The sequence below is a fragment of the Stutzerimonas stutzeri genome (assembly GCF_000219605.1).
Lineage (GTDB): Bacteria > Pseudomonadota > Gammaproteobacteria > Pseudomonadales > Pseudomonadaceae > Stutzerimonas > Stutzerimonas stutzeri.
The window spans coordinates 1,639,607-1,697,277 of sequence record NC_015740.1 but is presented as its reverse complement, the minus strand read 5'-3'; the positions used below and the strand labels follow the sequence as shown (position 1 = coordinate 1,697,277).

The 57,671-nt window shown below is 62.0% G+C and carries 44 protein-coding genes, 2 tRNA genes, 3 rRNA genes and 1 pseudogene (2 of these 50 running past the window's edge); 12 read left to right on the top strand and 38 right to left on the bottom strand.

Annotated features, from left to right (window positions below):
• A protein-coding gene (gene fadB, locus PSTAB_RS08075) for a fatty acid oxidation complex subunit alpha FadB (RefSeq protein ID WP_013982478.1) crosses the window boundary here: on the bottom strand, positions 1–25 show its 5' end (the start). It extends 2,123 nt beyond the left edge of the window; only the first 25 of its 2,148 coding nucleotides appear in the window; the start codon lies at positions 23–25; its stop codon lies off the left edge, out of view.
• Positions 26–460: 435 nt separating this feature from the next.
• Here fadB and PSTAB_RS08070 point away from each other — a divergent pair, with 435 nt between their 5' ends.
• A complete protein-coding gene (locus PSTAB_RS08070) occupies positions 461–2,491 on the top strand; it encodes a S9 family peptidase (protein WP_013982477.1) in 2,031 nt (676 codons plus the stop codon).
• A gap of 86 nt (positions 2,492–2,577) precedes the next feature.
• On the top strand, positions 2,578–2,937 hold the full coding sequence (locus tag PSTAB_RS08065) for a YgaP-like transmembrane domain (RefSeq protein WP_013982476.1): 360 nt from the start codon (positions 2,578–2,580) through the stop codon (positions 2,935–2,937).
• A gap of 101 nt (positions 2,938–3,038) precedes the next feature.
• Here the strand turns inward: PSTAB_RS08065 and acs are convergent, their stop codons facing one another.
• Entirely contained in the window at positions 3,039–4,994 is a 1,956-nt protein-coding gene (gene acs / locus PSTAB_RS08060) for an acetate--CoA ligase (RefSeq protein WP_013982475.1), read from the bottom strand.
• A gap of 250 nt (positions 4,995–5,244) precedes the next feature.
• Between acs and PSTAB_RS08055 the strand changes: the two genes are divergently transcribed.
• Entirely contained in the window at positions 5,245–6,474 is a 1,230-nt protein-coding gene (locus PSTAB_RS08055) for a DUF2254 domain-containing protein (RefSeq protein ID WP_013982473.1), read from the top strand.
• Positions 6,422–6,568 carry a hypothetical protein gene (locus tag PSTAB_RS21900; RefSeq protein ID WP_232243997.1) on the top strand — a complete coding sequence of 49 codons (147 nt, stop codon included), beginning with the start codon at positions 6,422–6,424 and terminating at the stop codon, positions 6,566–6,568. The genes PSTAB_RS08055 and PSTAB_RS21900 overlap by 53 nt, the downstream gene beginning before the upstream one ends.
• A gap of 154 nt (positions 6,569–6,722) precedes the next feature.
• Here PSTAB_RS21900 and PSTAB_RS08050 read toward each other — a convergent pair whose 3' ends face one another.
• A complete protein-coding gene (locus PSTAB_RS08050; RefSeq protein WP_013982472.1) occupies positions 6,723–7,721 on the bottom strand; it encodes a DctP family TRAP transporter solute-binding subunit in 999 nt (332 codons plus the stop codon).
• A gap of 145 nt (positions 7,722–7,866) precedes the next feature.
• Positions 7,867–8,766, bottom strand: a complete 900-nt coding sequence (locus tag PSTAB_RS08045) for a LysR family transcriptional regulator (protein ID WP_013982471.1) — start codon at positions 8,764–8,766, stop codon at positions 7,867–7,869.
• Between the two features lie 176 nt (positions 8,767–8,942).
• Between PSTAB_RS08045 and PSTAB_RS08040 the strand changes: the two genes are divergently transcribed.
• Both PSTAB_RS08040 and PSTAB_RS08035 read left to right on the top strand, forming a co-directional pair.
• A complete protein-coding gene (locus tag PSTAB_RS08040) occupies positions 8,943–10,145 on the top strand; it encodes a CaiB/BaiF CoA transferase family protein (RefSeq protein ID WP_013982470.1) in 1,203 nt (400 codons plus the stop codon).
• 102 nt (positions 10,146–10,247) lie between these two features.
• On the top strand, positions 10,248–11,183 hold the full coding sequence (locus tag PSTAB_RS08035) for a hydroxymethylglutaryl-CoA lyase (RefSeq protein ID WP_013982469.1): 936 nt from the start codon (positions 10,248–10,250) through the stop codon (positions 11,181–11,183).
• A gap of 650 nt (positions 11,184–11,833) precedes the next feature.
• On the opposite strand, the gene PSTAB_RS21545 is transcribed toward PSTAB_RS08035, so the two are convergent.
• The 11 genes from PSTAB_RS21545 to PSTAB_RS07995 all read right to left on the bottom strand — a co-directional run bounded on the left by PSTAB_RS21545 (position 11,834) and on the right by PSTAB_RS07995 (position 22,600).
• The gene (locus PSTAB_RS21545; protein ID WP_125842872.1) at positions 11,834–12,673 is read right to left on the bottom strand and encodes a hypothetical protein; all 840 of its coding nucleotides are present in this window, start codon (positions 12,671–12,673) and stop codon (positions 11,834–11,836) included.
• A 71-nt stretch (positions 12,674–12,744) separates the two neighbouring features.
• On the bottom strand, positions 12,745–13,365 hold the full coding sequence (locus PSTAB_RS21540) for a hypothetical protein (protein WP_125842870.1): 621 nt from the start codon (positions 13,363–13,365) through the stop codon (positions 12,745–12,747).
• Positions 13,366–13,448: 83 nt separating this feature from the next.
• Positions 13,449–13,934 (bottom strand): hypothetical protein, encoded by a 486-nt coding sequence (locus PSTAB_RS21145; RefSeq protein WP_080564972.1) that lies wholly within the window; start codon positions 13,932–13,934, stop codon positions 13,449–13,451.
• A gap of 352 nt (positions 13,935–14,286) precedes the next feature.
• Entirely contained in the window at positions 14,287–15,177 is an 891-nt protein-coding gene (locus tag PSTAB_RS08030) for an alpha/beta fold hydrolase (RefSeq protein ID WP_013982468.1), read from the bottom strand.
• Positions 15,178–15,293: 116 nt separating this feature from the next.
• Positions 15,294–16,286, bottom strand: coding sequence for a TRAP transporter substrate-binding protein (locus tag PSTAB_RS08025; protein WP_013982467.1), 993 nt, complete (start codon positions 16,284–16,286; stop codon positions 15,294–15,296).
• Between the two features lie 54 nt (positions 16,287–16,340).
• Entirely contained in the window at positions 16,341–17,168 is an 828-nt protein-coding gene (locus PSTAB_RS08020) for an HpcH/HpaI aldolase/citrate lyase family protein (protein WP_013982466.1), read from the bottom strand.
• 20 nt (positions 17,169–17,188) lie between these two features.
• On the bottom strand, positions 17,189–18,394 hold the full coding sequence (locus tag PSTAB_RS08015; protein WP_041771699.1) for a CaiB/BaiF CoA transferase family protein: 1,206 nt from the start codon (positions 18,392–18,394) through the stop codon (positions 17,189–17,191).
• Positions 18,395–18,524: 130 nt separating this feature from the next.
• Entirely contained in the window at positions 18,525–19,877 is a 1,353-nt protein-coding gene (locus PSTAB_RS08010) for an MmgE/PrpD family protein (RefSeq protein WP_013982464.1), read from the bottom strand.
• On the bottom strand, positions 19,874–20,278 hold the full coding sequence (locus PSTAB_RS08005) for a VOC family protein (protein ID WP_013982463.1): 405 nt from the start codon (positions 20,276–20,278) through the stop codon (positions 19,874–19,876). The genes PSTAB_RS08010 and PSTAB_RS08005 overlap by 4 nt, the downstream gene beginning before the upstream one ends.
• 113 nt (positions 20,279–20,391) lie before the next feature.
• A complete protein-coding gene (locus PSTAB_RS08000) occupies positions 20,392–21,573 on the bottom strand; it encodes an acyl-CoA dehydrogenase family protein (RefSeq protein ID WP_013982462.1) in 1,182 nt (393 codons plus the stop codon).
• 205 nt (positions 21,574–21,778) lie between these two features.
• On the bottom strand, positions 21,779–22,600 hold the full coding sequence (locus PSTAB_RS07995) for an HTD2 family dehydratase (RefSeq protein ID WP_013982461.1): 822 nt from the start codon (positions 22,598–22,600) through the stop codon (positions 21,779–21,781).
• A 123-nt stretch (positions 22,601–22,723) separates the two neighbouring features.
• On the opposite strand from PSTAB_RS07995, the gene PSTAB_RS07990 reads away from it, so the two are divergent.
• From PSTAB_RS07990 to PSTAB_RS07980, 3 genes are all read left to right on the top strand, one after another.
• Positions 22,724–23,617: a LysR family transcriptional regulator gene (locus tag PSTAB_RS07990; protein WP_013982460.1), complete on the top strand. Its 894-nt coding sequence runs from the start codon at positions 22,724–22,726 to the stop codon at positions 23,615–23,617.
• A gap of 72 nt (positions 23,618–23,689) precedes the next feature.
• Positions 23,690–25,015, top strand: coding sequence for a DUF2254 domain-containing protein (locus PSTAB_RS07985; RefSeq protein ID WP_013982459.1), 1,326 nt, complete (start codon positions 23,690–23,692; stop codon positions 25,013–25,015).
• Positions 25,016–25,168: 153 nt separating this feature from the next.
• On the top strand, positions 25,169–26,476 hold the full coding sequence (locus PSTAB_RS07980; RefSeq protein ID WP_013982458.1) for an MFS transporter: 1,308 nt from the start codon (positions 25,169–25,171) through the stop codon (positions 26,474–26,476).
• Between the two features lie 2 nt (positions 26,477–26,478).
• Here the strand turns inward: PSTAB_RS07980 and arfB are convergent, their stop codons facing one another.
• Positions 26,479–26,892 (bottom strand): alternative ribosome rescue aminoacyl-tRNA hydrolase ArfB, encoded by a 414-nt coding sequence (gene arfB, locus PSTAB_RS07975; RefSeq protein WP_013982457.1) that lies wholly within the window; start codon positions 26,890–26,892, stop codon positions 26,479–26,481.
• 135 nt (positions 26,893–27,027) lie between these two features.
• Here arfB and PSTAB_RS07970 point away from each other — a divergent pair, with 135 nt between their 5' ends.
• Positions 27,028–28,077, top strand: coding sequence for a metal-dependent hydrolase (locus PSTAB_RS07970; protein WP_013982456.1), 1,050 nt, complete (start codon positions 27,028–27,030; stop codon positions 28,075–28,077).
• A 36-nt stretch (positions 28,078–28,113) separates the two neighbouring features.
• Here PSTAB_RS07970 and PSTAB_RS07965 read toward each other — a convergent pair whose 3' ends face one another.
• The 6 genes from PSTAB_RS07965 to PSTAB_RS07940 all read right to left on the bottom strand — a co-directional run bounded on the left by PSTAB_RS07965 (position 28,114) and on the right by PSTAB_RS07940 (position 34,562).
• Positions 28,114–30,066, bottom strand: coding sequence for a methyl-accepting chemotaxis protein (locus tag PSTAB_RS07965; protein ID WP_013982455.1), 1,953 nt, complete (start codon positions 30,064–30,066; stop codon positions 28,114–28,116).
• Between the two features lie 171 nt (positions 30,067–30,237).
• Positions 30,238–32,016, bottom strand: coding sequence for an ABC transporter ATP-binding protein (locus tag PSTAB_RS07960; RefSeq protein ID WP_011912844.1), 1,779 nt, complete (start codon positions 32,014–32,016; stop codon positions 30,238–30,240).
• Entirely contained in the window at positions 32,009–32,638 is a 630-nt protein-coding gene (locus PSTAB_RS07955; RefSeq protein WP_255222857.1) for a DsbA family protein, read from the bottom strand. The genes PSTAB_RS07960 and PSTAB_RS07955 overlap by 8 nt, the downstream gene beginning before the upstream one ends.
• A gap of 47 nt (positions 32,639–32,685) precedes the next feature.
• Positions 32,686–33,621, bottom strand: a complete 936-nt coding sequence (trhO, locus tag PSTAB_RS07950; RefSeq protein WP_013982452.1) for an oxygen-dependent tRNA uridine(34) hydroxylase TrhO — start codon at positions 33,619–33,621, stop codon at positions 32,686–32,688.
• A 126-nt stretch (positions 33,622–33,747) separates the two neighbouring features.
• Positions 33,748–34,044, bottom strand: coding sequence for a BolA family protein (locus PSTAB_RS07945; protein ID WP_013982451.1), 297 nt, complete (start codon positions 34,042–34,044; stop codon positions 33,748–33,750).
• Between the two features lie 11 nt (positions 34,045–34,055).
• Positions 34,056–34,562 (bottom strand): DUF2059 domain-containing protein, encoded by a 507-nt coding sequence (locus PSTAB_RS07940; RefSeq protein ID WP_019406656.1) that lies wholly within the window; start codon positions 34,560–34,562, stop codon positions 34,056–34,058.
• Positions 34,563–34,709: 147 nt separating this feature from the next.
• Between PSTAB_RS07940 and PSTAB_RS07935 the strand changes: the two genes are divergently transcribed.
• Positions 34,710–36,104: a class II fumarate hydratase gene (locus PSTAB_RS07935; RefSeq protein WP_013982449.1), complete on the top strand. Its 1,395-nt coding sequence runs from the start codon at positions 34,710–34,712 to the stop codon at positions 36,102–36,104.
• Positions 36,105–36,302: 198 nt separating this feature from the next.
• Here the strand turns inward: PSTAB_RS07935 and PSTAB_RS07930 are convergent, their stop codons facing one another.
• Entirely contained in the window at positions 36,303–38,399 is a 2,097-nt protein-coding gene (locus PSTAB_RS07930) for an FAD-dependent oxidoreductase (protein WP_013982448.1), read from the bottom strand.
• Between the two features lie 484 nt (positions 38,400–38,883).
• Between PSTAB_RS07930 and PSTAB_RS07920 the strand changes: the two genes are divergently transcribed.
• Entirely contained in the window at positions 38,884–41,175 is a 2,292-nt protein-coding gene (locus tag PSTAB_RS07920) for an MHYT domain-containing protein (RefSeq protein ID WP_013982447.1), read from the top strand.
• 646 nt (positions 41,176–41,821) lie between these two features.
• On the opposite strand, the gene PSTAB_RS07915 is transcribed toward PSTAB_RS07920, so the two are convergent.
• From PSTAB_RS07915 to benB, 15 genes and pseudogenes are all read right to left on the bottom strand, one after another.
• A protein-coding gene (locus tag PSTAB_RS07915; RefSeq protein WP_085990600.1) for an IS3 family transposase occupies positions 41,822–42,972 on the bottom strand; the annotation gives its coding sequence in 2 pieces (ribosomal slippage) (positions 41,822–42,735 and positions 42,735–42,972; 1,152 coding nt in all).
• A gap of 281 nt (positions 42,973–43,253) precedes the next feature.
• Positions 43,254–43,369, bottom strand: a 5S ribosomal RNA gene (gene rrf, locus PSTAB_RS07905).
• A 134-nt stretch (positions 43,370–43,503) separates the two neighbouring features.
• Positions 43,504–46,394: ribosomal RNA gene (locus PSTAB_RS07900) — 23S ribosomal RNA — on the bottom strand.
• A gap of 254 nt (positions 46,395–46,648) precedes the next feature.
• A tRNA-Ala gene (locus tag PSTAB_RS07895) sits at positions 46,649–46,724 on the bottom strand.
• 6 nt (positions 46,725–46,730) lie between these two features.
• Positions 46,731–46,807, bottom strand: a tRNA-Ile gene (locus tag PSTAB_RS07890).
• Positions 46,808–46,898: 91 nt separating this feature from the next.
• Positions 46,899–48,435 (bottom strand): 16S ribosomal RNA (locus PSTAB_RS07885).
• Together the 16S, 23S and 5S rRNA genes with 2 tRNA genes alongside form the textbook arrangement of a ribosomal RNA operon.
• Positions 48,436–49,067: 632 nt before the next feature.
• Positions 49,068–50,330 carry an OprD family porin gene (locus PSTAB_RS07880; protein WP_013982445.1) on the bottom strand — a complete coding sequence of 421 codons (1,263 nt, stop codon included), beginning with the start codon at positions 50,328–50,330 and terminating at the stop codon, positions 49,068–49,070.
• Between the two features lie 108 nt (positions 50,331–50,438).
• Entirely contained in the window at positions 50,439–51,650 is a 1,212-nt protein-coding gene (locus tag PSTAB_RS07875; protein ID WP_041771696.1) for a benzoate/H(+) symporter BenE family transporter, read from the bottom strand.
• 126 nt (positions 51,651–51,776) lie between these two features.
• Entirely contained in the window at positions 51,777–52,715 is a 939-nt protein-coding gene (gene catA / locus PSTAB_RS07870; protein ID WP_013982443.1) for a catechol 1,2-dioxygenase, read from the bottom strand.
• Positions 52,716–52,786: 71 nt separating this feature from the next.
• Positions 52,787–53,077: a muconolactone Delta-isomerase gene (gene catC / locus PSTAB_RS07865; protein ID WP_013982442.1), complete on the bottom strand. Its 291-nt coding sequence runs from the start codon at positions 53,075–53,077 to the stop codon at positions 52,787–52,789.
• 14 nt (positions 53,078–53,091) lie between these two features.
• Positions 53,092–54,213 (bottom strand): muconate cycloisomerase family protein, encoded by a 1,122-nt coding sequence (locus PSTAB_RS07860; RefSeq protein ID WP_013982441.1) that lies wholly within the window; start codon positions 54,211–54,213, stop codon positions 53,092–53,094.
• Between the two features lie 28 nt (positions 54,214–54,241).
• Entirely contained in the window at positions 54,242–55,588 is a 1,347-nt protein-coding gene (locus PSTAB_RS07855; RefSeq protein WP_013982440.1) for an MFS transporter, read from the bottom strand.
• A gap of 107 nt (positions 55,589–55,695) precedes the next feature.
• Positions 55,696–56,471: pseudogene (locus PSTAB_RS07850) on the bottom strand (1,6-dihydroxycyclohexa-2,4-diene-1-carboxylate dehydrogenase).
• 71 nt (positions 56,472–56,542) lie between these two features.
• On the bottom strand, positions 56,543–57,553 hold the full coding sequence (gene benC / locus PSTAB_RS07845; RefSeq protein WP_013982439.1) for a benzoate 1,2-dioxygenase electron transfer component BenC: 1,011 nt from the start codon (positions 57,551–57,553) through the stop codon (positions 56,543–56,545).
• A 10-nt stretch (positions 57,554–57,563) separates the two neighbouring features.
• Positions 57,564–57,671 carry the final stretch of a benzoate 1,2-dioxygenase small subunit gene (benB, locus tag PSTAB_RS07840; protein ID WP_011912829.1) on the bottom strand. It continues 381 nt past the right edge of the window, so the window shows 108 of its 489 coding nt (coding positions 382–489); its start codon lies beyond the right edge, outside the window — the gene reads right to left on this strand; its stop codon occupies positions 57,564–57,566.

Here is a 57,671-nt window from a genome sequence, read left to right as displayed (position 1 = left end):
TGATGGCTTTACCTTCGTAAATCATCAACTGATCTCCAGGTATGGAAGCTGAACGTTACGTGTCTCACGTCTTCGGCCCTGACTCGACCGCGCCTCACGGCGAACGACCCCCACCGACACGATAATCCGGGTGACCGGCATCTGCTCTGGCAAACGCTCGATTCATACGCCCGTTTGATTTGGGTCGGCACACCTTCGGGGAAAAGCGCAGCATTGTCAATCGGCTGCTTTGCCTAACCGAAAGTGACCTGCAAGCGGACATTTCGCGACTACCCGGTCATCATCGACAGCGCCGATCCGCCTGCATTCACCCTATCCATGGCCGCGTTGCTCGGCGGTCGGCCCGGCTGAAACCGGGCCGTACCAACCGGGTCAATCCTAGACGCAGTCGAGCAGGTACACTGCCGCATTTCGTTGCACGCCATGTGCGGCCAACGCACCACCGAATCCGGAGTACTGCATGTCCCAAGCCCCCATCGCCCGCGCCGACACCGGCACCGACCCTTACCGCTGGCTGGAGAATCGCGACGCCGAGGACGTGCTGGCCTATCTCAAGGCGGAGAATGCCTATCTCGAGGAGCAGCTCGCCGATCAGGCCGAACTGCGTGAAGCCCTGTTTCAGGAGATCAAGAGCCGCATCCGCGAAACCGATCTGTCACTGCCCTCCCCCTGGGGTCTATGGCTGTACTACCAGCGCACCACCGCAGGCGACGAGTATCCCCGGCACTACCGCTGCCCGCGCCCCCTGGATGGTTCGCTGACCGTCGATGAAAGCGCCGAACAGCTGCTGCTCGACCCCAACGAGCTGGCCGGCGGCGGCTTTCTTTCGCTGGGTGCCTTCAGCGTCAGCCAGGACCACAGCAAGCTCGCCTACAGCCTCGACCGCGAGGGCGACGAGATCTACCGGCTGTACGTCAAGGACCTGGCCAGCGGTGCGGTCACCGAGCTGCCGTTCGATAACTGCGACGGCAGCATGACCTGGGCCAACGACAGCCAGACCCTGTTCTACGGCGAGCTGGACGAGACCCACCGCCCGCACAAGATTTACCGCCACCGCCTTGGCGATACGGACAGCAGCGAGGTTTATCACGACCCGGACGGGCGCTTCTTCGTGCATTGCTACCGCGCCAGCTCCGACCGCCAGCTGGTCATCCTTTCCCACAGCAAGACCACCAGCGAAGCCTGGGTGTTGTCGGCGGACCAGCCGGAGGGCAGCTGGACCTGCCTGGCGCCGCGCCAGGAGGATCACGAGTACTTCCCCGATCATGGCCTGTACGAAGGCCAGTGGCGCTGGCTGATCCGCAGCAACCAGGCGGGCATCAACTTCGCCCTTTATCACGCCAGCGAGGCCGAGCCAGGCCGCGAGCACTGGCAGGAGCTGGTCCCGCATGATGACGCGGTGATGCTCGAGGATGTCAGCCTGAACGCCGAGGCGATCACCCTGACCCTGCGCGAAAGCGGCCTGCCGGTGATCGAGGTACGACCGCAGGGCGTCCAACCCTATCGCCTGCAATTGCCCGATGCGGCCTACAGCCTGCACGTGCAGAACTCGCTGGAATTCACCAGCACGGTGATCCGCCTGCGCTACGAGGCGCTGAATCGCCCGGCGCAGATCCGCCAGCTGACCCTGGCCGACGGCACGCAGGAGGTGCTCAAGGAAACCCCGGTGGAAGGCCCCTTCGATGCGGACGCCTATGAAAGTCGGCGCATCTGGGCCACCGCCCAGGACGGTACGCAGGTTCCCATCAGCCTGGTCGGCCGCCGCGACAGCTTCGGCAAGCCCGCACCGCTCTACCTCTACGGTTACGGCGCCTACGGCCATAGCCTGGACCCCTGGTTCTCCCACGCGCGGCTGTCGCTGCTCGACCGCGGCTTCATCTTCGCCATCGCCCATGTGCGTGGCGGCGGCGATCTCGGCGAGGCCTGGTACCGCGCCGGCAAGCTGGAGCACAAGCCGAACACCTTCAACGACTTCATCGCCTGTGCCGAGCAGCTGTTGGCCGACGGTTACACCACATCGCCACGCCTGGCCATCAGCGGCGGCAGTGCCGGCGGCCTGCTGATCGGTGCCGTGCTCAACCTGCGCCCGGAACTGTTCGGTGCGGCGATCGCCGAGGTGCCCTTCGTCGACGTGCTCAATACCATGCTCAATGCCGACCTGCCGCTGACGGTGACCGAGTACGACGAATGGGGCGACCCGAACCAGCCCGAGGTGCACGAACGCATCCGCGCCTATGCGCCCTATGAGAACGTCCGGGCCCAGGCCTATCCGCCACTGCTTGCCGTGGCCGGCTACAACGACAGCCGCGTGCAGTACTGGGAGGCCGCCAAGTGGGTCGCCAAGCTGCGTGCCACCCGCACCGACGACAACCTGCTGCTGCTCAAGACCGAGTTCGGCGCAGGTCACGGTGGCATGAGCGGACGCTACCAGGCGCTCAAGGACGTGGCGCTGGAGTACGCCTTTGTGCTCAAGGTGTTCGGCATGGCCTGATCGGACCATGCCTGCCGACCTGCGGTGGCGAACAGGCGGCTCCGGCAAGAGTCATTCATTGAGAATGTCTTCGTCGGAGCCCCCCCATGAACAACTCTTCCAAGCACCTCGAACAGAACGTCCACGGCTGGGAGCGCGCCATGTCCCTGGCCGGCGGCCTGTACTTCCTCGCCAAGGGTCTGCGCCGTGGTGGCCTCGGCGGCCTGCTGCAACTGGGCATCGGCGGGATGGCCGTTGCCCGGGGCGTGACCGGCCACTGCGAGGCCAAGCGCGTGTTCAATGAAGTCAGCGAACAGGCGGGCATGGCCGAAGGGCGCTCGCACCATATGCCGTTCGAGCGTTATGACTCGAACAAGGAGCAACTGCAGGCCAACGCCGCAGCTGCTACCAACGGCACCACGGTCACCGGCAACGACGATCTGAAAAGCCCGCCCGCCGGCGTCTGAACATCGCCCTGCGCGCCTGTGGCAAGCGGACTTGTCCGCGAACGAAGCTGCCAGGCGACCATGAGCCCGGCGAGTCGACCGCTCGCCGGACGCCCGCGAGTTCAGCGCTGCTTCACCGCCTCATGGGCAGCGATCAACTGGTCGACGACGCCAGGGTCGGCCAGCGTCGAGGTATCGCCCAGAGTGTCGTAGTCGTCCGTGGCGATCTTGCGCAGCAGGCGGCGCATGATCTTGCCGGACCGTGTCTTCGGCAGCCCCGGCGCCCATTGAATGGTATCCGGCACCGCGATCGGGCCGATCTCGTGCCGGACCCACTGCTGCAGCTCCTGGCGCAGCGTGTCGCTGGGCTCGGTACCAGCAACCAGAGTCACGTAAACATAGATGGCCTGGCCCTTGAGCGGATGCGGCACGCCAACGGCCGCGGCTTCGGCCACCTTGGCGTGCGCCACCAGGGCGCTCTCGATTTCGGCGGTGCCCATGCGGTGTCCGGAGACGTTGAGCACATCGTCGACGCGCCCGGTGATCCAGTAGTAACCGTCCTCGTCGCGGCGGGCGCCGTCGCCGGTGAAGTACATGCCGCGGAAGGTCTTGAAGTAGGTATCGACGAAACGGTCGTGGTCACCGTAAATGGTGCGCATCTGCCCTGGCCAGGAGTCGAGAATCACCAGATTGCCCTCCGCCGGGCCTTCCAGCAGGTTGCCGAGATTGTCCACCAGCCCCGGCACTACGCCGAACAGCGGCCGCGTCGCCGAGCCGGGCTTGAGCGCCGTGGCACCGGGTAGCGGGCTGATGAGGATGCCGCCGGTCTCGGTCTGCCACCAGGTATCGACGATCGGGCAGCGCGACCGACCGACCGTCTCGTAGTACCAGTGCCAGGCTTCCGGATTGATCGGTTCACCCACCGTGCCGAGCAGGCGCAGGCTCGAACCGTCGGCACCCTCCATCGCCGCCGGCCCCTCGGCCATCATCGCGCGGATTGCCGTCGGCGCGGTGTAGAGGATGTTGACCCGGTGCTTGTCGATGATCCTGGCGATGCGGGTGACGTCCGGATAGTTCGGCACGCCTTCGTACATCAGGGTTGTCGCACCGTTGGCCAGTGGGCCGTAGATCAGATAGCTATGACCGGTAATCCAGCCGATGTCGGCGGTGCACCAGTAGATTTCGCCGGGGCGGTAGTCGAAGACCCGCTCGTGGGTCAGCGCGGCGTACAGCAGGTAGCCGCCGCAGGTGTGCAGCACGCCCTTGGGTTTCCCGGTGGAGCCCGAGGTGTAGAGAATGAACAGCGGCTCCTCGGCGCCCATTTCCTTCGGCGCGCAGACCTCGCCAGCCACGCGCATCAGGTCGTCGTAGGAGACGTCCCGGTGCGGGTGCCAGCGAATGTTCGCTCCGGTGCGGCGCACCACGATGATCTTCTGCACGCAACGGGTCTGCGGGTTCGTCAGCGCCTCGTCGACGTTCTCCTTCAGGGCGATGGTCTTGCCGCCACGTATGCCCTGATCGGCAGTGATCACCACCTTCGAGCTGCCATCGATGATGCGCCCGGCCAATGCCTCCGGCGAGAAGCCGCCGAACACCACCGAGTGGATCGCACCGATGCGCGCGCAGGCCAGCATTGCCACTGCGGCCTCGGGAATCATCGGCATGTAGATGGTCACCACGTCACCGCGGTGCACATCCTGGCCACGCAGAGCGTTGGCGAACTTGCAGACCTCCTGGTAGAGCTCGCGGTAGGTGATCTCGCGGTGCTCCGAGGGGTCGTCCCCCTCCCAGATGATCGCCACCTGATCGCCGCGCTCGGCCAGGTGCCGGTCCAGGCAATTGGCCGACACGTTCAGCGTGCCGTCGGCAAACCACTTGATATCGACGTGATGGTCGTCGAAGGAGGTGCGCTTGACCTCGCTGAAGGGCCGAATCCAGTCCAGCCGTGCCGCCTGTTCACGCCAGAATCCTTCAGGGTTGATCACCGACTGCTGATACATGGCCCGATAAGCGGCCTCGTCGGTCAGGGAGTGCTTTGCAGCCTCAGGGGACACGGGATACACGGACGCAGCACACATGGCAGTCACCTCGGGTTATCTGGTTATTTTCCGGTCGCAGCCTTGTCTCGCAGGCGAACCCTCACCACCCGATCGATCCACGCTTCCCGTGCGGATCGCCAACCACGCGCCTGTCAGACGTCTGCTTCAGCCGATGCCGAATACCGCAGCGGCCGCGACTAGCGGCCACTCTCCAAGCATAGACACTGTTTCGCGGCCATTTGCCGAGGGTTGCTGTCTCAATTCGTAACAGCCATCGCCCGGAGCCCCCATGTCAGCACCAAGCAATGCCCTGTTTCGTCAGCTGCAGCGGATCCCCCAGAGCATCGTCTTCTACCCCACCGTGATTCCGGCCGGCTACTTCATGCTGGGCGGTCTCGTCCTGCTCTTCGAAACGACCGACCTGGCTCACGCCTGGCGAAACATGCTGCCGCCCGGCCTGGCAGAGGCGGACAACGCCTGGGAAATCCTCGGCACGCTCATCACCAGCATCATTTCGCTGACCGTGTTCAGCTTTTCCATGGTCATGGTCGTGCTCAACGGGGCCGCCTCGCGACTGTCCCCGCGCGTGCTGCCCGGGCTGATCAGCGATCGGCGCAACCAGCTGATCCTCGGCAACTACCTGGGCTGCATCCTGTTCTTCCTGCTGATGATCGCCTTCATCAACAAGAACGAACCCGATAGCCTGCCTGCGTTCGGCGTGCTGCTCGCCGTACTGATGGGCCTGGGCTGTATGGCCCTGTTCGTCGTATTCATCCGTTTCATCTCGCAGTCCATCCAGGTGGACTGGATCGTCGGCCAGCTCTACCGCAGCGCCTGCCATAACCTGGCGCAGCGTTGCGAGCGCCTGGGGTCGATCACCGCGGCGCAGGATGACCGCGACTGGTACTGCATCGAGGCGGTCACGCCCGGCTATCTGCGCGAGGTCAATGAGCGGCGCCTGCAGGAATTGCTGGGGCCGGACGATCTGCAGGCGGTGCTGCAGGTGGAACCCGGCTTCTTTCTGGTCGAAGGGCATCCGTTGCTCAAGGTCAGCGCCGAACTGGATGCCCGGCGAACCCGACAGGTGCTCGACTGCTTCGATTTCCACGATGAAGAGTTCGCCGGCGCCAACGTTTTCTATGCCATGCGGCAGATGACCGAAATCGCGGTAAAGGCCATCAGCCCGTCGATCAACGACCCGGGCACGGCAATACGCGTGCTCAATCTGCACGGTGTGTTGCTCGGTCGCCTGGGTGGCGTCCCGCCGCTGGACGTCGGCTGCATCGACAATGGCAAGCCCAGGCTGTTCTATCCACAGCTGAGCCCGCAACGACGGCTGACGCTTATCCTCGACCCGATTCGTACCTATGGCAGCAATGACCCGGCGATCGTCATGGCGCTGATGCAGTGCCTGAAGACTGCCTTGCACGGGCAGCCCTCCAGCGACCAGCTGGAGGCCTACGTGGATGAATTGGCGGCACTGCGCGACGCAGCATACGGACCTGCAGAACGACCGTGACCGCCGTGCGGTCAACGATCTGCTGGAGCGCATCAACCGCCTGCATGACGAACTGGCGCCGCTGGCATTACTGCCGATTCCGGCGAAAAGCTGAAGGCAAAAAAAAAAGCGGCCTCAGGGGCCGCTCGGTCAACCATCCGGTTGGAATACACACTTGTCCGATCACGCAGATAGACGCCGCCATTCTGTGCAGCCAGCGCCGTGGCCGAAACTGCACATTGGTCTAACAGACCATTGGCGGGCTTGCTTCAAGGCGCAGAGTTGGCTGCCTGGGCCGCCTCGATGAGCTCCTTGCCGATCTCGCCCTCGAACTTTTTCCAGGCCGGCTGCACCGCCTCGCGCCACTTGGCACGCTGCTCGTCGGTCAGCACCAGGATCTCGCTCTTGCCCGAGTCGATGACGCCCTGCTTGGCCTTCTCGTTCAGCGCCTCGGCCTGGCGGTTCACCTCCACGGTGACCTCATCGATGATCGCTTCCAGCTCGCCGCGCACCTCTGCCGGCAGGCCGTTCCAGAACCTGGTGTTGGTGATCAGCAGGTAGTTGCCGATGCCGTGACCGGACTCGGTGATGTACTTCTGCACCTCGTGGTACTTCTGGCTGTAGATGTTCGACCAGGGATTGTCCTGAGCATTGACCACGCCGGTCTGCAGGCCCTGGTAGATCTCGGCGAAGGCCATCTTGCGCGGCTCCGCCCGCAGGGCGGTGTACTGGGCGGCCTGCAGGTCCGAGGGCTGTACGCGGAATTTCAGCCCGCGGGCGTCGGCCGGCTCGCGCAGCGGCTTGTTGGCGGTGAAGTGGCGCATGCCGTTGAGCCAGTAGGCCAGGCCGGTGATGCCCTTGTCCTCCATGGATTTGAGCATGGCGCGACCCTTGTCCGACTGCTGGAAGCGCTGCGCCGCGGCCATGTCGTCGAACAGGAACATCAGGTCGAACAGCTGCAGCTGCTTGGTGTACTGCTCGAGCTTCGACGGTGCCGGCGCCAGCAGCTGCACCTCGTTCATCAGCAGTGCTTCCATCTCCTTGCCGTCGCCGTACAGCGAGGAGTTGGCGAACACCTGCACTTCCACCTGGCCGGGCAGGCGCTCTTCCACGAGCTTCTTGAACATCAGCGCGCCCTGACCCTTCGGCGTGCTGTCGGCGGTGATATGGGAGAACTTGATCAGGATCGGATCAGCCTGGGCGCCGAGGACGCTAAACAGCGCGGAAGCGGCGAGCAGACGGGTGATGCCACGGGTGAGTCGTGCCATGGAGAGCTCCGTTTTGTAGTTGTGTGAGCCATGCAGCTGGTCCGACTCTACCCCGCTGCCCCCTCGGGCTGAATTGCTAATTGGCTAAGCGCGACTTCGCGTTTGGCGAAGGCCGTGACGCGATCGCGCCGCCGAACGGCTTGGCTCAGGACTGGCCTTCGCGAAGCGTGAGGTGCTCGAGCATCAGCCGGGCAGTCACCGACAGGCTTTCCAGATTGCGCACGCCGAGCTTGAGTTCGCGCCGCGCCCAGACATCGGTCAGCGGCACCATGGCCACGTCCAGCGCCGGCAGGTAGTTGCGCACCACCTGCTCGGGCAGCACGCCGATGCCCATGCCGGTGTGGATCATCCGGCAGATCGCCTCGAAGCTGCGCACCTGGATGCGCAGGCGCAGCGGCGTACCCATCTGCTGTGCCGACTGCTGCAGCAGGGCATGCAGCGAGGCATCCTGCTGCAGGCCAATGAAGTCGAAGCCTGCCGCCTCGCGCAGCGCAATGCATTCGCGGCCGGCCAGCGGATGCTCGCGTGGCGTGACCAGCACCAGCCGATCCTCGCGGTAGGGAAACACCTGCAGGTCCTCGGCCGGCATGTGCCCGGCGAAGATGCCGATATCGGTCAGCCCCTCGCGCAGGGCGCGCAGGGTGTCACTGCTGACGCGCTCCTCCAGGTCGATCTTCACTTCCGGGTGCTGGCGGGCAAAGGCGCTCAGGTCTTCGGGCAGAAACTCGATCACCGCCGAGGTGTTGGCGTGGATGCGCACATGGCCCTTCACGCCCTGGCTGAACTCGCTGAGGTCAGCGTCCAGCTGCTGCAGGTTGTCCAGCAGGTTGCGCGCGTGGTGCAGCAGCGCGTGGCCGGCCGGCGTCAGCTCGACGCCCTTGGGCTGGCGATAGAGCAGGCTGACGCCGAGCTGCCCTTCCAGATCGCTGACGCGCTTGCTCACCGCCGCCAGCGCCAGATGCTCGCGCTCGGCGGCGCGGGTCAGGCTGCGGGTCTCGGCGATGGCGACGAACAGCCGAAGGGTGACGAAATCGATGCGGCGCATAGTGGATTACAGAGTTCGCGGTATACGAAGCATGCGCCGCTATACGCCCACTAATCAAAGCGCCTTTCGTCTTAGCCTTCGTAAAGCGCGAAACCTCGCTTGGCCAACGGCCAATTGTCCGCCGTCCCCGCCTCGGTCATGCTCGGCGCCATGAATCAACCGGCACAGGTGTCGTGATGAGCGAACAGACTGACAAGAACCTGCCGCTGCAGGGCCTCAAGGTGATCGAGATGGGCCAACTGATCGCCGGCCCTTTCGCCAGCAAGCTGCTCGGCGAATTCGGCGCCGATGTGATCAAGATCGAGCCGCCCAGGGTTGGCGACCCGTTGCGCAAGTGGCGCAAGCTCAAGGACGGCACCTCGCTCTGGTGGCATGTGCAGTCGCGCAACAAGCGCTCGGTGACGCTGGATCTCAAGGCCGCGGAAGGCCAGGAAATCGTCCGCCAGCTGGTGGCCGAAGCCGACATCCTGGTGGAGAACTTTCGCCCCGGCACGCTGGAAGAATGGGGCCTGGGCTGGGATGAGCTGTCGAAGCTGAACCCTCGGCTGATCATGCTGCGCATCTCCGGCTACGGACAGACCGGGCCCTATCGCGACCTGCCTGGCTTCGGTGTGATCGGCGAAGCCATGGGCGGTCTGCGCCACCTGTCCGGCTATCCCGGCCAGCCCCCGGTGCGGGTCGGCGTCAGCATCGGCGATTCGCTGTCGTCGCTGTATGGGGTGATCGGTGTATTGCTCGCCCTGCAGGAGCGCAACCGTAGCGGCCAGGGCCAGGAAATCGACGTGGCGCTGTACGAGTCGGTGTTCGCCATGATGGAAAGCCTCGTGCCCGAATACGACGCCTTCGGCTATGTACGCGAGCCGGCTGGCAGTGCCCTGCCCGGCATCACGCCGTCCAATTCCTATTTGTGCAACGACGGCGCCTACGTGCTGATCGCCGGCAATGGCGACAGCATCTACAAGCGCCTGATGACCCTGATGGGCCGCCAGGACCTTGCCGATGATCCGCGCTTTGCCCACAACGACGGCCGCGCCCAGCACGCCGAGCTGATCGATGCCGCCATTGGCGAATGGACCATCCAGCACAGCCGCGACGAGGTGATCGAAGCACTCAAGGGCGCCCGCGTGCCGGCCGGCTATCCCTACACCGCTGCCGATATCGTCAAGGACCCGCACTACCTGGCGCGGCAGATGATCGAGCAGGTGCAGACCTTCGCCGGCCCGCTCAAGGTACCGGGCGTGCTGCCCAAGCTGTCGCGCACGCCAGGGCGCATCGGCGAAGGCGGCCCGCAACTGGGCGAGCACACCGACGATGTGCTGGCCGGCCTCGGCCTCACCGATGAACAACGCCAGGGCCTGCGCGAACGCGGGATCATCTGAACGCCACGCAGGGTGGACAAGGCGAAGCTTGTCCACCAGCCAGCAAGCCACAACGGTGGATGGGCAGAGCATCATCCACCCTACGAAACCCCAGGACTCCCCATGAGCAAACGCCTGTATATCCAGGAAGTCGCCACCCGCGACGGCTTCCAGATCGAAGCGGACTTCGTGCCAACCGAAGCCAAGATCGCCCTGATCGACCGTCTCTCGCAAACCGGGCTGGCGAAGATAGAGGTCACCTCCTTCACCTCGTCCAAGGCCATCCCCAACCTGCGCGACGCCGAGGACGTGATGCGCGGCATCCGCCGTGCGGAGGGCGTCGAGTACACCGTGCTGGTGCCCAACGTGAAGGGCTGCGAGCGCGCGCTGGCCTGCGAGGTGGACGAGATCAACCTGGTGATGTCGGCCAGCGACACCCACGGCCTGGCCAACCTGCGCATGACGCCTGAGCAGTCGCTGGTGCAGTTCCGCGAAATCATCGAAGTCACTCGCGGCAGTGGCGTGTTCATCAACGCCTCGCTATCGACCACCTTCGGCTGCCCCTTCGAGGGCGACGTGCCCGAGCGGCGCATCTATGAGCTGGTGCAACGCCTGCTGGAGATCGGCGTGCAGGGCATCACGCTCTGCGACACCACCGGCATGGCCGACCCGGCGCAGGTCGAGCGCATCTGCCGCGAAGTGCTGAACAGCTGGCCGCAGGCAGTATTCACCGCACACTTCCACAACACCCGCGGCATGGGCCTGGCCAACGCGCTGGCAGCGCTGAACGCCGGCATCGACCGCTTCGACGCCTCGCTCGGCGGACTCGGCGGCTGCCCTTACGCGCCCGGCGCCAGCGGCAATATCTGCACCGAAGATCTCGTGCATATGTTCCAGCGCATGGGCCTGAACACCGGCGTCGATCTCGACCGTCTGCTGCAATGCGCCGCCGACCTGCCCCAACTGGTCGGCCACGACGTACCGGGCGCCGTGCTCAAGGCCGGCAAGGCCGATCGTCGTTATGCGAAGCCGAAGTGGATGCAGGAAGCCGGCGTTTGACCGCATGTGGAGCGCCTGTTGGACGGTGTGGTGGCATGAGCGGTGTTTAAGCCGGAACTGGCACAACGCAAGGCCGCCCCTTACGGCAGGATTGAACAATGAGCTGATGGTTCTTGTTGTGAAGCAATACTGTCGGAACAGGCGAGACCTACAGCAGAACAAGGCCGATAAGACAATGATTATCTCTGTGATCGTTTGAATGCTTGGCCCCTGCTGCACGAACTACAAACTAGCCAGGGTGCAGGCTCATTTCGACCCACCGCAATTCCAGCAAGACATGAAATTATCAGGATTGCTTTCCTTGCAATTTTTACACAACCATTCGACTTCAACGCCTGAATTATTTGATTCTTGTTCATACTGATAGCGCCCAACTAATCTGGCAGCTGTTTCAAATTTTTCAGAGGGCACCCAAAGCTCAGGGCGTATTGGTCTATGAAAAGAAACAATTGAACGAACAGAGCCTTGATATTCATTAATTAATTAACCTTGTGGCAATGCCGCTGCTTTGCAGGTAGCTTGCCATAAGATTTACCTGAACCAGGCTGTCAGCCTCTAATAGCTTTCGCACAATTGAAGCACCTAACGTTTGGTTAAGGGGCGGGCTTTAGCCCGTCCCAGTGAGCGAAGCGAACGATTTGAACCAGTTGTTATAAATATGACTTCTCGATCTCTGTGAGTAGTTCATCGATTTTTATGCCTGAAGCTTTTCCCATTAAGAAGCGACTGGTATAGCGATCTAGTAGCTCTTGATTTGGTGCAACATGTTGCTTAACTTTTGTTCTGTATTCTGAAATTTTCTCAGGCTCCTCTCCTAGCCGAGTCTCCATTATTTCAGTAAGTAAATCCTCTCTTCTTTTTTGCCCGCCAGCGCCTTTGCATTTTTCCTTGATATATCTGGTTAGGGTTCTGAAGAGAAACTCTGCGCTATGAAAATAGTTAAACTCACTCCCGAGCTTTTGGCATGCGTGAGCTAATGAGCCTGAGGAAAACAGCTCGCGATAAAATTCTGGAACTCGGTCTTCAATATGCCCAATTTTTATTTCTTGCTCGGGTGCTATTAGGCACAAAAATGGAGCGACTTTCTCAAAACTAATTGGCAGGATTGCATGAAGGCCATGAAACGCCGTCATTAAAACAACCAGCTCGTTATTAAGCTTGGTGTTTAAAATCCTAAGACTATCAATGACTGATCCCCAGTCAATAAACTCTCCAGTTTTACCAATTTCTAAACCCCGCTCTTGGGATCCGTGCATGTCAAAGTGGATAATTGGCCTAAGCCCCTTATCAATTTCGTAAAATATTTCCTCTAGTAGCTGAAAGTATCCGTCGCCACTATTTATTCGTGCGTGCAAAAAATTAAAGTCGCCTCCATTACTAGAGGTGTCGCTTATGCTCTCAACTAAGCGGCGAGTTATTCCTTCTTCTCCCGGTCTAGAGCTTGTGACTAGATATACAGTGTTGACGTTGAAGGGTATGTTTGGATTCATGTTTATAACGTTTGGTTAAGGGGCGGGCTTTAGCCCGTCCCAGTGAGCGAAGCGACGGTTTGAACCAGTTGTTAGGCATCGGCGCCGCCAACTCTATTTAAAAAAGCTTCACGCATATCTTCAGGCAGATTACTTACAATAGATTTAACCCTTTCTTGAAAGAGCCTCTGAAACTCATTTTGCGCCCACACTCCCGCAACTGTGTGGCAGTGCATGTCGTAATCGTTAACTTCGATGTCGTAAAAAGTGCGAGGGTGAGTAAGTTTGTTGCGAGCTGATTTTGCGGACAAGAAATCTCTAAAATCTTCGCCGTCCGTTGAAAGCCGATAGCTTAAATCCCAGACCTTTGCTGCGAGTTTAAATGTTCTCTTTATATTTTGGTCTAGCGGCAAGAATTTTCCTGGCTCGGCTCCAACAATTAACAGCGATCCCAGAGTTTCTTGCTCCTTTGGGGTGAGTTTTCCAGAATAAACGCCAGCCCTAATGGTTGATCGGATTTCAACCTTTACGCATTCGGCTATTGCTTCAATGTAGGAGAAAATTGCTCGAACAACACAGCGCCGAAGGAACTGGGACTCTCGGTCTACCTCCAGATTTGCGTAGGCCTGATCAATGTCTCCTCGAAGGGCTTGCAGAAGCTCATAGGTACGAATAAAGCCTTCGCCTTTATCGATTCGAGGGGATCCAGGCATAAACTTCTCCGATGCCTAACGTTTGGTTAAGGGGCGGGCTTTAGCCCGTCCCAGTGAGCGAAGCGAACGGTTTGAACCAGTTGTTAGAGGTTGCTACCACTGGCCGAATGCTTTTGCCCTACATCAAATATTGCTGAATCTAGAGCAAATGTTTCGCGCATGCCATCCGAGGTCGTTGATGTCCAAGCGACCTCTCGCTGGATAAGTGACTCGATAGCATTGCCTGATAGACCTAGCTTATTTACTTGGCTCCAAGTGAGAACTGAGCCGCCGGACTGTACAAAGGCTTGCACTACAGATTTCTCGTGTGTACTCAAGCGGGAATAAATTCTCTTTGCTTCTTCTAGCTCTTCACGACTTTGTGCCCGCCTTACTGCGCTTGCATGAAGCCCAGTTGCTATTAGCCGAACTAGCGGGAACGCAATAACTGCTGAAAAGGCGGCAATAACCCAATCCAATGTCAAAAGATAAACCGACAAACCAACGATGCCGGCAACAGATGTTGCGATGCTTCGCCCCGCATCTGTCTCGGCGTATATACGCTCTGCCCATTTCTCCAGTGCTTTCAACTTGCACCTCTAACTATAATTAGACACCAAGTGGTGTATAAGGCGCCGAACGGGTTTGGTGTATAACATTCCGTTCGCCACTCTCTCCGAGCCTCTAGCTCGGGCCTCTCAGCGACGACGGGTGTTTATACACCAGCTCTGGGAAGCGTGAAATTGATGTCATCAAACATTGCCTCGCCTGCGAGCTACCGCACACGCTCCACCATTGCCGTGTCGATAAGGCTTCCAGATTCCATGCCGTGTAGAGCCGCAACAAAAATTGGCAAGCACAAGCGGCAGGCCCCTAGAAAAACCAACCACTGCAGGCCAGAGAAACGGTTAGGTCTCGCCGCCTGCAACATGTAGCAACGGCTCAATCCCCCTGACAGAACTGTAGGATCGCCTCGGCTACTGCCTGTGGCGCCTCGCGCTGAGGGAAGTGGCCGACGCCTGGCAATAGCTGTCGGTGGTATGGGCCGCTGAACAAGGCCTCACGCCCGGCCGAGGTTTCCGGTGCGTTGCAGGTATCGGCCTCGCCGTGCAGCACCAGCGTCGGCACGGCGAGCACCGGGGCCGGTTGCAGCAACGCCTCGTCCGATGCATAGGCAGGATCGCCGTCGACGAAGCCCCAGCGGTGGCGATAGGAATGCAGTACCACGGCGGCCCAGTCCGGGTTGTCGAACGCCTCCAGCGCCTGGACGAAATCCGCCTCGGCGTACCAGCCGGCGGGTGACCAGGTATCCCACAGCAGCCGCGTGAAGGCCGCGCGATCCTCGACTACCGTCTGCTCGCCGCGCGGGGTGGCCATGTACCAGTGGTACCAGTAGTTGCGCGTCTGGCTGAGCGAGATGTGCTGGTTCGGGTCATTGGTGCCGTAGCCCACCGCGAGCATTACCAGCCGTGCGGCGGCGTGATGGCGCAGCCCGCAGGCATTGGCCACCGCCCGCGCGCCCCAGTCATGGCCGACCAGCACCGGCTGGTCGAGGCGCAATGCGTCGATGAAATCCAGCAGGTCGCGCCCCAGCGCGGTGAGCTGACCGCTACGTGGGGTCAGCGCGTCGCGAAAGCGTGTCTGGCCGAAGCCGCGCAGCGTCGGGCAGAGCACGCGATAGCCCGCTGCGGCCAGGCGCTCGGCTACGGGCTCCCAGCCTTCGGGGCAATCCGGCCAGCCGTGCACGAGCACGGCCACCTGCTGGCCGCGGGGGTTCCATTCGAGATAAGCGATATCCAGCACGGGTGTGCTGACCGTGGCGTAACGACTCATGCCGGCGTCTCCTTGCGCGCTTTGGTCGGTCAGCATAAGCCTGGTTTCAGGCATAAAAGAACGGGCCGGTCACATCGGACAGACCCGTTCGTTCTCCGCTTCGTGCCTCTGGAGGCTCAGGAGCGGTTGGCCGCCTGCGCCGCTTTGATCAGCTCGGCACCGATATCACCCTCGAACTTCTTCCACACCGGCTGCATCGCCTCGCGCCATTTGGCGCGCTGCTCGGGGGACAATTCGATGATCTCGGTCTTGCCGGAGGCGACGATGGCCTGGCGCGCCTGCTGGTTGAGGTCGTCGGCCTGACGGTTCACCTCGGCGGTGACCTCTTCCATGATCGTTTCCAGCTCGCCGCGCACGTCTTCCGGCAGGCCGTTCCAGAACTTGGTGTTGGTGATCACCATGTAGTCGATCAGGCCGTGGTCGGAGGCGGTCATGTAAGGCTGGACCTCGTGCACCTTCTGGCTTTCATAGTTCGACCAGGTGTTCTCGGTGCCGTTGACCACGCCGGTCTGCAAACCCTGGTAGACCGCGGCGAAGCTCATCTTGCGGGGGTTGGCGCGCACTGCCTTGAACTGCTCGTCGAGCACGGCCGAGGCTTGCACGCGGAACTTCAGCCCACGGGCATCCTTCGGCTCGCGCAGCGGCTTGTTCGCCGAAAGCTGCTTCATTCCGTTGTGCCTGTAGGCCAGACCGGTGATGTTCTTGTCCTCCATCGCGCGCAGTAGCGCCTTGCCCTGCGGGCCGCTCTGGAAACGATCGGCTGCCGCCAGGTCGTCGAACAGGAACGGCAGGTCATAGATCTGGATGGCCTTGGCGTAATGCTCGAACTTGGCCAGCGAGGGGGCCAGCATGTGCACGTCACCGAGCAGCAGGGCCTCCATTTCCTTGCCGTCGCCGAACAGCGAGGAGTTCGGGTAGACCTCGACCTTCACCTTGCCCGGCAGGCGTTCCTCGGCGAGTTTCTTGAACAGCAGGGCGCCCTGCCCCTTCGGTGTGTTATCCGCCACTACATGGGCGAACTTGATGGTCACGGGGTCGGCGGCATGCACCAACCCGGCGACGGTGAAAGAAAGCGCGCAGGCGAGTGCCTTGAGCTTGTTACTCATCATGGAAGTACCCTCTTGTTGTTGTCGGTTGGTACGTTTCGCGGGCAAGCGTTGCGGTCAGGGCACCGCTTGCCCGGCACGTTGCAGCAGGCGACGGGCACGGCCGATGACGGGGGCGTCGACCATCTGTCCGTCCACCACGAAAACCCCATCGCCGGAAGCTCCGGCGGCGAGGATGCGTTGCGCCCAGTCCAGTTCCGCGGCACTGGGCATCAGGGTTTCGTGCACCACAGCCACCTGGCTCGGGTGGATGCACAGCAGGCCGCCAAAGCCCATGTCACGCGCGTCGGCAGCGGCACGGGCGAGGCCTTCGAGGTTCTTGATGTCGGGAAAGACGCTGTCCAGCGGTGCTGCCAGCCCGGCCAATCGCGACTGCAGCAGCAGCGCATAGCGTGCCTGGTCAAGCATGCGCTCGGCGCCGGCGGTGCCATTGGCCAGGCCGAGATCGAGGCCCAGGTCCAGCGCGCCGAAGGACAGCCGCTCGACACCCTGGGCGTGGGCAATTTCCGCCAGATTGGCCAGCCCGCGGGCACTTTCGACGATTGGCCAGACCGGCTTGCCGCAGCTGGCCGCCAGCGCAACCTGCACCGCGCTTTCGACCTTCGGCAGCAGCACGCCGGTGACACCGGCATGACGGGCACAGAGTGCCAGGTCCGCGGCCTGCTCGGCATGGGTTGGCGCGTTGATGCGCACCAGCAGGCGCGCCGCCGGGTTGGCAGCGAGGAAGGCATCGAGGTTGCCCCTCGCCTCTGCCTTAAGGTTCTCCGCGACCGCATCCTCGAGGTCGACGATGACCGCGTCGGCGCCGCTCGCCAGAGCCTTGGGAATGCGCTCCGGGCGGGTCGCCGGGACGAACAGCGCGCTACGGATGATCGATGAGTTCATGGGCTGGCTCCTGGGCACGCTCATACCGCGCCCTGCTCGTGCAAGCGCTGAATGTCGCCGGGGGCGTAACCCAGCTCGGCCAGCAGGCTGTCGGTGTGCTGGCCCAGCGCGGGGATCGGATCCATGCGCGGGGCGAAGGCGCTGTTGCGTCCCGGCGGCAGCAGCGCAGGCAAGCGACCGGCCGGGCTGTCCACCTCGCTCCAGCGCTGGCGCGCCTCGAGCTGCGGATGCGCCCAGACACCGGCCATGTCGTTGACATGGGCATTGGCGATGGGCGCGGCATCCAGCCGGGCGATCACCTCTTCGGCACTCAGGTGGCTGAACGCCTCGACGATGAGCGCACGCAATTCGGTGCGATGCTCCGAACGCCGGGCGTTGCTGGAGAAGCGCTCGTCCTGCGCCAGTTCCGGCTGCAGCAGCACCTTGTCGCAGAACGCCAGCCACTCACGCTCGTTCTGCAGGCCGAGCATCACCGTGCCGCCGTCGCCAGTGGGGAAAGGGCCGTAGGGGTAGATGGTGGCGTGGGCGGCGCCGGCACGCGGCGGCGGCGTCGCGCCCTTGTAGGCGTAATACAACGGGTAGCCCATCCACTCCACCAGGCTTTCGAGCATGGAAACGTCGACGCGGCTGCCCTCGCCCGTCTTGTCGCGCAGCATCAGCGCCGAAAGCACGCCGGTGTAGGCGTACATGCCGGCGGCGATATCGGCGATGGAGCAGCCGGCCTTGGCCATCTCGGTTTCGCCCGGCCCGCCGGTGACGGAGAGAAAGCCGCCCTCGCTCTGGATCAGCAGGTCATAGGCCTTCTTCTGCTCGTAAGGGCCGCCCTCGCCGTAGCCGGAGATGTCGCAGACGATCAGCCGCGGAAAGCGTTCGTGCAGCGCCTCGAAGGAGAGCCCCATGCGCGCGGCGGCGCCCGGTGCCAGGTTCTGCACCAGCACGTCGGCCTTGGCCAAGAGCTGGTCGAGCACCTGGGCAGCGGCGTCCTGCTTCACGTCCAGGCTCAGGCTTTCCTTGGAGCGGTTGGTCCAGACGAAATGCGAGGCCAGGCCGTCGACCCGCTCGTCGTAGCCGCGGGCGAAGTCGCCGGCACCGGGCCGCTCGATCTTGATCACCCGTGCGCCGAGGTCGGCCAGCTGGCGCGTGCAGAACGGCGCGGCGATGGCGTGCTCGAGGCTGACCACGGTGATGCCATCGAGTGGGCGGGGTTTGACTTGGGTGTCGTTCATGTTCGGTTCCTGCAATTTCGGCGTAGGGTGGAAATCGCCGAAGCCATTTCCACGCGTTTGTTCCAGCCCCTGGGGCTCTGGCGCCACATTGGTGGATAAGGCTTCGCCGTCATCCACCCTACGATTCAGTTCAGGCCAATGCGTCCAGCCGCTGCAGCTCGCGCAGGCGCCAGACCGTATCGATCAGCGCGCCCGCCTCGTCATCGCTGCGCGCCGCGGAGAACTGCACCAGGCGGCGGAACTTGTCCTCCAGCTCGGCGCGGCTCAGCGTGTTACCCGGGTCGCCCTTCGGCTCGTCGATGGCGCCGTGCAGCGTGCGGCCATCGGCGGTGGTCACTTCGACGCGACCGAGCCAGCGTGCCGGGTAGGCGCCGTCCACCTCGGGATCGAGCGTCATCGAGACCTTCTCGCGGAACTCGCCGACGCGAGGGTCGCTGAGCGCATGGCTGTGGAATTCGGTCAGGCCGGCCTTGCCGTACAGGGCGATCAGCCCCAGCACGGTGCCCATGGAGAATTTGGCCTGATGCACCGTCTGCGGCACCGTCACGCGGCCGAGCACGTCGATCGCGCCCTGGTGCACGCGGGTGGTGACCGAGGCGATGTCATCGGCCCCGAGCCCTTCGCGCTGCATCAGCGCCAGCAGCGCATCGGCCGCCGGGTGGGTATGGCGGCAGGAGGCGTGGAACTTGAACGAGGTTTCCGCCAGCGCCCAGCGCATGCCGAGCCGGTCGGACAGCTTGCTCGGCTCGGCATCGCGGGACATGCCCGCCGCCATGCCCTGCTCGCCTTCGAGGATGTTCTGCGCGCCGGTCAGGCCATCGGCGGTCAGGTAGGCGGCGAGCAGGCCATCGGCAGCCGCCTTGGCGGTGTGCAGTTGCTTGGAGTCCGCCGCGTCACGGAGAAACTCCCACAGCCCCGCCGCTTGCGTACCGGCGCTGCCGAGCAGATGGGTGAACTGCTGCTGGTCGAAATCCATCAGCTTGCCAACGGCCACCGCCGCGGCCAGGGTGCCGACCGTCGCGGTGGTGTGGAAGATGCGGTAATGCGAGCGGCCGAGGAACTCGCCGATGCGGATGCCCGCCTCGTAGCCGGCCACCGAGGCCACCAGCAGCTCGCGGCCGGACTTGCCGAGATCCTGCGCCGCCGCCAGCGCAGCGGGAAACACCACCGTGGCCGGGTGCAACACGGAGCTGTTGTGCAGGTCGTCCTGCTCCACCAGGTGCGAGCTGGCGGCATTCACCAGCGCAGCGAAATAGGCCGAGCTGCTCTGGCCGTTGACCAGAATGCGCGCCGGTCCGTCGGCCGGGCCCATCTTCTGCGCGTAATGCTCGAACAGCGGAATCGGATGCGAGCCGGCGCTGGCCAGGGCCGAGCCGAGCCAATCGAGAAAGAGGTCTTCGGTGCGGGCGAGCACCGGTTCGGGGATCTGCTCGTAGGCGAGCCCGGCGAGGAATTCGGTCAAGGCACGGGTGTGCTGGCTCATGCGTTGGGCTCCAGCGGATTCTCTAACGGATTGGACAGTTCGATGAGGTTCTGGTCGGGGTCGCGCAGGTAAACCGAGCGGATCGGTCCGGTCGCGCCGGTGCGCTGCACCGGACCTTCGACAATGGCAACCTGCTGCGCCTGGAGATGGGCGATAACCTGATCCAGCGGTGTGGCGACGATAAAGCAGAGGTCCGCCGAACCCGGCGTCGGGCGCTCGGCCTTGGGCTCGAACTCGCGGCCGGCTTGGTGCAGGTTGATCTTCTGGTTGCCGAAGGCCAGCGCCTTGCGCCCTTCGCCGAAGGTCACCAGCTGCATGCCGAGCACGCGGGTGTAGAAGTCCACCGTGGCCTCGATATCGGCAACGGTGAGGACCAGATGGTCGAGGTGGCTGATATTCATGACGCACTTCTCTCTTTCGTAGGTGGAAATCGCGAAGCATTTCCACCACCTGTGTCGCCTGTTCGATACGAGTGGAAAAGGCTTCGCCGTTTTCCACCCTACGTTTGGCTCCGTTAGAACGAGCGCGGCAACTCGAGCAAGTGCTCGGCCACGTACGACAGGATCAGGTTGGTGGAGATCGGCGCCACTTGGTACAGCCGCGTCTCGCGGAATTTGCGCTCGACGTCGTATTCGTTGGCAAAGCCAAAGCCGCCGTGGGTCTGCAGGCAGGCATTGGCGGCCTCCCAGCTGGCCTTGGCCGCCAGGTACTTGGCCATGTTCGCCGCGGCCCCGGCGTTGCGGCCGCTGTCGTACTCCTCGCAGGCGCGCCAGCGCATCAGGTCCGCGGCCTCGATCTCGATATGCGCTTCGGCGATAGGGAACTGCACACCCTGGTTTTGCCCGATCGGCCGGCCGAATACCACGCGGTCACGGGCGTAGGCAGCGGACTTCTCGACGAACCAGCGACCATCGCCGATGCACTCGGCGGCGATCAGCGTGCGTTCGGCATTGAGGCCATCGAGGATGTAACGAAAGCCCTTGCCCTCCTCGCCAATCAGGCTACTGGCGGGAATCTCCAGGTTGTCGAAGAACAGCTCGTTGGTCTCGTGGTTGACCATGTTGGCGATCGGCTGCACGGTCAGGCCGTTGCCGATGGCCTCGCGCAGGTCGACGAGAAAGATCGACATGCCCTCGGACTTGCGCTGCACCTCGGCCAGCGGCGTGGTGCGCGCCAGCAGGATCATCAGATCGGAGTGCTGGATACGCGAGATCCACACCTTCTGCCCGTTGATGACGTACTTGTCGCCCCGGCGCACAGCAGTGGTCTTGATCTTGGTGGTGTCGGTGCCAGTGGTCGGCTCGGTCACGCCCATGGACTGCAGGCGCAGCTCGCCGCTGGCCAGTTTCGGCAGGTAGTAGCGTTTCTGCTCCTCGCTGCCGTTTCTGAGCAGGGTGAACATGTTGTACATCTGGCCGTGGACGGTGCCGGAATTGCCGCCGCACCGGTTGACCTCCTCGAGGATGACCGAGGCTTCGGCCAGGCCCAGGCCCGAGCCGCCATATTCTTCCGGGATCATCGCCGAGAGCCAGCCGGCCTCGGTCATGGCCGTGACGAAGGCTTCCGGGAAGCCTTTCTCCTCGTCGATCCTGCGCCAGTACTCGGCGGGAAATTCGGCACAGAGGGCGCGCACGCCTTCGCGGATGGCGTTGAGTTCTTCCTGCCTGGCGTCTTGGTGGTTGTGATTCGTCGTCATCTCGATACGTTCTCGTTGTTGGAGAGGTCGCCCCTCACCCCAGCCCTCTCCCCGGAGGGGCGAGGGAGCTATCCGGTGCACGTCGGAAGTCATGCCTGGGCAGATGGAGTCGCGTGCACACCGATCCAGAAGCCGGACACCGACCAGTCCCCTCTCCCCCCTGGGGAGAGGGTTAGGGTGAGGGGGCGGAGTCCAGCCATGTACCTCACTCGAACTCCACTTCAGCCCTTTGCGCCAGGCCGTTGTGGTCGCCGGCCCAGAGTTCGGCCTTGCCCGGTGCGACGATGCGGCCGCCGACCTCGAACGGCTGCGGCGCGATCAGCGGGCGCAGGCCGCGGTAGGCGAAGCGGCGCAGGCGGGCGTCGGGATTGGCGCGGCAGAAGGCGCGCAGGTTGAGCGTGGCGATCAGCGGGCCGTGAACGACCAGGCCGGCATAGCCTTCGGTCTCGGTGACGTAGGGCCAGTCGTAATGGATGCGATGGCCGTTGAAGGTGACCGCCGAATAACGGAACAGCAACGTCGGCGTCGGTGTGACCGCCTCGCGCCAGCCACCGGCGACCATGGGTTCGCCACTGCTGGTCTTCGGCGGGCTCGGCTCGCGGTAGACGATGTCCTGCTCCTCGCGGATGGCCAGGCGGCCGTCCTGCAGGTAGTCGTGTTGCACGGTGACGAACAGCAACGCACCGGTGCGGCCATGCTTCTCCTCGATGTGCTTGATGGTCGATACCCGCCGGGCCTCGCCACCCGCTTCCAGCGGGCGGAAGAATTCGACGCGGCCACCGGCCCACATGCGGTTGCGGTTGTCCGCCGACGGGAGGAAGCCACCGCGCGCCGGGTGGCCGTCCTCGCCCAGCCCGTTTTCGGCAATCGGGTCCTGGAAGAAGCACCATTGCCACAAAGGCGGCAGCGCTTCGCCATGGGCGGGAGTGCTTTCACCGAAGGTCGCGGCAATGCGCATCAGCAGGTTGCGGCTGAGCTGGTCGTGGACTTCTTCGCTGCGGCCAATCCAGGCAGAGGTATCGGTCATCGTCGGGTTCCGCTGTTGTCTTGTTTTGCCGCAGGATGCTACGAAGCCAGCGTTCCGAGAATTTGTATTTACCGACACCGTCGTTCGGCTAAGCTGAACGCCCGACCCAAGCCGAGGCGCCTCATGCATTTCGATCTGGCCGATCTGCGCCTGTTCATCCATATCGCCGAGTCCCCCAGCCTGACCCAGGGCGCGCGCCGCGCGCACCTCTCACCGGCAGCCGCCAGTGCACGCATCAAGGCGCTGGAAGCCCAGTTCGACAGCCGCCTGCTCTACCGCGACAGCCGCGGAGTGGAGCTGACGCCGGCCGGCCACAAGCTGCTGCAGCATGCGCGGCTGATCATGCGCCAGGTGGACTATCTGAAAAGCGAGTTCGCCGAATACGGCACCGACTCGGCCGGTCACATCCGCATCTTCGCCAATACCACGGCCGTAACCGAATTCCTCCCGGAGGTGCTGGCCGGATTTCTCGCCGAGCGCCCCGGCGTCACGGTGGACCTGCAGGAACGGCTGAGCCGCGACATCGTGCGTGGCGTGCTGGACGGCAGCACCGACATGGGCATCATCGCGGGCCCGGTGCAGGCCGAAGGGCTGCAGGTATTGCACTTCAGCACCGACCGCCTGCTGCTGGCGGTGCCGGTCGGCCATCCGCTGGCCGGGGAAGCACAGGTCACGCTGCGCCAGACCCTGGTCTATCAGCACATCGGCTTGCACGAGGGCAGCACCCTGCTGACATTCCTGCGCGATCAGGTGGAAAAACTCGGTGGCCAGCTCTCCCTGCGCATCCAGGTCTCCAGCTTCGAGGCGGTTTGCCGGATGATCGAGGCCGGTGTGGGCATCGGCATCATCCCCGAGTCGGCAGCGCGCCGACACAGCCGCACCATGCAGCTGGCCCTGGTCACACTGGACGAACCCTGGGCAGTGAGAGAACGCAGCATCCTGGTCCGCGAACTGGACGCCCTGCCCGGCAGCGTGCGTGCGCTGATCGCGACCCTGGTTCCCGGTGACAAGGCCTGAGCGAACGTTACGCCCCCGATGCTGCCGAAAGGCGGGTAGCCCCGCTTCGGCGGACCATCGCAGGGAGCCCCAATGTCCGCAGTCACCAACAGGCTGTTTCGCCTGTATCACCGCGTCACCGGTAGCATCGCCTTCTACCCGACTCTGATCGCGGTCGGCCTCGCCAGCCTGTGCGTCGTCACCATCTTCCTGGAGATGACCTGGCTACAGCCTTACAAGGAAGACCTCGATCTGGGGCTGGTGAAGAACGCCGACAACGCCCGTCTGATCCTCGGCACGCTGGTGGCGGGCATCATCTCGCTGATGGTGTTCAGCTTCTCGATGGTCATGGTGGTGCTCAACTCGGCCGCGTCGTCGCTGTCACCGCGGGTGATCCCGGGGCTGATCAGCAGTCGCAGCCATCAGGTCGTGCTGGGCGTTTACCTCGGCACCATCATCAATTCACTGATGCTGATCTCGACCATTCAGGAAGGCGACGACATTAACGTACCGAGCCTGGGCATCTTCCTGGCGCTGGGGCTCGGCGTGATCTGCCTGTGCCTTTTCGTCTACTTCATCCGTTCCATTTCGCTCTCCATCCAGGTCGATTTCATCCTCAACCGCGTCTACAAACAGACCTTCGATCAGCTGCAACAACGCCATGCGCGGCTGGAGCGCCGCAGCATGGCGGACTGGCCGGATGACGACGGCTGGCAGGCCATTCCCGCAAGGCGCTCTGGCTATTTCAAGGCATTGAACATATCCGCCGCCCAGGCGTTGCTCGATGAGCAGGACGCCTGCATGACCGTGCAGGTGCACTACGGCTTTTTCGTCATGCCCGGACATCCGCTGATACGCCTGAACCGGGAGCTGGACGAACGCTGCGTAACGCAATTGCTCGACTGCTTCGACTTCTATGTCGAGGAGTATGCGCACCGGCATTTCTTCTTCGGCTTCAAACAGATCGTCGAGATTGCCGTGCGGGCGTTGAGCCCCGGCATCAACGATCCGGGCACGGCGATCAAGGCGATCGACATGATGGGCGTGCTGTTCGCCGAACGCATGAAGCTGCCGGACCATGACGTGGTTCCCGAAGAAGGCGCCCCGCGGATATTCCTGCGCGAGCTCGACCTGCATCGGATGCTCCTGCTGGCCTTCGGCTCGCTACGCGGCTACGGCCAGAACGACCTGCAGGTCCTGCTGACGCTGCTGCAAGCCTGCAAGAACCTCCTCTTCAGCGCACCGGGCATCGAGCACGAGCGGGTGATCCTGCGCCATGCGCAAGCGATCCTCGAACAGGCCACCGCCTCGCTGGACGGAGCGCTGGATCGGCAGGCCATAGCCGAAGCGGTGCGGATGCTGAATCAGGCTGTACGCCACGCTGAACCGCTACCGAACCCAGTAGAGCGGGAATCCTGAGCCATGCCTGCTGCCCAAGCGTTCAGCACGACAATCTCCATGTCTGTCCGACAGGCCACAGCCATATTCGACCAACAGGTCGCATCACGGCGCGCCACCGCACGGGCGTACCGCAACTTGTAATTGGTAGTTTCGTTACTTAGGGTGTTGCCGATGAAATCCTTGATCGCTCCCATCAGTTCACTGCTCGCCGGCGTGGCTCTGCTGCTGCTCGGCCACGGGCTACTCAACACACTCCTGACCCTGCGCGGCGTGGCCGAAGGCTACTCGACGGGGATGGTCGGCCTGCTGATGTCCGGCTATTTCGCCGGGTTCCTGATCGGCACCTGGCTGGCGCCATCGCTGATTCGCCGCATCGGCCATATTCGTACGTTCTCCTTCTACGCCTCGGTGGCCGCCACCGCCGTGCTGCTGCACGTGATGATCGTCAATCCGTGGGTATGGCTGGTCCTTCGCCTGGTCTACGGTATCGCCCTGGTCACGCTCTACATGGTGATCGAGAGCTGGCTCAACGCCCAGGTGAGCGGCGAGAAGCGCGGCCAGGTATTCGCCGTGTACATGGCAGTCAACCTGGGTGCGCTGGCGGCGGCTCAGCAACTGCTTGGGCTCGACAGCCCGATGGAATTCACCCTGTTTGCCCTGGCGACCATCCTCATCGGCGGCGCGATGATGCCCATCACCCTGACCCGCCAGCCGCAGCCGACCTTGCCCGACATTCCGCCGACCGACCTGCTGCAGCTGGCGCGCATCGCCCCACTGCCGCTGATGGCGGCCGGCATCTCGGGTTTCGTGCTGGGGGGCTTCTGGGGTCTGGCACCGGTGTATGCCAGCGAGATCGGCTTCGATGCGGCAGGCGTGGGGCTGCTGATGAGTGTCACCATCCTCGGCGGGGCCGTGCTGCAGTGGCCGATCGGGCTGTTTTCCGACAAGCACGAGCGGCGCACCGTGCTGCTCTGGGTAGTGGCGCTGGCGGCCGTTCTCGCGCTTGCCGTGGCACCTCTGATGGCCAGCCCGCTGCTGCTGGGGCTGATGTTCGTCTGGGGTGGCCTGGCGTTTTCCATCTATTCCATCGCCGTTGCGCAGATGGTCGATCAGCTCAATCCCGACGAGATCCTTTCCGGCTCCAGCGGCCTGCTATTGGCCAACGGCTTCGGCGCCGCGCTGGGCCCGGTGGCAGCCGGCGGCCTGATGCATCTGGTCGGGCCCATCGCCCTGCCGCTGTTCTTCGCGGTGGGCCTGGGCGTACTGGCGTTCTATGCCTTCTACCGGCCGCGCAAGGTGTTCGATCTGGTGACCGAGCCGCACGGCCACTTCACGCCGATCCTGCGCACCAGTCCCACCGTCATGGAGCTGATGCCCGACACGCCGGAAGACGCCGCCAAGCACGAGCCGGCCAACGAAGTCGAGCTGGATGACGTGCCGCCCGCCGAGGCAACGCCCGACGTGCGCACCGGCACCTGACCTCAGTAGTCGATCCGACCTCGCCCCGCCTTGATCGCGCCTCGCCGGCTCTTGCCTTCGAGCCGGCGCGTCTTCGAGCCGAGGGTCGGTTTGGTCGGGCGGCGGGCCTTCTCCACCTTGCCGACGCTGCGAATTAGCTCCGCCAGCCGCTCGAGCGCATCGAGGCGGTTCTGTTCCTGAGTGCGATAGCGCTGCGCCTTGATGACGACCACACCCTCCGCAGTGATGCGGCTGTCGCGCAGCGCCAGCAAACGTTCTTTGTAGAACGCCGGCAGTGACGAGCCCCGGATGTCGAAACGCAGGTGCAACGCGCTGGACACCTTGTTGACGTTCTGCCCGCCGGCACCCTGGGCGCGTATCGCGGTCAATTCGATCTCGGCATCCGGCAGCTGCACGGTATTGGAAATTTCCAGCATGGAGTGCGCCATGGACGATTGAGCTGGCGATTGTCCTACGCCGTGCCGAACCACGACATACTTTTTCGAAATTTGCCGATCAGGTGCCGCCGGCGCTTCGGCTAAGGTAATTTCCCCGCCCCCAGGGATCTGCACATGGACTCGATCACCCAGGCCTTACTCGGCGCCAGCGTACAGGGCGCGATGCTCGGACGCTGGCAAGGCCGCAAGGCGCTCGCCTACGGCGCCGTGCTCGGCACCCTGCCCGACCTCGACGTGGTCATCGACTACGGCGATGCAGTCGCCAACATGACCTATCACCGCGGCTTCAGCCATTCGCTGTTCGTCCTCAGCATCGTGGCCGTGTTGCTGACCTGGCTGATCAGGCGCTTCCGCCCCGATGAGCGATACTCCGGCACCCGACTGTTCCTCACCGTCTGGCTGGTGCTGGTCACCCATGTGTTGCTGGACGCCTTCACCAGCTATGGCACCCAGTTGCTATGGCCGCTGACCACCCCACCGATCGCCTGGTCCAGCATCTTCATCATCGACCCGCTCTACAGCGTGCCGCTGCTGATCGCGGTGCTGGCCGGCGCGCTGTTCGGCTTGCATGGCCGCACGGCCCGATGGCCCGCTTACGCGCTGGTGCTGACCACTTGCTACCTGGGTTTCACTCTTGCCGGCAAGCAGATGGCCGAAAAGCGCGTGCAGGCCAGCATCACCCGCCAGGGCATCGAGGTCGAGCGGATGTTCAGCACACCGACGCCGTTCAACAGCCTGCTCTGGCGGGTGATTCTGGTAGATGGCGAGCACTACTACGAGACGCTGGTGAGCTGGTGGGACGACGCGCCACCGGTGCTGGTGCGCCTGCCACGCAATGCCCACCTGGCCGATGCGCTGGACAGCTCACCTCAGCATGAACGGCTGCGCTGGTTCAGCGGCGATGTACTGCGCTACGACGTGGACGGCGACCAATTGCTGGTGACCGATCTGCGGCTGGGCATGACCGGCTTCCATCCGTTTCGCTTTCCTCTGGCTGAACGCAGCGCCGAGGGCTGGCAGCTGGTGGAACGCCCCGAACGCCTGCCGGCCAATCGGGGCGATATGCGCCGCCTGGAGAGCATCTGGCAGCGCATCTGGCAGCAGGAGCCCGCGCTGCCCCTGGCCGCCTGGGCGGCCGAGCTGAACGGCAAGGCGATCAGATAACGCGGCTCGTGCGCGAGCCGCGTCTGCCACGCGCCGTCAGGTACGGAACTGGCGGACCAGCTCCTGCAGCTCCACGCCCAGGCGAGCCAGCTCGGCGCTGGCACCGGCGGTCTGTTCTGTGGCACTGGCGCTCTGATCGCCGATATCACGCACGCGCGTCACGCTTTCGGAAATGTTCTCGGCTACCGCGCTCTGCTGCTCGGCTGCCGCGGCGATCTGCTGGTTCATCTGCTCGATGGTGGACACCGATTCGGTGATCCGACCCAGCGCGACGCCCGCCTCGTTGGCCAGGTCGACGGTGCGCTGAGTGAGGCTGCGGCTGCTCTGCATCTGCTCGACGGCCTGCTGTGCAACCCGCTGCAGATTGGCGATCAGCCCTTCGATTTCCTCGGTGGAATCATGGGTACGGCGCGCCAGAGCCCGCACCTCGTCGGCCACCACGGCGAAACCGCGGCCCTGCTCGCCGGCACGGGCCGCCTCGATGGCCGCGTTGAGCGCCAGCAGGTTGGTCTGCTCGGCAACCGCGCGAATGACTTCGAGCACGCTGCCGATCCGCCCGCTTTCGGCGTGCAGCGCCTCGATCGCATGGGCGGACTGATCCACCTCACCGGCCAGATTGCCGATCTGCCCCACGGCGTCCTGCACTACCCGATCACCCTGGCGCGCCTGCTGATCCGCCTGACGCGCGGCGATGGAGGCCTGCTCGGCGTTGCGTGCGACTTCCTGCACCGTGGCCGCCATTTCATGCATGGCAGTGGCGACCTGCTCGGTTTCCACCCGCTGGGTCTGAACGCCGGCACTGGTCTGGGCGGTCACTGCGGAAAGCTGGTCGGCTGCCGCGGCGATCTGGCTGACGCCACCGCCGATGCGACCGATCAGGTTGCGCAGGCTTTGCGTCATGCCATGCATGGCGTCCTGCAACTGCCCCACTTCGTCACGGCGCGAGCTGGGCTGGGAGTGCGTGAGGTCGCCGCTGGCGACGCGCTGCGCTTGCTGAACGGTGGTGCGCAGGGGGCCGACGATCATCCGCGAGATCATCGTGGCAGCCAGCAGGCCGACGAAGATCGCCAGCGTACCGATCACGCCGAGCAGCAGGTAGCTGCTGCGGCGCTGTTGCTGCATGGCATTGCTCGCGTTGTCCAACGCCTCGTTCGCAGCGGCGATCACCACCTCCGACTGTTGCGCCATCGAGCCTTCCAGGGCGATTCGCTCGGCGCGATTCTGGCGGAATTCGTCGAATGCGCTGCGATAGTGCTCCAGCTCCACCAGCGCCTTGTCCATGGAGGCCTGCTGATCGTCGTTCAGCCAGATCTTCAGATTGCTGCCGATGGCAACCACGTTGGCGTGCAGCTCGCTCCAGCTCTTGGCGGCCGCATCGGAACTGTTGGCCACGAACAGATTTTCCTGGGTCCGCATGTCGAGAATCTGCTTGGTCAGGCCCGAAGTCGCCTCGGCCACCGTCAGCGGGTCGCTGCCCTTGAGGCGATCCCCCTCCAGGCGCAGCACGCGCACGGCGTCATACATGTCCAGCTCGATGAACTCGAACTCTTCGCGGCTGACCTGCGCGGCATCCTGCATGCGCGTGCGCAGCGCCACGCCGCGTTCGATCAGCTGCATGTAGCGGTCGAACTGTCGGCCGTACTCGTCGGCGGCCTGCTGGATTCGCGTCAGGTAGGCACGCTCCTGCGTGCTCGAAGTGGCGGCCAGGCCGGTCAGTTCGGAACCGAGTCGCTGCAGCGATGTGTGCAGCGCGTCGGCCGAGGACTGCTGACGTGTCAGCGCGTAGTCACGCTCTGCGCCGCGCGCCGCAAGAATCGACGCATTGACGCTGGACAGCTGCTCGATCTGTTGCGCCCGACCCAGAATCTCGTCGACCGCAACGAAGCCGGTCGCCGCGACGCCAAGCGTGAGCAGCAGTACCAGACCGAAGCCGCAGATAAGCTTTTTGGCAACCGAAAGATTGGTGAATAGGTTCTGCACTGGTTCCATCAGAAAGGTTCCACAAAAAGGGGCACGCTCGGGAAGTCGGCAGAGATTACTAATAGTTGAGTGCGGCGTCAGGATATTTTTGACGCCTTAAGACTGGCGGTCGCCGCCTGGCTCGGGGCGGCGATACAGTCATCGGCAGGCGAAACGGCGATGGTCCGGCTGCGTGGGCAATCAGTGCTGCAGATGCCCATACAGGCGCGCATAAAGCCCGCCCTCAGCGATCAGTTGCTGATGATCACCATCCTCGGCGATGCGCCCACCGTCGAACACCAGCACTCGATCGGCCTGTTTCACCGCCGACAGGCGATGGGCGATGATCAAGGTGGTGCGGTCGCGAAGGAACCGATTCAATCCCTGATGCAAGGCGTACTCGGTCGCGGCATCGAGGGCCGAGGTCGCTTCATCCAGGATCACCACCTTGGGTTCGGCGAGCACCATGCGCGCCACGGCCAGCCGCTGCCGCTGACCGCCGGACAGTCGCACACCGGAGCGCCCGACGATGCTGTCGAGCCCGTTCGGCAGCTGGCGAATGGTATCGGCCAGTTGGGCGATCTCCAGCGCCCGCCAGCACGCCTCATCGTCCCGCTCGCGCCCCATGGTGAGGTTGGCACGCACGCTGTCGTTGAACAGCGCCGGATGCTGCAGCACGACCGCCACATTGTCGCGCACCGTGGCCAAGCCGATTTCCTCGAGCGGAACGCCGCCGAACCGAATCTGCCCCGATTGCGGCTGGTAAAGCCCCAGCAGCAGCTGCACCAGGGTGCTCTTGCCACCGCCGCTGGCACCGACGATCGCGACCTTTTCCCCCGGCGCGATGCTCAGGTTCAACCCCTCCAGAACCGCTTCGTCCTGGTAGGCGAAGTGAAGGTCGCGCACATCGATCGCCACCGTCGCCTGATCGGCGAATGGGTTGCGACCGCCGACATATTGCGGCTCGTCGGCGCGCGCCAGCAGCTGATTGATCCGCCCCAGCGCCCCGCCGGCCGCGTAGAACGCGTACTGCAGGCTCAGCAGTTGCTCCACCGGGCCGATCATGAACCACAGGTAGCTGAATACCGCGAGCATCTGGCCGATCGACAGGTCGGAAAACAGCACGGTCAGCATCGCCGCGGCACGGAACACGTCGATGCCGAACTGGAACAGCAGACCGCTGGCGCGGTTGGAGGCGTCGGTCTTCCATTGCGAAGCGACGGCGTAGTCGCGGACCTCCCGCGCGCGTAACCCCAGTCGACCGAGGAAGAATCCCTGGCGGTTGCCGGCACGCACTTCCTGTATCGCATCGAGGGTTTCGGTAAGCGCCTGGGTGAAGCGCGAGGTGCTGTCGTTCTCCAGCTTCTTCAGGTGCTTCACCCGCTTGCCCAGCTGCACGGTGGCGTAGATCACCAGCGGGTTGAAGAGCAGGATCAGCAGCGCCAGCTGCCAGTGCATCCAGACCAGGATCGCCGCTGTGCCGATGATCGATAGCACCGCCACCAGCAGACGGCTGAGGGTGTCACCGATGAATTTGTCGATGGTCTCCAGATCGGTGACCAGATGGGTCGCGACCGTACCGCCGCCAAGGCTCTCGTACTCGCCAAGGGCAATGCGCTTGAGGCGCTCGATCAACCGCACGCGAATGCGGTAGACGATGTCCTTCGAAAGCCGGGCGAACAGCCGTGCCTGCAGGACGTTGAACACGAGCGCCGAGGCCCGCAGCAGCAGGGTTATGCCAAGCATCAGGCCGATGTAGCCGGCCGCACTTTCCCAGCTGGCGGGCAGAAAGCGATCCATCACGCGCAGTGCCGCATCGCCGGTGCCGAGCAGCACTTCGTCTACCAGCAGCGGCAACAGCAAGGGGATCGGCACGCTGCAGAGCGTGGCCAGAACCGCGACCAGGTTGGCCAGAATCAACGCCTTGCGGTGGCGCAACGCAAGGCGGCGAATCTCCGCCCAACTGAGCTGGTCAGGCATGCGCATTGTGCTCCAGCCAGCGGCCCAGGAATGGAGCCAGCACCGTCAGAGGCTGGTAGCCATTGGTGAGCAGGGCCAGCTGGCCCTGGTGCTCGGCGAGCAGGGTCGGGAACCCGGCGATACCAAGATTCTCGACCCAGCTGAAATCCGCTGACGTTTCGGCCTTGGTGGCCGGGTCGTCATAGCTTTCGGCGAAGCGCTCGCGGGAGAGCCCGGCCGCCTCGGCCAGCTCCACCAGCAGCGCGGCTTGCGTGACATCACGCCCCTGTTGGTAGAAGGCCTGCTGGATCAGCAGCGACAGCGGCCAGACCCGGCTTTCATCGAGCCCGCGCGCGGCGACCAGGGCTCGGCAGGCGGGTTCGGTGTCGTAGATCAATCCGGCCGGCAGCCCCGTGTCGAAGTCGAATGACTGGCCGGTGGCAGCGTGCACGGCCTGCCAGTAGGACAGCGTGCGCGAGCGCCCGGCCTCATCCATCGCGACCTGTTCTCGGCGCAGGCCGCCGACCCTCAGCACGAGCGGCACGCCGTGCTCCGCGGCCTGCTCGGCAAGCCCCTGCAGCACGGGAGCGAAGCCCCAGCACCACGAGCACATGGGATCCATCACATAGATCAGTCGGGCCACTTCGTTACTCCCCTTAACTGCTTGGCGTGCTCGCGGGCCGGCGTGAATCAGCGTTCCTGCTCCCGCGGATCACGGCCGATGGGGTGAGGCTGGTTGCGCTGGCGGGCCAGTTCGATCTGCTTCTGCCGTTCGCGCGCACCGGCTCGCGTCTTCTCGCTCAGAGTGTCCCAGCAATGCGGGCAGCTGATACCCGCAGCGTAGTGCTCCGATTGCTGGTCTTCCACGGACAGCGGGGCGCGGCAGGCATGGCACAAGTCGAACTCACCGGCACTGAGGTCGTGGCGAACGGTGACCCGGTTGTCGAACACGAAGCAGTCGCCCTTCCAGCGCGACTGGGTCTCGGGTACCTCTTCCAGGTATTTGAGAATGCCGCCCTTGAGGTGATAGACCTCTTCGAACCCTTCGCCGAGCATGTAGCTCGAGGCCTTTTCGCAGCGAATGCCACCGGTGCAGAACATCGCGACCTTCTTGTGCTTCGCCGGGTCGTAATGCGCCTTGATGTAATCAGGGAATTCGCGGAACGACTTGGTCTGCGGGTCGATCGCGCCCTCGAAGGTACCGATCGCCACTTCGTAGTCGTTGCGGGTGTCGATCAGCAGAACCTCGGGATCATCGATCAGCGCGTTCCAGTCCCGCGGCTCGACGTAGGTACCGACCCGCTGATTGGGATCGACACCGGGTACGCCCAGCGTGACGATCTCCTTCTTCAGCTTCACCTTGGTGCGATAGAACGGCTGTTCGTCGCAGTAGGATCCCTTGTGGTCGATGTCAGCCAGGCGAGGGTCGCGGCGAAACCAGTCGAGCAGCGCATCGATCGCCTCGCGAGTGCCGGATACCGTACCGTTGATGCCCTCCTCCGCCAGCAACAGGGTGCCCTTGATGCCGTTTTCGGTAAGCGTCGCGAAGAGAGGGTCACGCAAGGCGACGTAGTCCGGCAGCGATACGAACTTGTAAAGCGCTGCTACAACGATTTTTCGTGTCATGGGGTTTTCCACCAGTGGTCACCCGCGTAAAGGGTGGACCGGATACAAACGAAAGCGCCGGCGTGGGCCGGCGCGAGCGCGATTCTAGCAAAGAACATCCGGGATGTTTCCCGTCCGTTGTCGCCTCTATTTATGCCCACCGGCGCAAACCGGTGATGCCGGAGCCACACGCTGCTGGGCCCATTCTTCCGGCGTGTAGGTGTGCAGGGCGAGTGCATGGATCTGCTGCATCAGCGGGCCCATGGCGGCGTAGGCTTTCTGGTGACGCTTGACCGAGTTCAGACCCGCGAACTGCTCGCTGACGATGACCGCCTTGTAGTGCGTCTCCAGGCCGCGGCTGTGAGTGTGGCTTTCATCGAGCACTTCCAGGTGCTCGGGCTGCAGAACCTGCAGGGCGTTTTGGATCAGATCGAGTTTGCGCATTGCCTGCTCTCTCAAGGCTTCTGTTTTTCGAGTTCGGCCGTCATGTCGGCCAACAGCTTGTTCACTTCCGGCACCGCGCTTTCGAGTTTGGCCTGGGTTAGCTGGGCAGACCGTGCATTGAGCTCCGGCAACTTGGCGAGCATCTTCTTGCCCAGTGGCGACTGATAGAAATCGATCAGCTGATTCAACTCGGTTTCGGAAAACTGACTGGTATAGAGGGACACCAGATCGGGCTTCAGCTTGTCCCAGCCTATGGCCTTGTCCAGCGCGGTGTTGGCCTGGGCCTGATAGCGCTCGAGCATCGCCTTCTTGCTCTCGGGCGCCTGAGCCTCGGCGAAACGCTGCGCGAACATCTGCTGTACTTGTGCATAGACAGGTACTGCAAGCCGATCGGCGTTCGCCAGCTTGAGGAAACGTTCCGCGCTGCTGGCGTGGCTGGCGGTGTCGGCCAATGCCGAAGAGCTGATGCAGAAAAACAGCATTGCGCAGCGCAACGCCTGGGTACGTAAGGTTGGCATTGGAAATCCCTTGGGAAGGCGATAGGTAGCCCTCAATGGACACATTCTGCGCCGAGAGTTCCAATGCCTCAAGCAACGACCGGCGGGCTATGGAACCGCCGGCACCGCAAGGCGGCCTAAACCAGCAATATCGAGCAGGAGCATGGCATGACGCGTATAGAAACCGACAGCCTGGGGCAGGTCGAAGTACCGGAGCAGGCTTACTGGGGTGCCCAGACGCAACGTTCGCTGAGCAATTTCGCAATCGGTGCCGAGCGCATGCCGATCGAGGTGCTGCATGCGCTGGCGCTGATCAAGAAGGCGGCAGCCAGGGTCAACAACCGCATCGGCGACCTGCCGCCCGACGTCGCGCGACTGATCGAACAGGCCGCCGACGAGATCCTGCATGCCCAGCACGACGACCAGTTTCCGCTGGTGGTCTGGCAGACCGGTAGCGGCACGCAGAGCAACATGAACGTCAACGAGGTCATCGCCGGTCGCGCCAACGAGCTGGCCGGTGGCAAGCGTGGCGGCAAGTCTCCCGTGCATCCCAACGACCACGTCAATCGCGCGCAAAGCTCCAACGACTGCTTCCCCACAGCGATGCACATTGCCGCTGCCAAGGCGGTCCACGGTGAGCTGCTTCCGGCTTTGGCCGAGCTGTCCGGCGGGCTGGCCGAACTGGCCGCGCGGCACAACAAGCTGATCAAGACCGGGCGCACCCATATGATGGACGCCACGCCGATCACCTTCGGCCAGGAAATGTCGGCATTCGTCGCTCAGCTCGACATCGCCGAGCGGACGATTCGCCAGTGCCTTCCGGCTGTTTATGAACTGGCGCAAGGCGGCACCGCAGTAGGTACCGGTTTGAACTCGCCGCATGGCTTCGCCGAAGCGATCGCAGCCGAGCTGGCCGCCCTTTCCGGCCTGCCGTTCGTCTCGGCGCCGAACAAGTTCGCCGCCTTGGCCGGCCACGAGCCACTGGTCGCGCTCTCCGGCGCGCTGAAGACGCTGGCGGTCGCCTTGATGAAACTCGCCAATGACCTTCGTCTGCTCGGCTCAGGACCTCGCGGAGGCTTCGCCGAAGTGCGATTGCCAGCCAACGAGCCTGGCAGCTCGATCATGCCTGGCAAGGTCAACCCGACCCAGTGCGAAGCGCTGTCCATGCTCGCCTGCCAGGTGATGGGCAACGACATGACCATCAGCTTCGCAGCGAGCCAGGGTCATCTGCAGCTCAACGTGTTCAAGCCGGTGATCATCCACAACCTGCTCCAGTCGATTCGGCTTCTGTCCGACGGCTGTCGCAACTTCAACACCCACTGCATCGCCGGCCTCGAGCCCGACCCGGCACGCATGGCAGAACATCTCGAGCGCGGCCTTATGCTGGTCACTGCGCTGAATCCGCATATCGGCTACGACCGAGCGGCCGAAATCGCTAAGAAGGCCTATGCGCAAGGCACCACCTTGCGAGAGGCAGCGCTGGAGCTTGGCTACCTGACCAGTGAAGAGTTCGATCAGTGGGTGCGGCCGGAAACGATGCTCGAGTCGGGACAGCGGGAGTAACGGACGCTGCTGATGATTTGGACGCCGGTCATTTGAGCGATCCTTCCTGGTTCGGCGAGCACGGCAGGCGCGGCCCCCCCCCGTGCCGGTGCTCGCCAGTGTCGTCGGATTCCAGCCGCAGCCGTCGAATCGATGATCGCTCGACCTAGGTGAATGCGGCGCAAACACCAGTGACAGCAACTACAGCCAGGTTGATGTCTACCTTTCGACCCGCCAGCGGTTCAGCCGCTCGGCCCAGGTGAGCATCCTCGGCGAGCGGTGCTGTTGCCGCCAGGCTTCGGCGACACGTCGCAGTGCTTCACCCTGGGTCGGACTCAGCTGGACTGCGTCGCCGAGCTTGTGCATGCCCACCTTGTATTTCATCGCCACAACGAACCCGGCTAGCGTTTCACTTGCCTGCTCGCCAACGATGGTGACTCCCAGAATGCGGTCGTGGTCGTGCTCGGTGAGCACCTTGACGAACCCCTGCTCGGCGCGTTCGGCAACTGCACCGGGAAGGGTCGCCAGGTCCAGTCGGGTAGTCTGGAACTCGAGCTTCAACGCCCCGGCTTCGTGTTCGGTCAGGCCCACCGTAGCCATCTCCGGCGAGGTATACACGGCCCGAGGCAGGACTCGATCGCTTACTACGAACCGCTTGAGCCCGCCGAACAGCGCGTTGACCGCTGCGTACCAGGCTTGGTGCTCCGCCACATGCGGAGCCCCGTACGGCCCGGCGACGCTACCCACCGCGTAGATATTCGGGTAACGCGTGGCCAGGTACTCGTCCGCTTCCAGCGTACCGTCATCGCCACAATGCAGCTTCAACTCGTCCAGTCCCAGTCCTTCGACATCGGCGTATTGCCCGAGCATCAGCAACAACCGATCAAAGGGCAGCGATTGCTCTTCGCCCTCGCCTGCCCGGCAAATCAGCCGGTGCTCACTGCCGGTCGACTCGACCCGCTGCGCCGTCAGTCCAAGGCGCAGGTCGATGCCGGCGGCAATCAGTGCAGCGGTCAGCGCCTGGGCAGCTTCAGCATCTTCCTGGTCAAGCAGGCGCTCGTCGGGGCTGGCTACGGTGACCCTGGAACCCATGCGCTGAAAGAGCTGGGCGAACTCGCAGGCGCCTGCCCCGCCGCCGAGAATGAGCAGGCGCTCGGGCCGCTCGTGCAGTTGCAGCAAGGTATCGCAGGTCAGGGGCTCGACTGCGTCCAGACCGGGGATAGGCGGTAGCCACGGCCGGCTTCCGGTGGCAATGACGACCGCCCGGGTGGTCAGCGTGCGGCCTTCCACCTCGACCGTCCAGGGCGAGCTCAGCCGCGCTTCGCCTTCAACCACCTCGACGCCATGCCGCGTGCAATCGTCGACCGATGCGTGATGCCGGGCGGACTCGGTCAACTCGCGGACCTGCATCATCAATTCGCCAAACGCTTCGACGGGGGGCTGGCCGCCGTGCCTTGTATGGAGTTCGTTTGCCAGGCGTCGAAATGCCTTGGTTGGCACACCGCCCTCATGCATGGCAACGCCACCGAGGCGCTCGCGCTCAACCAGACACACCCGCGCCTTGTAGGTCGCCGCTATGCGCGCCGTCGCCAGCCCGCCCGCACCGCCACCGATTACCACAAGGTTGTAATCGAAGCGCTTCGGCTTGCGCCAGCCGCGGTACACCTTGCGAGCCTTGTAATAGGTGAGGAGCCGCGTGGCGATGACCGGGAACACCGCAAGCAATACCAGCGTGCTGATGATGCTCGGCGACAGGATGTCGGACAGCGCGCGCACGGCGACCAGCTTCTCGCCCGCGTTAACATAGATGGCATTGCCGGGCAGCATGCCGAGTTGGGTGGTCCACCAGAAGGTCCAGACCTTGATTCGCGTCAGACCCAACGCTGGATTCAGCAGCACAAACGGTACGATGGGGATCAGTCGCAACGAGACGAGGTAGAAGGTGCCATCGCGCGTCAGCCCCTTGTTGATCCCGGCGATCTGTTTGCCGAATCGCTTCTGCACCCAGTCTCGCAGCATGAAACGACTGATGAGCATGGCCACCAGTGCCCCCGCATTCGAGGCGAAGGATACGAGCAACGTCCCCTCTATCAGACCGAACAGAGCCCCGGCAAGCAAGGTCAGCACCACCGTACCGGGAAACGACAGCGCCGTAAGCGCCGCGTAAACAACGAAGAACACCCCAGCAGCCCACCATGGATGATCCTGGACTTTGGCCTTCAGGGCGCCGCTGTGGGCCTTGATGGATTCGAGGGTGAGGTACTCGCCGAGGTCGAAAGCGAAGAAACAGACCACTGCGACAATCAGCAGGGCCACGATGATCCATCGGCTGGCTTTCATCCGTGCACGGCCTTAGTAAACCGTGAAACGGAACGGTAAGGGACGCGGGCAAGGCCGTCTGCGGGATTAACGAAAGCGAAAAGCATCGGGATGGTGTTCTCCATTAACGTCCTGTTGGAGCTTCGAGGCGCGCCGGCGTTCCAGCAGATAAGCAATATGGCCGGAACGGCTTGGGCCGATGACCGCTTTACTTCGAACTTCGCAATCCTGCTCGCGTCAGCTCGACGTCCCGCGACTGTGTTGTCCCACCGTGTTGGAGGCACGATCCTCAAGGTGCGTAGACTTGCGATCGTTCAAAAGCCGTTGAGCCGCAGCTACAGATCCGTGCAGATTTCCAAGCTCCGCGTACTTGACCGATAATCGGGCGCCCGGTGACGGGACGTATCGTCGCTATATGAGTCAAAGTTCTTAGACGACGTCGTGCACGTTTCTCTCGCTGCGCTACCGGGAGCTGATCCGCATGATGCATACCACTTACAACGTCTCTCTGGTCGTACTGTCGGTCATCATCGCGATAGCCGGCTCCTACACCGCCCTGGACCTCTCCAGCCGCACACGAGAGACCGAAGGCTGGCCTCGACAGGCCTTCGTCGGCGCCGCTGCCCTCTGCATGGGCGGCAGCATCTGGGCCATGCACTTCGTAGGCATGCTGGCATTCGGCATGCCGGGCATGCAGGTCCGTTATGACCTGGCGTTGACGCTCGCATCCTTTGCGGTGCCTATCGCAGTTACCGCCATCAGCTTCTTTGCCGTAAGCAAGCGCGGCATTACGCCCCGAACGCTTGGCTTGGGTGGCCTTTTCATGGGACTGGGCATCGGTGCAATGCACTACATCGGCATGGCGGCAATGGTCGTAGATGCCGAGCTCAGTTACGCCACCGGTTGGGTGGTACTGTCGTTCATCATCGCAATCAGCGCCGCGACGGTAGCGTTGTGGCTATCAGGCCGAGGTACCAGCCTGTCAGGGCAGGCGCTGTCGGCTGCGGCAATGGGAGTCGCGATCTCCGGCATGCACTACGTGGCCATGATCGGCGCGCATTTCACGCCATTGGACGACGCCATGAGCGCCACGCATGACGGTGACCTGGATATGTTATCGCTGGCTGTTGCGATATCCGCGGCGACCTTCATCGTTCTGTTTTTTGGGCTGGTGGCCTCGATGTATGACAGGCGTCAGGCGCGTCGTAGCTGGCAGGAGGCTTCGGCCCTGCGCCTGAGTGAAGAGCGATTGCGCGAGTTGTACAGCAAGACGCCTCTGCCATTGCACTCACTGGATCAGGATGGGCGTCTCGAATCGGTAAGCGATGCGTGGCTATCACTGGTGGGCTACCGCCGGGAGGACGTGATCGGCAGACCGCTCGTGTGTTTCATGACCGAGGCATCGTCTCGTCAGTTCCTCGAGCATGACTGGCCGTCGCTGCTCGAAACTAGCGAATGCCGAGACGCGGAGTACCGCTTGGTCGCCAGAGCCGGAACGTTCGTCGATGTGCTGGCCTCGAGCAGGGTGGAACGTACATCTACCGGGCCGCTTATCCTCGGCGGGCTCATCAACGTGACGGAACGCCGGCAGGCTGAAGCGGCCTTGCGGCAGGCGCAAAAGATGGAGGCGATGGGCAAGCTGACCGGCGGCATCGCCCATGACTTCAACAATCTCTTGGCCGTCATCGGTGGCAGCTTCGAACTGTTGCGCAAACGGCTGCCGCCGTCAGATCCCCGTACCGAATCACTGATCGAAAATGGCTTGCAGGCGACTCGCCGAGGTGCGGGGCTTGTGCAACGTCTGTTGAGCTTCGCGCGTAAACAGGAGCTGCGACCAAGCGCCGTCGCACTGCCAGATCTGGTGATCGGGATGCGAGAGCTCTTGAAGCGCTCGGTGGAAACCAACATCAGCATCGATCTGCGTTTTCCGCTAGATCTGCCACAGGCGTACGTCGATGCGAACCAGCTGGAGATGGTCCTGATCAACCTGGTCGTCAACGCCCGGGACGCCATGCCGGACGGCGGATCGATCTGTATCGAGGGACAGTCCCGAACAGCCGCCGAAGCCGGAAGAATCGATGCGCCCGGCTACGTCATTCTTATCGTTCGAGACGACGGTATCGGTATGGAGCCGGAAGTTCTTGCCCGCGCTACCGATCCATTTTTTACAACCAAGGGCCCCGGCAATGGCACGGGGCTGGGTTTGTCGATGGCCCATGGCCTGGCCGAACAATCCGGGGGTCGTCTGCAGATCCACAGCCGCCCCGGCAAGGGCACCACAGTGGAAATCTGGCTACCCATCGCCACAGAGCGACAGGCCGAACAAACGTCGGACCGTGTCGAACCTGGCCCCGGCCCACAGCTAACTGCCCCTGCCGAGCTATCGCTGTCGGTCCTGGTCGTGGATGACGATCCCCTGGTGTTGGACAATACGGCTTCGATGCTCGAGGATCTCGGCTGCCAGGTAACCGCGGTCAACAGTGCGGAAACGGCATTGGGTCTACTTACCCAACGTGTTGCTTACGACATTCTGATAACGGACCACATGATGCCTGGCATGACCGGCGCTCAACTGGCGGACCGGCTGCGAAACGAGCAGCCAGAGCTGCCTGTCCTTGTGGTCAGCGGCTACGCCGATCTCGCCGACAGCCCACGTCAGCTTCAAGTCCTGGCCAAGCCGTTCACCCAACAGACCCTTCTGGACGCCATTCAGCAATCGATAGGGGCTTCAGGCAAGGGCGCTGTTGTGGTGGACTTTCACCAGAAGCGATAGTGGGAGTCGCCTATCGCGGCGGGTCCCATTCCTACAGCGCAAGGTCTGGCTAATGGGTACGAGAGCTTCAAACCTTCCGAAGCAGGCTCTGCTCAGCCGTGACGCTTGCTGTGGAGGACGACGGGACGTAGTCACATTGCGGTCCATCTATCGGAATCGTCGACGACTCAAGTACGTCACGCTGCCGAACCATCAACTCAAACGGCAGCCCCTTCGATTTCTTGCATGACGAAGCCCGCGCATCGGACGCAGCCGTTTCATTCATTTGGGTTGACCGGGATGAGGAATCTCCCCGCTCTGCCAGCCAGCCAGCCAGCCAGTGAATATGCCAGGGGCACGAACGGTAATCGTCATTTAGACAGGATCGTTGACCAGCCGGCCGGGTAGGATCGGAACGAGGAAGGACGAGTACCTTGCCTCTCGTCGGTCTCTGGACTTAGACGGTTACTGTGGAACCGCAGTTTGCTAGGCCGCGTTAAATAGGGTGACCTTATCGCACCACCGTAAGCCCTACCCTGCCCACTCTCCGTCACCAGCCTTCCAGGCTTTCCGGTGCGGCAGCCAGGCCCCCCAACGACGTGGCTCAAACATCATTAATATGCTTGCCCAGATGAGCTTGCCTGCTTTCTGAACCGCCCCGGCTTTCCTAGACACTCTCCAAGCTCTGGAAATAACGCTTTTCAAACTCCACTGGCGACAGCTGCATAGCGCTGCTGTGCCGGCGCTTGGGGTTATAGAACATCTCGATGTAATCGAACACATCACTGCGGGCTTCTTCGCGAGTGCCGTAGGTTTTCCGTCGGATGCGCTCCCGCTTCAGCAACTGGAAAAAGCTTTCCGCGACCGCGTTGTCGTGACAGTTACCGCGTCGACTCATGCTGCTGATTAGGTTGTTGGCCTTTAGGAAGCTCTGCCAGTCCGAGCTGCTGAACTGGCTGCCCTGGTCGGAGTGGATCATCACCTCCTGCCTGGGCTTGCGCCGCCAGACCGCCATCAACAACGCATCGATGGCCAGGTCGCTGCACATCCGTGGTTTCATCGACCAGCCGATCACCTGGCGCGAAAACAGATCCAGCACCACCGCCAAGTACAACCAGCCCTCATAGGTGCGGATGTAGGTGATGTCGGTGACCCAGACCTTGTTCGGCTCGCTGACCTTGAACTGCCGCTCCAGGCGGTTGGGCGAAGCCACCGTCGGTTTACCGCCGTAATAGCCGGGGCGCCGACGATAACCGGTCTGCGAACGCAGCCCCTCCACCCGCATCAGGCGAGCCACGCGGTGCCGGCCACAGGACTCGCCCAGCTCACGCAGGTCGTCGTGGATCTTGCGGTAGCCGTAGACCCCGCCGCTTTCCAGCCAGGCATGCTTGATCAATCCGAGCAGGCGCTGATCTTCCTTCTCGCGTGCGGATTTCGGCTCGGCCAGCCAGGCGTAGTAACCGCTGGGATGTACCTGGAGGGTCTGGCAGAGACGCCGTACCGGGTACTCCACCGACAGCTTGCTGATGACGGCGTACTTCAGCCGGACTCCTTGGCAAAGTACGCGGCGGCCTTTTTTAGGATGTCTCGCTCTTCGGTCACCCGCTTGAGTTCCGCGCGCAAGCGACGCAGCTCGGCCTGTTGATCATCTACCTGCTGCCGCTGTGCTTGGGGCTTGCTGTAGCGCTTTACCCAGGCGTACAGGCTGTGCGCGGACACGCCTAGACGCTCCGCCACATCGGCAACGCGCAAACCGCGCTCGGTGACTTGCTTGACCGCTTCGATCTTGAATTCTTCGGGGTAACGCTGGTTGCTCATGGCACCTCCTGATGGGCCTCATTATGAGGCTTGGAGGTGTCTACGAAACCAGGGGCGATTCATTCATCCAGCAGCGTCCGCTTAGCGAGCCAAGCTATCACCGACAATGCTGTGCCAGTGCAGCAGCCGTACTTTTACCTCAACCGCCGCAGCGCCTTCAAAGCCACCGGCAGCATCGGAGCAGCCGGCCTCGGTTCAGGCTTAGTTCTGCGCGGCCGCTTTTCCGCGCCCCAAAATCAAACCCCCGACCCGCTTACGCGGATCGGGGGTTTGGTGTAGGAGCTTGACGATGACCTACTCTCACATGGGGAAACCCCACACTACCATCGGCGATGCATCGTTTCACTTCTGAGTTCGGAATGGGATCAGGTGGTTCCAACGCTCTATGGTCGTCAAGCAATTCGGTTGCTGCCTCGGGGTTTAGCCGCTGCAGCGAATTGGGTATGTGATCGAATCGGTATTGCGTGTTCGTGCAGATTTTCGGTCTGTTTGTCGACTTACCGTCTAACAGCCAAATTGTTTGGGTGTTATATGGTCAAGCCTCACGGGCAATTAGTATTGGTTAGCTCAACGCCTCACAGCGCTTACACACCCAACCTATCAACGTCGTAGTCTTCGACGGCCCTTTAGGGAGCTCAAGGCTCCAGTGAGATCTCATCTTGAGGCAAGTTTCCCGCTTAGATGCTTTCAGCGGTTATCTCTTCCGAACGTAGCTACCCGGCAATGCCACTGGCGTGACAACCGGAACACCAGAGGTTCGTCCACTCCGGTCCTCTCGTACTAGGAGCAGCCCCTCTCAAATCTCAAACGTCCACGGCAGATAGGGACCGAACTGTCTCACGACGTTCTAAACCCAGCTCGCGTACCACTTTAAATGGCGAACAGCCATACCCTTGGGACCGGCTTCAGCCCCAGGATGTGATGAGCCGACATCGAGGTGCCAAACACCGCCGTCGATATGAACTCTTGGGCGGTATCAGCCTGTTATCCCCGGAGTACCTTTTATCCGTTGAGCGATGGCCCTTCCATACAGAACCACCGGATCACTAAGACCTACTTTCGTACCTGCTCGACGTGTCTGTCTCGCAGTCAAGCGCGCTTTTGCCTTTATACTCTGCGACCGATTTCCGACCGGTCTGAGCGCACCTTCGTACTCCTCCGTTACTCTTTAGGAGGAGACCGCCCCAGTCAAACTACCCACCATACACTGTCCTCGATCCGGATAACGGACCAGAGTTAGAACCTCAAGGTTGCCAGGGTGGTATTTCAAGGATGGCTCCACGCGAACTGGCGTCCACGCTTCAAAGCCTCCCACCTATCCTACACAAGCAAGCTCAAAGTCCAGTGCAAAGCTATAGTAAAGGTTCACGGGGTCTTTCCGTCTAGCCGCGGATACACTGCATCTTCACAGCGATTTCAATTTCACTGAGTCTCGGGTGGAGACAGCGCCGCCATCGTTACGCCATTCGTGCAGGTCGGAACTTACCCGACAAGGAATTTCGCTACCTTAGGACCGTTATAGTTACGGCCGCCGTTTACCGGGGCTTCGATCAAGAGCTTCGCTTGCGCTAACCCCATCAATTAACCTTCCGGCACCGGGCAGGCGTCACACCCTATACGTCCACTTTCGTGTTTGCAGAGTGCTGTGTTTTTAATAAACAGTCGCAGCGGCCTGGTATCTTCGACCGGCATGGGCTTACGTAGTAAATACTTCACCCTCACCGGCGCACCTTCTCCCGAAGTTACGGTGCCATTTTGCCTAGTTCCTTCACCCGAGTTCTCTCAAGCGCCTTGGTATTCTCTACCCAACCACCTGTGTCGGTTTGGGGTACGGTTCCTAGTTACCTGAAGCTTAGAGGCTTTTCCTGGAAGCATGGCATCAACCACTTCGCTTTCTAAAAGAAAGCTCGTCATCAGCTCTCGGCATTAAGACCCCGGATTTACCTAAGATCTCTGCCTACCACCTTAAACAAGGACAACCAACGCCTTGCTGGCCTAGCCTTCTCCGTCCCCCCATCGCAGTAACTAGAAGTACGGGAATATTAACCCGTTTCCCATCGACTACGCTCTTCAGCCTCGCCTTAGGGACCGACTCACCCTGCGTCGATTAACGTTGCGCAGGAACCCTTGGTCTTTCGGCGTGCGAGTTTTTCACTCGCATTGTCGTTACTCATGTCAGCATTCGCACTTCTGATACCTCCAGCGAGCTTCTCAACTCACCTTCACAGGCTTACAGAACGCTCCTCTACCGCTCAACTTGCGTTGAACCCGTAGCTTCGGTGCATGGTTTGAGCCCCGTTACATCTTCCGCGCAGGCCGACTCGACTAGTGAGCTATTACGCTTTCTTTAAAGGATGGCTGCTTCTAAGCCAACCTCCTAGCTGTCTAAGCCTTCCCACATCGTTTCCCACTTAACCATGACTTTGGGACCTTAGCTGACGGTCTGGGTTGTTTCCCTTTTCACGACGGACGTTAGCACCCGCCGTGTGTCTCCCGTGCTGACACTTGCTGGTATTCGGAGTTTGCATCGGTTTGGTAAGTCGGGGTGACCCCCTAGCCGAAACAGTGCTCTACCCCCAGCAGTGATACACGAGGCGCTACCTAAATAGCTTTCGAGGAGAACCAGCTATCTCCGAGCTTGATTAGCCTTTCACTCCGATCCACAGGTCATCCGCTAACTTTTCAACGGTAGTCGGTTCGGTCCTCCAGTCAGTGTTACCTAACCTTCAACCTGCCCATGGATAGATCGCCCGGTTTCGGGTCTATTCCCAGCGACTAGACGCCCTATTAAGACTCGCTTTCGCTACGCCTCCCCTATTCGGTTAAGCTCGCCACTGAAAATAAGTCGCTGACCCATTATACAAAAGGTACGCAGTCACCTAACAAAGTAGGCTCCCACTGCTTGTACGCATACGGTTTCAGGTTCTATTTCACTCCCCTCTCCGGGGTTCTTTTCGCCTTTCCCTCACGGTACTGGTTCACTATCGGTCAGTCAGTAGTATTTAGCCTTGGAGGATGGTCCCCCCATGTTCAGACAAAGTTTCTCGTGCTCCGTCCTACTCGATTTCACTTCTAAGATCCTTTCGCGTACAGGGCTATCACCCACTATGGCCGCACTTTCCAGAGCGTTCCGCTAAAATCAAAGAAGCTTAAGGGCTAGTCCCCGTTCGCTCGCCACTACTAAGGGAATCTCGGTTGATTTCTTTTCCTCAGGGTACTTAGATGTTTCAGTTCCCCTGGTTCGCCTCACACACCTATGTATTCAGTGTGTGATAACCATCTTATGATGGCTGGGTTCCCCCATTCAGACATCTCCGGATCAAAGTCTGTTTGCCGACTCCCCGAAGCTTTTCGCAGGCTACCACGTCTTTCATCGCCTCTGACTGCCAAGGCATCCACCGTATGCGCTTCTTCACTTGACCATATAACCCCAAGCAATCTGGTTACTGTCTATAACGTGAAGACGACATTCGCCGAAAATTTGCATAGAGAACACGCAAATTTTACCTTGACGCGACATGCTGCCAGTGAAAGCAACACATCGGTCTACTTCTATCACATACCCAAATTTTTAAAGAACAGTTCTGGCGCAAAGTCCAGAAATCAATGCTCAACCCAGGCGATCAATCTGATCCTGGTAAACACTCATTTCTGAGCTTTCGGCGACTAGAGTTAATGGTGGAGCCAAGCGGGATCGAACCGCTGACCTCCTGCGTGCAAAGCAGGCGCTCTCCCAGCTGAGCTATGGCCCCTTCGATTGGTGGGTCTGGGCAGATTCGAACTGCCGACCTCACCCTTATCAGGGGTGCGCTCTAACCAACTGAGCTACAGACCCAATCGTTACTCTCGGGTCTAAACCCAATCGCCTTTCGCAAGTGAATCAAGCAATTCGTGTGGGAGCTTATGACGAAGCCGGTGTCTTCGATTAAGGAGGTGATCCAGCCGCAGGTTCCCCTACGGCTACCTTGTTACGACTTCACCCCAGTCATGAATCACTCCGTGGTAACCGTCCCCCCGAAGGTTAGACTAGCTACTTCTGGAGCAACCCACTCCCATGGTGTGACGGGCGGTGTGTACAAGGCCCGGGAACGTATTCACCGTGACATTCTGATTCACGATTACTAGCGATTCCGACTTCACGCAGTCGAGTTGCAGACTGCGATCCGGACTACGATCGGTTTTATGGGATTAGCTCCACCTCGCGGCTTGGCAACCCTTTGTACCGACCATTGTAGCACGTGTGTAGCCCAGGCCGTAAGGGCCATGATGACTTGACGTCATCCCCACCTTCCTCCGGTTTGTCACCGGCAGTCTCCTTAGAGTGCCCACCTTAACGTGCTGGTAACTAAGGACAAGGGTTGCGCTCGTTACGGGACTTAACCCAACATCTCACGACACGAGCTGACGACAGCCATGCAGCACCTGTGTCAGAGTTCCCGAAGGCACCAATCCATCTCTGGAAAGTTCTCTGCATGTCAAGGCCTGGTAAGGTTCTTCGCGTTGCTTCGAATTAAACCACATGCTCCACCGCTTGTGCGGGCCCCCGTCAATTCATTTGAGTTTTAACCTTGCGGCCGTACTCCCCAGGCGGTCGACTTAATGCGTTAGCTGCGCCACTAAGATCTCAAGGATCCCAACGGCTAGTCGACATCGTTTACGGCGTGGACTACCAGGGTATCTAATCCTGTTTGCTCCCCACGCTTTCGCACCTCAGTGTCAGTATTAGCCCAGGTGGTCGCCTTCGCCACTGGTGTTCCTTCCTATATCTACGCATTTCACCGCTACACAGGAAATTCCACCACCCTCTGCCATACTCTAGCTCGCCAGTTTTGGATGCAGTTCCCAGGTTGAGCCCGGGGCTTTCACATCCAACTTAACGAACCACCTACGCGCGCTTTACGCCCAGTAATTCCGATTAACGCTTGCACCCTTCGTATTACCGCGGCTGCTGGCACGAAGTTAGCCGGTGCTTATTCTGTTGGTAACGTCAAAACAGCAAGGTATTAACTTACTGCCCTTCCTCCCAACTTAAAGTGCTTTACAATCCGAAGACCTTCTTCACACACGCGGCATGGCTGGATCAGGCTTTCGCCCATTGTCCAATATTCCCCACTGCTGCCTCCCGTAGGAGTCTGGACCGTGTCTCAGTTCCAGTGTGACTGATCATCCTCTCAGACCAGTTACGGATCGTCGCCTTGGTGAGCCTTTACCTCACCAACTAGCTAATCCGACCTAGGCTCATCTGATAGCGTGAGGTCCGAAGATCCCCCACTTTCTCCCGTAGGACGTATGCGGTATTAGCGTTCCTTTCGAAACGTTGCCCCCCACTACCAGGCAGATTCCTAGGCATTACTCACCCGTCCGCCGCTGAATCATGGAGCAAGCTCCACTCATCCGCTCGACTTGCATGTGTTAGGCCTGCCGCCAGCGTTCAATCTGAGCCATGATCAAACTCTTCAGTTCAATACTGCTTGGGTTTTGAGAAAACCCTAAACTTGGCTCAGCAATCGCAAATCTCTTTACTAGAAAGAGTAACTCTCGAATAAACGAGTGTTGCTTTGTGATGCTGATAATCTTGCGACTACCAGTCTTACATTCACAAGCACCCACACGAATTGCTTGATTCAGTTGTTAAAGAGCGTTTCGATCAAGCCTTTCGTCTCAACCGAGGCCGCGCATTCTACAGCAGCCTTTCTTACTGTCAAGCTGTTTTTCGAAAATCTCTTTTCTACTCAACCGCTTGCCGCCTCGATCAATCTGCATCTCTCGTCAGCGGGAGGCGAATCATACAGCGTCCAAAACCGCTGTCAACCACCTCTTTCAACCGCTTTCGATCAACCCGACCGAAGCCACCAACAGGACTCAACCACCACCCTGCCAGCGCGGCGCATTCTACTCGAATCCGCCACCAGTGCAACCCTTTTTATTTAGCTAACCTTTTGATTTTCAAGAGGTTTTGCTTGAGGACTGCACCGGAAGTGGTGCGCATTATAGGCACCTGAAAACGGGCGTCAACCGTTTATTTCGGTTCTGCAGAAATTGGTGCAGACCACATTGCTTCGCACCGAGTGAGCGGCTCGGTGCGGGCAACCAGTTCAGAACAAGGTGAACGTATAGCTCAGAATCAGACGGTTCTCGTCGATATCGCTGCGGTAGTTCGAGCGCGCCGCTACGTTGCGTAGGCGGATACCCACATTCTTGAGCAGACCGCTCTGCACGGTATAGCCAATGTCCAGATCGCGCTCCTGCGCCGTACCTTCGAAACCCATTCCCGTGCTTACGTTATCGCTGGTGATATAGCGCACCGTCGCAACCAGACTGGGCCAACCGAGCGCGGCGAAATCGTAGTCGTCGCGAGCCTGCCAGGAACGCTCGTCCCGCTCGGCGAACTCGTAGGTGGGCACCTCGTTGCCCAACGGCGTGACGTTGGCGAAGACGCGGGGAAAAGCACTGTCGCCATACATGGCCTGATAGCCGATATAGAAGGTATGCCCGCCTCGCTTCGCCGACAGCAGCGAGTAGAAAGCCTGATTATCCACGTTGCCGGCCAGCTTGCTGCCGTCGGCCTGTGAATCGCAGTAGCCGAGATTGGCGCCCAGGGTCCAGTCGCCGAGCGGCTCGCTATGCTTCAGGCCTATGTAGCGCTGGTTATAGATGTCCTCGAGCTGCGCATACCAGAGGCCGAAGGACGTGCGCTTGTCATTGAATGCGTAATCGCCGCCAGCGTAGTTGAAGGCATCGCTGAATGCTGCCTGAGGCGTTCGACCCAGCATAGCCCGCATCCGGTCGTCGCCAGCCTCGTTGCGCAGACTGGTCGAGCGCAAACGGCCGGCCTGCAGCGTCAACCCATCAAATTCGCTGGAGACAATGCTGGCGCCCTGATAGGTGGGCGGAAGCAGCCGAATATCGCTAAAGGTCAGCACTGGCAGATTGGGCTGCAATTCACCCACCTTCAGTTCGGTCTTCGACACCTTTGCCTTGAGTGCCAACCCCATGCGGCTGTACTCATCCGGCGCGCGGCCATCGCTCCCAACCGGGAGCAAGCCGGTACCAATGCGATCACGGCTGCTGTCGAGCTTGATTCCCAGCTGCCCGATAGCATCGACGCCGAAGCCGACAGCTCCAAGGGTGTAGCCCGATCTGAAATTGAGAATGAACCCCTGCCCCCACTCCTCCGCCTTCGATTGCCGATTGGCGCCGACGATGTCGGAGAAGTCCCGGCTGAAATAGTAATTACGCGCCTGCAGTGTTGCCGTCGCGTCCTCGACGAAACCTCCGTCGGCGGCGAACGACTGAGTAATCATCGACGTCATGCCAGCGGCCAGGGTGAGTCGGGAAATAGATATTTTCTGCATCATCTAACTCGCTCTTGTTGTTGTTTTTCAGTTGCACGCAGCCGTTCCCCCGGCAGCAACCGGAGAAAGCGACTAACTCGTTATGGGTGAATCGTTACGATTGTCGGCCGGTCACCGCGCCGGCTGTTCCTTGCGACCGACCGCCACTGCTGGTGCCGGCTTGCGCAGGCTGAGCAACAGGTGCGCGGCGATGCCAAAGATCAGCCCCCAGAACGCTGCCGATAGGCCTAGGAAGGACATTCCCGAGGCGGTGACTAGGAAAGTGATCAAGGCCGCCTCACGGTCGGCGGGCACGGCCATTGCCGCGCTCAATGCCCCGCCTATGGCCGCTAACAGCGCCAGCCCGGCCAGGGCGGCGATCAAGGCGGCCGGGAACGCGGTGAAGATCGAGACCAGCGTCGCCCCGAAGATGCCCAGCAGCAGATACAAGACACCGCCGGAAACACCCGCGACGTAACGCTTGGACGGATCCTCGTGCGACTCCCGGCCCGTGCAGATCGCCGCCGTGATCGCCGCCAGGTTCAATCCGTGACAGCCGAACGGCGCCAGCAGCAGCGAACCCAGAGCGCTGCTGCTGATCAGCGGACTGGCCGGCGTCTCGTAGCCGTCGTTGCGCAGCACCGCCATGCCAGGCACGAACTGTCCAGTCAGCGCCACCATCACCAGCGGAAAGGCGATATTGAGGATGACCTGCCAGCTGAACTCCGGGGCGATCCATACCGGCGTCGCCAGCCCGATGACCAGTGCATCACTGCGCAACTCACCCGAGGCGATGGTGATCGTCACACCGACCACCAGCACGGCGAGCACGGCGTAACGGGGCAAGGCACGCTTGAACAGCAGATAGGTGCCGAACATCGCCAGCACCAGCCAGGGCTGTTCCTTGACCGAGACGAACAGCCCGGTACCGAAACGGAACAGGATACCGGCCAGCATGCCCGCGGCGATGGCGGCCGGCAGGCGATTGATGATCCGGTCGAACGCGCCGGACAGCCCTACCAGCAGCACCACCACACTGCTGACGATATAGGCGCCGACCGCCTCGTTCAGCGTGATATCCGGCAACATGCTTACCAGCAGCGCCGAGCCCGGTGCCGACCAGGCGATGATGATGGGAACCCGGTAGCGCACACTGAGCAGAATGCCGAGCACGCCGCTACCGATGGAGATGGTCCAGACCCAGGACGAGAGCACCTCGTGCGGCATGCCCCCGGCCTTGGCGGCCTGGAAGATGATCACCAGCGGACCGGCGTAGGAAATCACGGTCGCGATGAAACCGGCGACCACGGCGGAGAGCGAGAAGTCTTTCATCAGAGCTTTCATGTCGCCTCGCAAGACAGGCCTGGCGATCCGTGGTCGATGCCCGGATCACTCTTGTTATGAATGAAGCGGCTGCATTACCGGTGCAGCACCGCGGTGCCCGGCTAATACCGGACACCGCGGTAACCCTCAGGCTTGCTGGAGCGCGCGTGGGCGCTTGCTGCGCTGCTCGGCTTGCGGGGCCGGCGCCTTCTGCAGCTGGAAGTCGAAATCCACTTCGGCGAAACGACCCTGCACGCCCCGTGCACGTGCGGCTTCGGCATCGTCGATGAAGCGGATGTCGCCGACCAGACCATCGCGCGTGGCGTAGGCGAAGTCGTCCCAGAGGTACTTGTCACCCGCCAGGTTGATCTGCGTGGTCAGGTGACGATGACCGGGCGCGGAGATGAAGAAATGAATATGCGCCGGGCGCTGGCCGTGGCGACCGAGCATGTCCAGCACTTCCTGGGTCGGGCCGTCGGGCGAGCAGCCATAGCCGGACGGCACGATGCTGCGCGCGCGGTAATAGCCGTTCTCGTCGGTGACGATACGACGGCGCAGGTTGTACTCGGACTGGCTCTTGTCGAAGTAGGAATAATTGCCCTTGGTGTTGGCGTGCCACAGATCGACCACCGCACCGGCCAACGGCTTGCCGCTCGGATCGAAGACACGGCCTTGCAGGAACATCACAGTGGCGACATCGTCTTCGCTACCGTCATCCATGCGCGCGATGCCCTGAGCGATTGGCGCGCCGGCGACGTACAGCGGACCTTCGATGGTGCGCGGGGTGCCGCCGACCAGTCCTTCCTGTTCGTCCTTGGCGTCCTGCAGCAGGTCGAGGTAATGCTCCAGTCCGAGTCCGGCGACCAGCAAGCCGGCTTCGTGGCGACCGCCGAGACGGTTGATGTAGTCCACCGCCTTCCAGAACTCGTCCTGGGTGATTTCCAGGTCTTCGATGATCCTTGCGGTGTCCGTCAGGACGCGGTTGATCACCGTCTTCAGGCGGCTGCTACCCGCGTCGTTGTTGAAGCCGCTGGCTTCCTTGAAGAACTGCTGCACGTCGTTGGTGTGGGAGATTTTCACAGTCATGGCTCAGGCCTCGTTTTGTAATTGTCGTTGCACGGGTTCAGCGATCGGTGCGGACCCCAGTTCGGACGGAATCAGCGGTCGTCGTCACGAATCGAGGATGGGTGGCGGCACAGCGCGTTGACCTCGATCTCCATGTAGGGGAATAGCGGCAGCTGCATCAGGGTGTCGTGCAGTTCCTGCACGCTGGCGACGTCGAACACGCTGTAGTTGGCGTACTGGCCGGCAATGCGCCAGAGGTGGCGCCACTTGCCTTCGCGCATCAGGCTCTGCGCCAGTTCCTTCTCGTCGGCCTTGAGCTTGGCGGCCTGGGCCGGATCCATGTCGACCGGCAGTTTCACGATCATCTTCACGTGGAAGAGCATCTCGGGTCCTCCTCTTACTTACGGGCGAAGAACGCCAGGCGCTCTTCATCCAGGGTCAGGCCAAGACCGGGCGTGCGCGGGACTTCCAGCTGGAAGTCGCGGTAGACCGGCGCCTGAGTGACGATTTCCTCGGTGAGCAGCAGCGGGCCGAACAGCTCGGTGCCCCAGGTCAACCTGTTAAGGGTGACGAAGGCGTGCGCCGAGGCCAGGGTGCCGATGGCGCCTTCGAGCATGGTGCCGCCATACAGCGCGATGCCGGCGGCTTCGGCGATCTGCGCGGTGCGCAGCACGGCACGCGGGCCGCCGTTCTTGGCGATCTTCAACGCGAAGATGCTGGCCGCACCGTCGGCCGCCAGGCTGAAGGCGTCCTCGACGCTCTCGATTGACTCGTCGGCCATGATCGGTGCCGGGCTGCGCTGATTCAGGCGCACCTGCCCGCCGCGGTTGATCCGCGAGATCGGCTGTTCGATCAGGTCGATGCCGTTGTCGCCGAGGATGCGACAGGTGCGCAGCGCCACCGACTCGTCCCAGGCCTGATTGACGTCTACGCGCACGCTGGCGCGCTCGCCGAGGGCCTGCTTGATGGCGATGACATGCTTGAGGTCGGCATTCACCTCGCCGGCGCCGATCTTCAGCTTGAAGATGCGATGGCGGCGGATATCGAGCATGCGCTCGGCCTCTTCGATGTCCTTGGCGGTATTGCCGCTGGCCAGGGTCCAGGCCACTTCCAGACTGTCGCGTACCCGACCGCCGAGCAGCTCGCTGACTGGTAGACCAAGACGCTTGCCCTGGGCATCGAGCAATGCGCTCTCGATACCGGACTTGGCGAAGGTATTGCCCTTGGCCGCCTTGTCCAGGCGCAGCATGGCGGCGTTGATGTTGGCGGCCTCCTGGCCCACCAGCAGCGGGCCGAGGTGGCTGTCGATGTTCTGCTTGATGCTTTCCGGGCTCTCGTTGCCGTAGGCCAGGCCACCGATGGTGGTGGCCTCGCCGATGCCTTCGATGCCGTCGCTGCACTGCACACGGATGATCACCAGCGTCTGTTGCTGCATGGTGTGCATCGCCAGCTTGTGCGGGCGGATGGTCGGCAGGTCGACGATGATCGTCTGGATGCGTTCGATCAGGATGGGGCTCATGGCGATATCCGTGTTGAAGGTTCAGTGATCAGGCCTTGGCCGCTGCCGTCATCACCACCGGCGCGGGCGTGCCGCTGCGCTTGCTGGAGATGGCGAAGACGGCCATGGCCAGGGCAGCGATGACACCCGGCACGGCGAAGGCGATGAAGTTCAGTTGCAGCGGCAGGTTGATGCCCAGCAACGCACCGCCAAGCAGCGGGCCGACGATGGCGCCGTTGCGGCCGATGCCCGAGGCCCAGCCGAGACCGGTGGAGCGGATCGACAGGCCATAGAACTGCGCGGCGGTCGCGTAGAGCAGGATCTGCGTGCCGATTACGGTGGCACCGGCGATGAAGATCAGCGTGTAAAGCACTGGCATCGGCGTCTTGAAGCCCAGCAGGCTGATGGAGGCCACCGACACGGCGAAGAACACCACCACCACTTTCGCCAGGTTGAAGCGATCGCCCAGCCAGCCGCCGAGGATGGCGCCGGCCATGCCGCCGAAGTTCAGCGCGAGCAGGAACGACAGGCTCGAACCGAGGCTGTATCCGGCGTTGGCCATCAGCTTCGGCAACCAGGAACCCAGCGCGTAAACCATCAGCAGGCAACAGAAGAACGCCAGCCACAGGGAGAAGGTCCGCACGCCACGGCCTTCGCGGAACAGCTCCAGCACCGAGGCACTCTTGCCCTTCACATCGGTCATCACCAGCTCGTCGGCAGCGCTCAGCTGGCGGCCCGGGTCAACCTTGGCCAACAACGCCCGCGCCTGCTCACCTCGGCCCTGGCGCACCAGGAAGCCGACCGACTCGGGCAGATACCAGAGAATCACCGGCAACAGCAGCAGCGGCACGGCGGCGGCGAAGAACATCGCTTCCCAGCCGAAGCGAGGCAGCATGTAGATCCCGAGGCCGGCCGACAGCATGCCGCCCAGCGAATAGCCGCTGAACATGACGGCCACCAGCGTGCTGCGTAGCCGCTTGGGCGCGTACTCGTTCATCAGCGCCACCACGTTGGGCATCAGCCCGCCGCAGCCGAGCCCGGCGAGGAAGCGGAAAATGCCGAACTCGGTAGGAGTGCTGGCAAAGCCGTTGAGCACGGTGGCGCTGCTGAACAGCACGAAACAGATGGCGATGCCCTTCTTGCGGCCGATGCGGTCGGCCAGGGTGCCGAAGACCAGGGCACCGAACATCATGCCGAACAGCGCGTAACTGCCCAGTGCACCGGCCTCGAGCGGCGTCAGCCCCCACTCCTTCATGATGACCGGCAGCACCACGCCATAGATGAACAGGTCGTAGCCGTCGAAGATCAGCAGCAGTGCGCAGAGGCACACCACGAGCCAGTGAAAGCGGCCGAAGCGCGCGTTATCGATGATTTCGTGAACATCTACTTGTCGCATGGCAAGACTCTCTATTGTTTTTGTTAGTCGCGGATCGGCTGCGGCGATGGGTCACCGCGCCGCCGATGTGCCTTGGCGTTGACCGGTCGAGCCGGCCTGGGTACTACTCAGCCGAGATCGCCACCGCCTACCGGCAGGGTCACGCCGGTGATATAGGAGGCGTCGTCCGAGGCGAGAAACAGAATCGCGCCGGCCTGCTCGTCGATGGTTCCGTAGCGCTTCATCAATGAGGAATCCACGGTCTGATCGACGATCTGCTGGTACCAGATCTTTTCCTGCTCGCTCTGCTCGGCTGCGTTGCGTGGAATACGTCGCGGTGGCGCCTCGGTACCGCCGGGTGCGGTGGCGTTGACGCGGATGCCCCGCTGGGCGTTCTCGAAGGCCAGGCACGCGGTCAGCGCATTGACGCCACCCTTGGCCGCACCGTAGGGCACGCGGTTGAGGCTGCGCGTGGCGATCGATGAGACATTGACGATGGCCCCGCCGCCCTGCTCCAGCATGTGCGGCAGCGCGGCGTGGCAGCACCACAGCGTGGGGAACAGCGAGCGACGCACCTCGGCCTCGATCTCGTGTTCCTGGTAATGCTCGAAGGGCTTGGCCCAGATGGTTCCGCCAACGTTGTTGACGAGGATGTCGAGACGGCCGAAACGCTCTTTCGCGGCATCCATCAACCGATGGCAGTCGCGAACTGCTCAAGATCGGCGGTCAGGGTCAGTACCTCGGCGCCCTGCCCCAGTTGATCGGCCAGTTCATGGACCAGTTCGGAACGGTCCACGGCCACCAGCCGGCCACCTTCCTCGACGAATCGCTCGGCGACACGGCGACCGATGCCCTGGGCCGCGCCGGTGATCACCGCGACCTTGTTCTGAAATCGTGTGTTCATCTACCCAACCTCTGGAATGGCGAGGATTCGGTGAGCAATGCGGCGCAGTTGCCCACCCTGCGACCGGTGGATCAGGCGCTGGCGGCGAACTTCTCGTAGTAGAAGTTGGCCGGCTGCAGGCCTTGCTCACGAGTGAACTGGTTGACCGACTCGACCATGGGCGGCGGACCGCACAGGTAGATGTCCACCTCGCCATCGTTGAGGTGTTTGGGTTCGATGTGCTGGGTCACGTAGCCCTTGTGCGGGTACTGGCTGTCGGAGCTGGACACGCAGGCGCTGTAGGTGAAGTTCGGAATGCGCGCAGCGAAGTCTTCGAGTCGATCCATCTCCACCAGATCGAAATCGTTGGAGACGCCGTAGATCAGGTGCAGCGGATGCGCGCTGCCCTGCTCGGCGATCTTCTCCAGCATCGCAGTGAAAGGCGCCAGGCCCGTGCCGCCGGCCAGCAAGAGCAGCGGCCGCTTGATCTCGCGCAGATAGAAGCTGCCCAACGGGCCGGCCAGGGTGAGGCTGTCGCCGGCCTTGGCCATGCCGCTCAAGAAGCTGCTCATCAGCCCGCCCGGCACGTTGCGGATCAGGAAGCTGACCTCACCGCCCTTCTGCAGCGAGCTGAACGAGTAGGCGCGGGTCTGGTCGGTGCCCGGCACCTGCAGGTTAACGTACTGCCCAGGCAGGAAGGCCAGCTGGCTCAGCGACTCGCCCTTGATCGACAGCGCAATGGTGCTCTGCGACAGCTGGCGCACGTTGCTGATGGTCGCCTGGTAACTGGCCTGCGTGGTCTTGCAGACATCCGAGGATGCCGGCACGCGGATCACGCAGTCGCTCTCGGCACGCATCTGGCAGGTCAGCACATAGCCTTGCGCAGCTTCGTCCTCGCTCAGCGCGTCCTCGATGTATTCCTCGCCGAGGTCATAACTCCCGGCTTCGGCGAGGCACTTGCAGGCCCCGCAGGCACCGTCGCGACAGTCCAGCGGGATGTTGATGCCCTGGCGGTAGGCTGCGTCGGCGACGGTTTCGCCAAGATTGGCCTCGATGAAGCGGGTCACCCCGTCCTCGAAATTCAATGCGATCTGGTGAGTCATGGCCTTGCCCTCACAGGTGATAGACGTCGATCAGCTGGCGGATGTAGTCGTTCTTCAGCACGACCTTCTTGTGCTTGATCAGCGGACTCTCGCCACGGGTGTCGAGCGTGTAGAAGCT

Coding starts and splice junctions, on each gene's coding strand:
- PSTAB_RS08070 (WP_013982477.1), top strand. CDS start 461: ATGTCCCAAGCCCCCATCGCCCGCGCCGACACCGGCACCGACCCTTAC.
- PSTAB_RS08065 (WP_013982476.1), top strand. CDS start 2,578: ATGAACAACTCTTCCAAGCACCTCGAACAGAACGTCCACGGCTGGGAG.
- acs (WP_013982475.1), bottom strand. CDS start 4,994: ATGTGTGCTGCGTCCGTGTATCCCGTGTCCCCTGAGGCTGCAAAGCAC.
- PSTAB_RS08055 (WP_013982473.1), top strand. CDS start 5,245: ATGTCAGCACCAAGCAATGCCCTGTTTCGTCAGCTGCAGCGGATCCCC.
- PSTAB_RS21900 (WP_232243997.1), top strand. CDS start 6,422: ATGAATTGGCGGCACTGCGCGACGCAGCATACGGACCTGCAGAACGAC.
- PSTAB_RS08050 (WP_013982472.1), bottom strand. CDS start 7,721: ATGGCACGACTCACCCGTGGCATCACCCGTCTGCTCGCCGCTTCCGCG.
- PSTAB_RS08045 (WP_013982471.1), bottom strand. CDS start 8,766: ATGCGCCGCATCGATTTCGTCACCCTTCGGCTGTTCGTCGCCATCGCC.
- PSTAB_RS08040 (WP_013982470.1), top strand. CDS start 8,943: ATGAGCGAACAGACTGACAAGAACCTGCCGCTGCAGGGCCTCAAGGTG.
- PSTAB_RS08035 (WP_013982469.1), top strand. CDS start 10,248: ATGAGCAAACGCCTGTATATCCAGGAAGTCGCCACCCGCGACGGCTTC.
- PSTAB_RS21545 (WP_125842872.1), bottom strand. CDS start 12,673: ATGAATCCAAACATACCCTTCAACGTCAACACTGTATATCTAGTCACA.
- PSTAB_RS21540 (WP_125842870.1), bottom strand. CDS start 13,365: ATGCCTGGATCCCCTCGAATCGATAAAGGCGAAGGCTTTATTCGTACC.
- PSTAB_RS08030 (WP_013982468.1), bottom strand. CDS start 15,177: ATGAGTCGTTACGCCACGGTCAGCACACCCGTGCTGGATATCGCTTAT.
- PSTAB_RS08025 (WP_013982467.1), bottom strand. CDS start 16,286: ATGATGAGTAACAAGCTCAAGGCACTCGCCTGCGCGCTTTCTTTCACC.
- PSTAB_RS08020 (WP_013982466.1), bottom strand. CDS start 17,168: ATGAACTCATCGATCATCCGTAGCGCGCTGTTCGTCCCGGCGACCCGC.
- PSTAB_RS08015 (WP_041771699.1), bottom strand. CDS start 18,394: ATGAACGACACCCAAGTCAAACCCCGCCCACTCGATGGCATCACCGTG.
- PSTAB_RS08010 (WP_013982464.1), bottom strand. CDS start 19,877: ATGAGCCAGCACACCCGTGCCTTGACCGAATTCCTCGCCGGGCTCGCC.
- PSTAB_RS08005 (WP_013982463.1), bottom strand. CDS start 20,278: ATGAATATCAGCCACCTCGACCATCTGGTCCTCACCGTTGCCGATATC.
- PSTAB_RS08000 (WP_013982462.1), bottom strand. CDS start 21,573: ATGACGACGAATCACAACCACCAAGACGCCAGGCAGGAAGAACTCAAC.
- PSTAB_RS07995 (WP_013982461.1), bottom strand. CDS start 22,600: ATGACCGATACCTCTGCCTGGATTGGCCGCAGCGAAGAAGTCCACGAC.
- PSTAB_RS07990 (WP_013982460.1), top strand. CDS start 22,724: ATGCATTTCGATCTGGCCGATCTGCGCCTGTTCATCCATATCGCCGAG.
- PSTAB_RS07985 (WP_013982459.1), top strand. CDS start 23,690: ATGTCCGCAGTCACCAACAGGCTGTTTCGCCTGTATCACCGCGTCACC.
- PSTAB_RS07980 (WP_013982458.1), top strand. CDS start 25,169: ATGAAATCCTTGATCGCTCCCATCAGTTCACTGCTCGCCGGCGTGGCT.
- arfB (WP_013982457.1), bottom strand. CDS start 26,892: ATGCTGGAAATTTCCAATACCGTGCAGCTGCCGGATGCCGAGATCGAA.
- PSTAB_RS07970 (WP_013982456.1), top strand. CDS start 27,028: ATGGACTCGATCACCCAGGCCTTACTCGGCGCCAGCGTACAGGGCGCG.
- PSTAB_RS07965 (WP_013982455.1), bottom strand. CDS start 30,066: ATGGAACCAGTGCAGAACCTATTCACCAATCTTTCGGTTGCCAAAAAG.
- PSTAB_RS07960 (WP_011912844.1), bottom strand. CDS start 32,016: ATGCCTGACCAGCTCAGTTGGGCGGAGATTCGCCGCCTTGCGTTGCGC.
- trhO (WP_013982452.1), bottom strand. CDS start 33,621: ATGACACGAAAAATCGTTGTAGCAGCGCTTTACAAGTTCGTATCGCTG.
- PSTAB_RS07945 (WP_013982451.1), bottom strand. CDS start 34,044: ATGCGCAAACTCGATCTGATCCAAAACGCCCTGCAGGTTCTGCAGCCC.
- PSTAB_RS07940 (WP_019406656.1), bottom strand. CDS start 34,562: ATGCCAACCTTACGTACCCAGGCGTTGCGCTGCGCAATGCTGTTTTTC.
- PSTAB_RS07935 (WP_013982449.1), top strand. CDS start 34,710: ATGACGCGTATAGAAACCGACAGCCTGGGGCAGGTCGAAGTACCGGAG.
- PSTAB_RS07920 (WP_013982447.1), top strand. CDS start 38,884: ATGATGCATACCACTTACAACGTCTCTCTGGTCGTACTGTCGGTCATC.
- PSTAB_RS07880 (WP_013982445.1), bottom strand. CDS start 50,330: ATGATGCAGAAAATATCTATTTCCCGACTCACCCTGGCCGCTGGCATG.
- PSTAB_RS07875 (WP_041771696.1), bottom strand. CDS start 51,650: ATGAAAGCTCTGATGAAAGACTTCTCGCTCTCCGCCGTGGTCGCCGGT.
- catA (WP_013982443.1), bottom strand. CDS start 52,715: ATGACTGTGAAAATCTCCCACACCAACGACGTGCAGCAGTTCTTCAAG.
- catC (WP_013982442.1), bottom strand. CDS start 53,077: ATGCTCTTCCACGTGAAGATGATCGTGAAACTGCCGGTCGACATGGAT.
- PSTAB_RS07860 (WP_013982441.1), bottom strand. CDS start 54,213: ATGAGCCCCATCCTGATCGAACGCATCCAGACGATCATCGTCGACCTG.
- PSTAB_RS07855 (WP_013982440.1), bottom strand. CDS start 55,588: ATGCGACAAGTAGATGTTCACGAAATCATCGATAACGCGCGCTTCGGC.
- benC (WP_013982439.1), bottom strand. CDS start 57,553: ATGACTCACCAGATCGCATTGAATTTCGAGGACGGGGTGACCCGCTTC.